The sequence below is a fragment of the Aminobacter ciceronei genome, from assembly GCF_014138625.1.
GTDB classification, from domain to species: domain Bacteria; phylum Pseudomonadota; class Alphaproteobacteria; order Rhizobiales; family Rhizobiaceae; genus Aminobacter; species Aminobacter ciceronei.
On record NZ_JACJHY010000022.1, the window covers coordinates 54,679 to 109,254 of the forward strand.

The window sequence follows — 54,576 nt, forward strand, 5'->3', positions numbered from 1 at the left end:
ATTGATCGCCACGACCTCGAACTCCTCGCCGCCCATCTCGCGCTCCAGAGCATCGAGCGCCGGCATCTCGGCGCGGCACGGCGCGCACCAGGTGGCCCAGAGATTGACCAGCAACGTGCGACCGGCATGGTCGGCGATGGTCATCGGCTTGCCCTCGGGATCGTTGAAGGCAAGCGTCTTCAGCGACTGCGGCGGGTCGGCCGGCATCATCGCGGCGACATGGCCGACGGCGACGGCACCCACGGCTTTGGCTCTTTCGGCCTTCGCCGCGCACAGCTTGTCGTCGGGGCTTGCAGAACTGGTGTCGGCGGCGACCGTCGGCTGCGGCGTCTTGTTGCCAGGAAGGGTCGTGCTGACATATACCGCGACCGCGCCGGCGATCACGCCCGCAACGGCGGCAATCAGTATATGGCGTGGGGCTGGAAACATTTTTCTGCGGTCCGACATCTAATCAATTTTCTCCGGAGCCCGGGTATCACGATGAGCGACAAGAAGGCCAGCAACCAGATGTGGGGCGGACGTTTTGCCTCGGGCCCGGCTGCGATCATGGAGGCGATCAACGCCTCGATCGGCTTCGACAAGAAGCTGTATGCCCAGGACATCCGAGGGTCCGTCGCCCACTCCGAGATGCTGGCGGAAACGGGCATTATTTCCGCTGGCGATCAACAGAAAATCGCTCACGGCCTGAACACGATCCTGCGAGAAATCGAGGACGGCAAGTTCGCCTTCTCGACCCGGCTCGAAGACATCCACATGAATGTCGAGTCGCGCCTTGCCGAACTGATCGGCGCCTCCGCCGGACGCCTGCACACTGCACGCTCGCGCAACGACCAGGTGGCCGTCGACTTCCGGCTCTGGGTCAAGGACGAGTTCCATCGCGTCGCCGAGGCACTGAAGGGGCTGATCGCCGCCTTCCTCGAACGTGCCGAGCAGCATGCCTCTACCGTGATGCCCGGCTTCACCCATCTTCAGACGGCGCAGCCGGTGACCTTCGGCCATCACTGCATGGCCTATGTCGAGATGTTCGCCCGTGACCTCAGCCGCGTGCGCGACGCCATCGAACGCATGAACGAGAGCCCGCTGGGTGCGGCAGCGCTTGCCGGCACCGGCTTCCCCATCGACCGCTTCAAGACTGCCAAGGCCCTCGGCTTCCGCGAACCGACGCGCAACTCGCTCGACAGCGTGTCGGACCGCGACTACGCGCTGGAGTTCCTGTCGATCGCTGCGATCTGCGCCACCCACATGTCGCGCCTCGCCGAAGAGATCGTCATCTGGTCGACGCCGCAATTCGGCTTCGTGCGCCTGTCGGATTCGTTCTCCACCGGCTCGTCGATCATGCCGCAGAAGAAGAACCCCGATGCCGCCGAGCTGGTGCGCGCCAAGACCGGCCGCGTCAACGGCCACCTGATCGGCCTCTTGACCGTCATGAAGGGCCTGCCGCTGACCTATTCCAAGGACATGCAGGAAGACAAGGAAGCGGTGTTCGACGCCGCCGAGACGCTCGACCTGATGCTGGCCGCGATGACCGGCATGGTCGGCGACATGACGATCAACGAGCAGGCGATGAAGAAGGCCGCCGGCTCGGGCTACTCGACCGCCACCGACCTAGCCGACTGGCTGGTGCGGACGCTGGGCATGCCGTTCCGCGAGGCACACCACGTCACCGGCCGTGCCGTGGCGCTGGCCGAAAGCAAGAAGGTCGGGCTCGAAAAGCTGGCACTGGAAGACCTCAAGTCGATCCATGACGGCATCACCGACGACATCTTCTCCGTGCTGTCGGTGCAGAACTCGGTGAAGAGCCGCACGTCCTTCGGTGGAACAGCACCTGCAGAGGTCAAGAAGCAGGTTCGCTATTGGAAGAAACGGCTGGCAAAAGCGTGATCTAGCCGGGGTGCAAAGCCCAAGAATCTCCGCTACAAGCAGCGGGGAAATTTTCGCGGACGGATGGAACATGACCGCTGGCAGGATTCTGGTGACGCTCGGGCTGATTGCGGCGGTTGGCATGGCTTCCGCCTGCGGCCGCAAGGGCGACCTCGACACCCCCTATGAGGCTGCCGTGCAGGCGCAGAAGGATGCCCAGAAGGCCGGCCAGCCGGCGGGCCCGGCACCGGTAAAACCGGTCGAGGACAAGCCTTTCATCCTCGACCCGCTGCTCTGAGCCGCTGTTCATTTTCGAAAGCATGCTGCCGTGAACCATTTCGACTATCGTGACGGCGTCCTCCACGCCGAAGACGTGGCGCTGACCGATATCGCCGCTGCCGTCGGCACGCCGTTCTACTGCTACTCGACCGCGACGCTGACGCGTCATTTTCAGGTCTTCTCCAAGGCCTTCGCAGATCTCGATGCGCTGGTCTGCTATGCGCTCAAGGCCAACTCGAACCAGGCCGTGCTGAGGACGCTGGCAAAGCTCGGTGCTGGCGCCGACACGGTGTCGGAAGGCGAGATGCGGCGCGCGCTGGCCGCCGGCATCCCGGCCGGGAAGATCGTCTTTTCGGGCGTTGGCAAGACGGCGCGCGAAATGGACTTCGCGCTGCAGGCCGGCATCCTGTGCTTCAACGTCGAATCCGAGCCGGAGCTCGAGCTTCTGTCGGCACGCGCTGTTGCCAACGGCAAGACCGCACCAGTGTCGCTGCGCATCAACCCTGATGTCGACGCCAAGACGCACAAGAAGATCTCGACCGGGCTTGCCGAGAACAAGTTCGGCATCCCGCGTCAGCGGGCGCGCGAAGCCTATGCCCGCGCAGCAGCCCTGCCCGGCATCAAGGTCACCGGCATCGATATGCATATCGGCAGCCAGATCACCGAGCTGCAGCCTTTCGACGACGCCTTTGCGCTGATGGCCGAGCTGGTGGAAATGCTGAAGGCGGACGGCCATGAGATCGACCATGTCGACCTCGGCGGCGGCCTGGGCATTCCTTACAAGACCGACAACAACCCGCCGCCTTTGCCCGACGCCTATGCCCAGATCGTGCACAAGCGCGTCGGCAAGCTCGGCCTCAAGGTGATGTTCGAGCCGGGCCGGCTGATCGTCGGCAATGCCGGCATCCTGGTTTCGGAAGTCATCTTCGTGAAGGAAGGCGACGCCAAGAATTTCCTCATCGTCGATGCGGCGATGAACGACCTGATCAGGCCGACGCTTTACGATGCCTATCACGACATCCGCCCGGTGGTGCAGCCGGCAGCAAACGTGCCGCGCATGACCGTCGACATCGTCGGTCCCGTCTGCGAGACCGGCGACTACCTCGGCCTCGACCGCGACCTGCCCAGGCTGAAGGCCGGCGACCTGATTGCCGTCGGCACGGCCGGCGCTTATGGCGCGGTTCAGGCAGGCACCTACAACACGCGGCTGCTGGTGCCCGAAGTTCTGGTCGACGGCGACCGTTTCCATGTCGTCCGCCAGCGCCGGACCTATGAAGAGCTGATCGGCCTCGATTCCGTGCCCGACTGGCTCGCCTGACGGCGCACCAGATTGTCAGGGTGAGCAGGGAATTCTACGGCGTTCCTTACGCCTGCCCCGGAAGTGCTGTGCGTTGAGCTTCACGATTACGTTGGTCGCCTCGCCTTCGCCGCGATTGATGGTATTCTCCCAGAGGCAGGGTGGCTGCATCCCGCGCCGCCCAAGCGGAAGGGCCGATGACGGAACCGACACGACCAGCGCTGCATCGTAGCATTGCCGCCGGCCTGGGCAGGACGCGCCTGGCCATCGCCACGGCGATGATCGTCGAGCGCGGCTGGCCGCTGGTGTTGCCGCTGATCGTTATTGCCAGCCTGTTCGTCAGTCTGTCCTGGCTCGGCCTGTTCCGGCTCCTGCCCGACATGGCGCGACTGGGGCTGGCCGTGACCTTCGTCGCAGCCGCGTTGGCCTCGCTCTATCCGCTGCGCTTTTTCCGCCTGCCGAGCTGGGCTGAGATCGACAGCCGTCTCGAACGCGCCAACCAGCTGCTGCACACGCCGGTGCAGGTCCAGACCGACAAGCCGTCGGGCAAGCCGGACAGTTTTGCCGACGCCTTGTGGCGCGAGCACCAGAAGCGCATGGCCGAACGGCTTGGCACGCTGGGCGGCGACCTGCCCCGGACGCAAGTACCCGAACGCGACCCATGGGCACTTCGCGCCGCCGCTGCCCTGTTGTTCGTTTGCGCCTTCGCATTTTCCTTCGGCCCGACCGGCGGCCGGCTGGGCGACGCCTTCCGGGCGCATGCGGCGCACGACACTGTGCCGCCGCGCATCGACGCCTGGGTGACGCCGCCGACATATACCGGCAAGGCACCGATCTTCCTGACCGCCGATGCAAGCAGGGACGTTCCTGTCATCAACGTGCCCGAGGGCAGCGAACTGTCGCTACGCGTCACCGGCGGCTCGGGCGACGAAACGCTCGCCTTCACCGATGCCGCAGGCACAGTGCGCGACATCGTACCCAATGGCGTCAACACCGACGCAGCAACGCCTGTCGCGACAGGCCCGGTTGCCACGGTCAGGCAGTTTGCCGAAAAGCTCACCGCCCAGGGTAAGCTCACGCTGAAATCCGGCGACGACGAGCTCGACAGCTGGGCCTTCACCGTCATTCCCGACAGCGCGCCGAAAATCAGCTTCGTCGGTGAGCCCAAACGCGCCGTCAACGGCACGCTGGAACTGACCTACAATATCGAGGACGACTATGGCGCGGCCTCGGCCAAGGCCGAATTCGCCCTTGCCGACGCGCAGCCGCTGGATGCACGCCCGCTCTATGGCCCGCCCGAAATGCCGCTTTCCCTGCCCCGCCGTGGTGCGACCAAAAAGCCGGTGAAGGCGACGCGCGACCTGACAGAGCATGTCTGGGCTGGTGCTTCGGTGAAGCTCACCTTGCATGTTAGCGACGATGCCGGCCAGGAAGCCAAGAGCGAAACCAAGACGATCATCCTGCCGGAAAAACCGTTCACCAACCCGCTCGCCCGGGCGGTGATCGAACAGCGGCGCCTGCTGGCGCTCGACGCCAACGCCAAGCGGCGCGTGCTTGATCTGATGGACGCGATCACACTGCGGCCCGAGGACACGATCGACAATCTCTCGCACTACCTGGCGCTGATGAGCGCCCGCTCGCGGCTCAAGATGGCCAGCTCTGACGACCAGCTGCGCGAGGTGGTCACCTATCTCTGGCAGGTGGCGCTCGGCATCGAGGACGGCGACCTGTCGGCGGCGGAAAAGCGCCTGCGCCAGGCCCAGCAGGCCTTGCAGGACGCGCTCGAACGCGGCGCCAGCGACGAAGAAATCGACAAGCTGATGGCCGAGCTGCGCGAGGCGATGAACGACTTCCTGCGCGAGTTCGCCGAACGCAACCAGCAGAACAGGACCGCGCAGGACCAGACGCCGGCCCAGGAGTTGCGCCAGAGCGACCTGCAGCGCATGCTCGACCAGATCGAGAACCTCGCCAAGTCGGGCAACCGCGACCAGGCGCGCGAGTTGCTGTCGCAGTTGCAGGACATGATGAACAACCTGCAGGCCGGCAAACGGCAGCAGGGTCAGCAGGGCCAGCAGAATTCCGAGATGCGCCAGCAGATGGACAAGCTCGGCGAGATCATGCGGCGCCAGCAGGAGATGATGAACGAGACCTTCCGCATGGACCAGATGCAGCGCGGCCAAGGCGAGCAGAGCGATCCCTTCGGCGAGAACGGCGAGCCCGGCCAGCAGCAGCAACAGGGCGAGCAAGGCCAGCAAAACAAGGGCCAGCAGGGCCGGCCGATGACGCCGCAGGAATTTGCCGACGCGATGAAGCAGCTGCAGCAGGGCCAAGGGCAGCTGGAAAAGGACCTCGAAGCGCTGATGAAGGGGCTCGAGGGCCTCGGCATCAAGCCGGGCGAAGGTTTTGGCGACGCCGGGGAATCGATGAACCAGGCCGAGGGTTCACTCGGCAAGGGCGAAAGCGAACGCGCCGTCGGCCACCAGGGCCGCGCGCTGGAAGCGCTGCGCAAGGGCGCCCAGGACATGATGCAGCAGATGCAGGCCATGCAGGGCGACCAGGGCGGCAGCGGCGAAGGCGGCCGCCAGCAGAATGCCGACCGCGACCCGCTCGGCCGGCCCCGCGCCACCACCGGTCCCGACTTCGGCGACTCGACCAAGGTGCCCGACGAGATCGACGTGCAGCGCGCCCGCCAGATCCTCGACGCCATCCGCAAGCGCCTGGGCAATGCGCTCAGCCCCGAACTGGAGCGGAGTTATCTCGAACGCTTGCTGGAGCTGCGGTAGCCGCGAGCTCACTACGTTTGTTCCTCCTGTACCGACGCACTCCGCCCCACCCCTCTCTGTCCTGCCGGACATCTCCCCCGCAAGGGGGGGAGGTTAGTCTCGTCACCGGCACTGCTCATCCTGTCACGTGGTAGCAACGGGCCGTGTGGCTGGTGGTTGGCGGTGGGGGTCGATGACGGCATGATCTCCCCCCTTGCGGGGGAGATCCGGCGGGACAGAGAGGGGTGCGAGAGGCGCGAGTTCGAAGGCGTAATGCTCAAATCGCTCACGCCTTGGCGCCGCACACCCAGCCTCAGCCGGGAACCATGCCCGCCTCCTGCGCCATCGCAAAATCCTTCTGGCTGGCGCGCTGGAAGGCGGGGCGTGCTGCCAAGCGCTCGACATAGTCCAGGAACACCGGCTTCTCGGGCAGCGTCTTCAGCACACGGATGCCGAAATTGATGCCGCCGCCGATCTGGGTGTCAGCTGCGGTGAAGCGGTCGCCTGCGATGTAGGGGCGCGAGGACAGCGTCCTTTCGAGATTGTCGACCATCTCGCTGAACGAGCCGTAGGAATAGCCGCTGCCCATGAATTCGTGACCATGCGCCTTGGCCGCCAGCACTGGGTCGAACACCGAATCGGCATAGACGAGCCAGGTCAGGTAAGGCGCGCGCAGCTTGTCGCCTATGGCAGGTGCAAGGCCGGCTTCGGGGAAGACATCACAGAGATAAGTGCAGATTGCCGCCCGCTCGGTGACCAGGATGCCATCGTGGATGATCGCCGGTACCTTCTTGTTGGGCTGGATCGAACGATACTCTTCCGGCACCCCGCCAGGTGCGCGGATATCGACCTTCTCGACCGTGTAGGGGGTGCCGAGTTCCTCAAGCAGCCAAAGCACGTTGGACGCGCGCGACCAGGGCGCGTGGTAAAAGGTGATCATAACTTCCTCCTCATTTCAGAATGCCGCCTGCATAACATTGGTCTCCTGACAGCCTTTTGTCAGGAAGCATGGCAGGATACGGCTTGTTCCCAGCGATCAGCGCCGCTGATGGAAAGCCTCGCGGATGGCGTCGGCCATGGCGTCGACGGCTTCGCTGTTGGCGCGCGGATTGCGATGCATGACGACCCTGGTCGTGTCGATCGCCCCGAATCCTTCGGCCTCCGTCAGCTCGCGGCAATCCGGTGGAATGTTGCTGCGGGCCATCGGCGCCAGCGCCAGTCCGGCGGTGACGGCAAGGGAGAGGCCGTTGGTGGTATCGCTGGTGTAGGCGAAACGGTAATCGATGCCGCGCTGCTCGAGTGAGCGAAGCGCATACTCCCGCGACCAGCCGTGGCGGGTGTACATGGCAACCGGCAGCGGCCGCTCCAGATGCAGCTGGTGGTGAATGGAGGTCACCCAGACCGTCGGGTCATTCATCAGGACTTCGGCGCCCGATGGAAATTGCCACTCGAAGACCACGGCAAGATCAAGTTCGCCGGCCGCGAGCGAAGCCAGTTGGGAGACCGAATAGCCGAACCGCACCGTCACCTCCACCTTCGAATGGCGCTTGGCAAAGGCACCCAGGGCACGCGACAGAACAGGCTGGCCATATTCCTCTGGGATGCCAATGCGGACCGGTCCGCCAAGCGGCGCCGCGCGCATCGACGACGCCGTTTCATCGAGCAGGGCAACGATGCGGCGCGCATTTCCGACGAGCTCGGTGCCGCGTTCGGTCAGGGCGACGCCGCGCGCGCCGCGCGTGAACAGCACCTCGCCGACGACCTCCTCGAGGCGCTTGATCTGCATGCTGACCGCGGACTGGGTGCGCCCGACACCTTCGGCCGCGCGGGTGAAATTGCCGCTCTCGGCAACCGCGAGGAAGGTGCGCAGCAGGTCGCTGTCGAGGCGTGCGGTCATGAAAACGTTTTCAGCCATAAGAAATTCTAATGGCTGCCATCATTCCAATTCGTTTGCATCGTGTCAAACGGCGGGGAATAGTCCCGCTACCCATTGGAAGGTGGTCGCAAGAGATGCGGCTGCGGACTGGTAATACCGTCCTCACTTTCACCCGCCGCAATCTTGCCGGCGGGTATTTTTTTGGGGCAGCTGTGCGCCAGTCGCTGTCGCCGCTGGCCCAACAGGAGGCGCCGACAAGCGCTCTCGTTCCGCCCGATCTCAAGGTACAAATATCGGGACGACCTCTTAGCCAGGCACTCCTGCACCATGCACAACAGAACGCTTCTCGGCATCCTCTGCCTTTGCCTGGGCGTGCTGGTGTTTTCGATCCAGGACGCGCTGATCAAGGCCGTGGCCGGCACCTATCCGGTCAGCGAAGCGCTGCTGATCCGCGCCGTGGTGGCGTTGCCGATCCTGCTCCTGCTGGTGCATCGCGATGTCGGGCTTCCGGCACTCGCCTCGCCCAACTGGCGCTTCCTCGCAACGCGCTCGACGATCCTGTTCGTGTCTTACTGCGCCTACTACCTGGCGATACCGGCGCTGCCGATCGCCGATGCGGCGGCGCTCTTCTTCCTGACGCCATTGCTGATCATGACCATGGCCGGTCCCTATCTCGGCGAACCGGTGCCGTGGCAGAGCCTTGCCGCCGGCACGGTCGGGCTTTTCGGTGTGGTCATCATGGTCAATCCCGGCGCCGGCATCTTCGAATGGGCGGCCTTGCTGTCGCTCGCCTCGGCGTTTCTCTACAGCTTCTCGCAGCTGATGGCGCGCAAGGTCGGCGTGACGGAAAGTGCGACGACAATGGCCTTCTACCAGAACGCCGCCTATCTCTTCGGCGCCGTGCTGATCACCACGATCTTCTCGGCCGCCGGCTTCCAGCAGACAGGCCATCCCAGCCTCGATTTTTTGATGCGGCCATGGATCTGGCCGAGCCTGCGCGACTTCCTGATGATGGGCGCCTGCGGCATCATTGCCGCTGTCGGCATGGTGCTGCTTGGCCAAGCCTATCGGCTGACGCCCGCCAACAAGGCGGCGACTTTCGAATACACCGGGCTGTTGTGGGCACCGCTGTGGGGCTTCCTGTTATTCGCCGAGGTGCCCGGAACCGGCACGGTGATCGGCGCGCTGCTGATCGTCGGCGCCGGTATATTCGCGCTGAATGTCGGGACGCGGACGCCTCAGGCGGCGCCGGCGAGCGCCACTGCCGACTGAGCAGCCAGCGCCCGCGAAACGCGGTCACGAATGTCGTTGAGCGTGAACGGCTTCTGCACCACATCGATGATGATGGCGTCGAGTTCCTCTGCGCGCTCGCGCTGGTCGGCATAGCCGGTCATCAGCAGGATCGGCAGCCCGGGATAGGCGCGTGCTGCATTCTGCGCCATCTCGATGCCGTCCATCTCCGGCATGCGGATGTCGGAGACGATCAGGTCGTACCCGCCGCGCTCTGCGTGAATGGAGTCGAGCCCTTCGGCGCCATCGCAAGCGACGTCGACCTTGTGGCCGGCGCGTTCGAGCGCGCGGGCTGCGAGAGTGCGGACGGACTCATCGTCCTCAACGATCAGAAGTTTTGCCATGGCGGCGATATTTGCCGCGACTGGTTGACGATTCCTGAATGCCGCAAAATTTGTGATTAGCGGCTGATCAGTCTTCGCCCTTGACCACTCCGACGAAGGGCAGCTCGCGGAAGGCGTGCGCCACATCCATGCCATAGCCGACGACGAAATAGTCGGGACAGTCGAAGCCGACATAATCGGCATTGAGGTCGGTCTTGCGGCGCATGCGCTTGTCGAGCAGCACAGCGATCGAGCAGCTCTTGGCGCCGCGCGACATCATCAGCTCGCGGGTGAACTTCAGCGTCTTGCCCGATTCGAGAATGTCGTCGATCAGCAGGACGTCGCGGCCGGCAACCTCGTTGTCGATGTCACGCAGCACGCGGACCTCGCCGCTCGTGGTGCCGGCACCATAGCTTGAAATGAAGATGAACTCGACCTCCGGCGACAGGCCGACGTCGTGCATGGCGCGGATCAGGTCGGCGGCGAAGATGAACGAACCCTTCAGCACCGAGATGACCAGAAGGTCAGTGTAGTCGTGCGCCGCGATATCCTTGGCGAGTTCGAGATTGCGCCGTGCGATCGCCGAGGCGGAGAACAGCACTTCGATTTCCTTGTCGCGCACAACAGGCATGACAGCATCCTATTCCGAGAAAGCGACCCTGACGGTCTTTACCCCGTTCATAGGCACGTCGAGCCGGCTCGAAAAGTCCCATCTTGCGCCGGCTGCCACCGGAACCGTGCCTGTCCCCAGCCTGTAACGCAGGACTTTACCGTCTTCGCCGGTGACGGCGATGACGATCGGCGGCAGCGATACCGCCCTGTTTCCGTCGTTGAAAGCGGTGCCGTCGACGAGCAGAAGCGGCTTTCGGCCGGAGCTGTCGATGCGCGAAACGACGTCGGCGAGGCGCAGCTTCGGCGCCTGCCATGACAGCGGAAACGCCGCAGCATGCAGCACCTGGTGTCCGCCGGCGACCCAAAACGCCATTGCCACCAAGGAGATACAGGAGAGCCAGAAGATCGGCCCGCCGCGCGTCGGCCGGGCGTCCAGCCGCGAATGCGCTGGCCTGAGCATCTCCATTCCGCCCCGATTGGCTGGCTGAGTGGCGAGGACAGGCTGGACGGCGGATGATTCGTTTCGGCGATCGGCGCGAGCCACGACTTCGAAATCGGCGTCGACAATGTCCAAGGCAGGCGCGCGCTGGGGTTGGGCGGATGTGTCGCGGCCGTCATCGGTCATGATTTCGCCGGAAACCGGGCGTGCTTTCCGCTGCTCAGCCATCAGACCCCTTAGACATTCTGCCGAGAGGGGGTAAACGGAAATGGTTAATGCTTCGCCACCGAGGTGCTTCGGCGCCCCATTCCGGACGGAAATTAACCGTCTCTTAACCATGCGGACCCATGGTCGTTTCGTAGAAACGGGCAGCCAGGGTCCCGATGAATCTCCGTGGATTCGCAAGTTCCCAGGGTTTCGTAAGTTCCCAATGTTTCGCAAGTTCAAGGTCTGCAGCACGTGATCCGCTTCGAGAATGTCGGCCTCAGATACGGGATGGGACCGGAGATCCTGCGTGACATCTCCTTCCACATCCCCGAGCGCTCGTTCCAGTTCCTGAGCGGGCCGTCGGGCGCGGGCAAGACCACCCTGCTGCGGCTGCTGTTTTTGTCGCTCAAGCCGACGCGTGGCCTGATCAGCGTCTTCGGCAAGGACCGTTCGCGCATCTCGCGCACCGAGCTGCCGCTGATGCGCCGGCGTATTGGCGTGGTGTTCCAGGATTTCCGCCTGCTCGACCACATGACCACCTACGAGAACGTGGCGTTGCCGCTGCGCGTGCGCGGGCGCGAAGAGGCAAGCTACCGCACCGACGTCACCGAACTGCTCAAATGGGTCGGCCTCGGCGAGCGCATGCATGTGCTGCCGCCGGTGCTTTCGGGCGGCGAAAAGCAACGCGCCGCGATCGCCCGCGCGCTGATCGAGCAGCCCGAGATCCTGCTGGCCGACGAGCCAACCGGCAATGTCGACCCGCCACTGGCGCGGCGCCTGCTCAGGCTGTTCATCGAGCTCAACCGGCTTGGCACCGCGGTGGTGATCGCAACCCACGATCTCGGCCTGATGGACCAGGTCGATGCTCGGCGCATGATTCTCGCCGGCGGAAGGCTCGACATCTATGACTGAGGCCCAAGCCGACAGCAGCACACACCACGAGGAATTCGAGGACGAATTCGAGGATGCGCCGCTCCAACAGCCGGCGCCAAGGCTGCAGCGCAAGACCGCCCCCATCGTGCCGTCACAGAACATCGCCGGCCGCGCGCTGGTGCTGGTCATCGCCATCATGACGTTCTTGTCGTGCCTGACGCTGGGTGCGGTCACGCTGGTGCGCGACACCGCCTCGGTGTGGGAAAACCAGATCGCCCGCGAGGCGACGATCCAGATCAAGCCCGCCGAAGGGCTGGACATGGAGGCGGCACTGGAGACGGCCGCACGCATCGCCGGCGAATTCGCCGGCGTCAGCGGCACCAAGATCGTCGATCGCGCCGCTACCGCGCGGCTGCTCGAACCGTGGCTCGGCTCGGGATTGAACATCGACGAGCTGCCGGTGCCGCGGCTGGTGATCGTCACCATCGACCAGAGCAGCCCGCCCGATTTCGGCGCGATGCGCCAGGCGATCAGCCCCAAGGTGCCAACCGCCACGCTCGACGATCACCGCACCTGGGTCGACCGGCTGGTGGCGATGGCGCGCACGACGGTCACCATCGGCACCGGCGTGCTGGTGCTGATGCTGGCAGCGACTGTGCTGTCTGTGGTGTTTGCGACGCGCGGCGCCATGGCCGGCAACGGCCACATCATCGAGGTGCTGCATTTCGTCGGCGCCGAGGCCAATTTCATCGCCAGCGAGTTCCGCCGTCACTTCCTGCTCACCGGCATGACGGGTGCGGCCGCCGGTGGCGTTGCCGCTGTGGTGGTCTTCATCATCTTTTCGTGGTGGTCGTCGCTCAATCTCGCGACGCCGGAAGCCGACCAGGCAACCGCCCTGTTCGGCAACTTCGCCATCGGCCTGAACGGTTATCTCGGCGTCGCCGTGATCGTCGCTGTCATTGGCGCATTGACTGCCGCGACATCACATTTCACCGTCGTCAGCTATCTCGGCGACATCGACGTGCAGCATCCGGAAAGGATGTGATCACCGATGATGTCACTTTGTTGCAGAATGTGCTTAGATAGGCGCTGCAAAAGCCGCAATCCCTGCTTAACCATGGCTTCGTGATGGGTCAGAACGCGCTCGCCGCATCGGGGACGGTTTCCGGATCGAAAATCTACCCGGCCGGGCTCAAGCCGCGCCGGAGAAGTGTTTTTTTGCGCCGCATTTTGTTCATCCTCGTCGCAGCGGCCTTCATCTTCACCGGTGGCTTCGCGCTGTTTGCAACGCATGTCAGTCGACTGACCACGCCGGCCAACCCTGCCAAGGCCGACGCCATCATCGTTTTGACCGGCGGCCAGTCGCGGCTGGATGCGGCACTAGACCTGCTCAAGGCCGGCAAGGGCGAACGCCTGCTGATCAGCGGCGTCCATCCCTCGGCAACGCGCCGCCAGCTGCAGCTGGCGACGCGCAGCGACAAGTCGCTGTTCAACCGTGTCGACATCGACCGCGCCGCGCTCGACACCATCGGTAATGCCGAGGAAAGCGCCAAGTGGGTCGAAAGCCACGACTATGCCCGTGTCATCCTCGTCACCAACAACTACCACATGCCGCGCAGCATGCTGGAAATGGGCCGGCTTTTGCGCAAGGCCAGCCTGGACCCCTACCCGGTCGTCAACTCCAAGCTTGGCGAAGGCCGCTGGCTGACCAAGCCCGAAGCGTTCCGCGTGCTGTTCACCGAATACAACAAGTACCTGCTGGCGCTCGCGCGCGGCATCGTGCCGGTCAAGCCGACCTCGGACGGCATGGTCGTGGTGCAGGCCGCCGCCGAATAGGCACTCTGCCACGCAAAAGCTCATTCCAAGACGAAGCGGCGTTTTCCTTTTTGGACGGCTTGGTGTAACCAACGGCGAAATCCCGTCCTCAGGCGCCCCTCACCAATGCTCCATATCCGCTCGCTGGCATTCAACTTCGTCTTCTATGTCAGCCTGATCGCCCAGATGATCTTCTGGACGCCCTACTATTTCCTGTCGCCACGCCACCGCGCCTGGCTGGTGCCCAAATTCTGGGCGCGTTCGAGCCTGTGGCTGCAGGAAAAGATCGCTGGCACGAAGAGCGAGGTCACGGGGCTCGAAAACCTGCCTGCGGGTTCGTTCATCCTGGCGCCCAAGCACCAGTCGTTCTGGGACGCCATCGCCTTTTTCCCCTACTTGCGCGACCCGCTCTACATCCTCAAGCGCGAGCTGATGTGGATCCCGTTCTTCGGCTGGTACATCGCCAAGATGAAGATGATCCCGGTCAACCGTGGCAAGCGCTCGGCAGCCCTGAAGGCCGTTGTCGTGGCAACCCGCCGGGAAATGCAGAACGACCGCCAACTGATCATCTATCCCGAGGGCACCCGCCGCGCGCCCGGCGACGAGCCGGCCTACAAGTGGGGCATCGCCGAACTTTATGCGGCGCTCAACATGCCCGTCGTGCCCGTCGCCCATGTCGCCGGCCTGTACTGGCCGCGTCGCAAGTTCCTGCGTTACCCCGGCACCATCAAGGCCCGTTTCCTGAAGCCGATTCCGGCGGGCCTTTCGCGCGAGGAATTCATGCAGCGCCTGATCTCGGAAACCGAGGCCGCCTGCGACGCGTTCCTGATCGAAGCGGCAACCTCGAAGAACCCGCCGCCGATGCCGCCGACGGCGGTAAAGCGGCTCAGGGAATTGGGCGTCGAGGTCGGCTAGCTGCCGGCCGCCAGCTCGCGCTTCATCCAGCTCGTATCGCCCCAGGTCGACAGCCAGATCATCATGGCTGTCGCCGCCGAGATCGCCCCATAGGCCAGCCTGTAAGGCACGCCCTTGGCGGACCTGCGCTGGCGCGCGACCTCAAGATGCTCGAGTTCCTCCTGCTGGATGTCGAGGATGGCGGCATGCAGCCGCTCGTCCCGACGTTCCAGGAAACGAAGCTGTTCTTCGAGATGGCGATGCACGGTGGCCTCCACCGCTTCCGTGCACAGCCAGACCATCTGCGGTCCAAGCACCGATGTAACCAATCCCAGCACATAGCCGCCAAGCGACCAGAACTTCATGACACGGCACGGCCGCGTGTCGCGTGTCGGCATGGCGTCGCGAAAGATCCTGGCGTGAAGGATCTCGTCGGCGCGCATTTTCTCCAGCTCCGGCTGGATCACCGGGAAGAACCGCCGGGCAACAGCGATTTGCGCGCCATAGATGTTGATCGCGGCGCGTTCGCCAGCGTGATTGACCTTGAGGATACGCTGGATCGTGATCTTGTCCGCGCTTGCAGGCAGCAGCATCGATGTCCCCCGACTACGATGCTCCCTTGATATCACTGATCCTTGATATGTGACACGAGGCTAGCCAGCGGCCATCCGCCGCTCGTGTTCAAGCAGCCAGCGCTTGCGCCAGAGGCCACCGCCATAGCCCGTCAGGTCGCCGCTGGCGCCGACCACCCTGTGGCACGGGATGACGATGGCGATCGGGTTGGCGCCGTTGGCGCGGCCGACCGCACGTATGGCTGCGGGGTTGCCGATCTCGGCGGCGAGGCCGGAATAAGTCACCGAGACGCCCGCAGCAATGCGGCGCAAGCCGTCCCAGACCTGACGTTCAAAGGACGTGCCCTGCGGTGCCAGCCGAGTTGCGAACTCCGCAGACGTGCCAGCGAAATAGGCGGAGAGTTCCGCCTCGATCTGATCGATCGGTGCGGCCCTGCCGAAGGCGATGGCCGAGCCGGTGACCGCCTGCAGCTTGCGCACCTCTGTCGCCAGCGCCTTTCGCTCGAGGAATTCGAGGATGTGCAGGGCATGCTGGTCCGCAATCGCGATCATCGGGCCGATGGGCGTCTCGATCCAGTCGGCCTTGAGCATGGTCTTGCCGCGCAGCTTGGCCGGCGCCTCGCCGAGCAGCCGGGTGACAGCCGCGCGAAATCCGCTGCCGGAATCGAAACCCGCCTCGACCTGGGCGTCGACGACGCTGTCACCTGACGTCAGCCTCTCTGCCGCTTGCCCCAACCGGCGCAGCCGCGCCATTTCGAGAAAGCTCATGCCGAAACGACGCTTGAAGGCGCGGCGCACTGTCGAGGCATCGAGGCCCATGGCGACGATATCGGCCTCCAGCCAGCGCCGTTCCGGCTCGCGTTCGAGTGCTTCGGCCAGCGCTGCGACCAGCGGCTCCGCTTCGCCCGAGCCCATCATCGGCCGGCAGCGCAAGCAGGGCCTGAAGCCGGCATGCAGGCATTCGGCGGTGGTGTCGAAGAACTGCACGTTCTCGCGCCTGGGCTTGCGCGCGGAGCAGGTCAGCCGGCAGAAGATGCCGGTCGTCCTGACGCCGACATAGGCAAAACCGTCATAGCCTGCATCGCGGGCGATCAGGGCATCATAAAGCGTGTCGTCATCGGGGCGTTGGAACAGCATGGCTGATCCTTAGCGCGTCTCCGCTCGGCGCGCCGCCGAAAAACGGGCGTTGATTTTGCCTCCTGACACAGAGCTATTTGCCGACCAGACGTGCCACCTCTTCGAGCCAATGGTCGCGAATGCCGAGCGCCCTGAGATGCTCGACGGTGCTGAGCACATAATCCTCGTTGCGGCCCGACTGGCCGACGGCTCCGGCGACGATTTCGGCCGCGTGCGCCGCGTCGAGATTGCCGGCATACTGATGATGCTTGCGGTCGGCGATGTAGCACACCGCCTCCGCCTTTCCGCCGCCATCGAGCTGGATGGTTAGCTGGCGTTCTAGATAGACGCTGGTGACGAGCTCGCGGTCCCTGAGATAGGCAAGCACCTCGTCGCGCAGGTCGCCCGGCACGCGGAAGGCGAGGCCGACACAGGAGCCGCCACGGTCGAGGCCGAGCACCAGGCCCGGCCGCTGCTCGGTGCCACGATGGACCCAGGAGCGGATGCAGAGCGAACGACGAAACCCCATCAACCGGGCACGGCGCGTCTCGACATGCGCGAAACCTGGCCGCCATATCAGCGAACCGTAGCCAAAAACCCAAAAATCGCCCATATCGCCAGCCTGTTGGTGATCGCGGTGAACAGAACCGCGTTAGCGAGAGCCCGAGCATGCCGTCAAGTCAGGAACCAAGAGCAAACTACAGCCGCCGCTTCATGTGGCTCGGGCTTTTCATCGTGCTTCTGTTCGGCGGCTACAGCGCCGGATGGTTCTGGTTCGCCGGCAAGGCCGAAAGCGAGGTGCGCAAGGCGATCGCCGGAGTCAACCGCGATGGCGTGTCGCTCGAATGCGCCAACCCCGAGATCAAGGGCTTCCCGTTCCGCATCGGCCTGTTCTGCGACCGGCTGGACTACGAGGATGCGGGGCGCAGGATTTCGGCCAGCGCCGGCAGTTTCCGCACCGCCGCCCAGGTCTATCAGCCGATGCACTCGGTGCTGGAGATCGACGGCCCGCTCAGGATCACCGCGCCCGACCTGCCTCAGTTGCAATTCAACTGGGATTTGCTGCATGCCAGCGCACGTATCGCCAAGCCGTTGCCCGAACGTATCTCGGTCGAAACGCTCAAGCTTTCCGGCCAGGCAGCGTTTATCGACGGCGTCGCCAAGCCGCTGTTCACCGCCGAGCAGACGCAGACGCATCTGCGCCCGAACGGCGCCAACATCGATCTCGCCGGTACCTTCACCGGCTTGCAGATCGACCCGCAGGCGATCGGCGGACGCACGCTGCCCAAGCTCGACGGCAGCGCCGACACCTCGCTCAACAATGGCGTTGCCCTTGTGGAAAACAGGCAGCCGGCGCTGCGCGGCCAGTCGGGCAGCATTCGCTCGCTGACGCTGACGTCGGGCGGTACGACCGGCGTCGCACTCAGTGGCCCATGGTCGGTCGGCGACGATGGACTGATCGATGCAGATCTCAAGGTGACGATCCAGAACCCGCGCGAGCTGTCGCGCATCCTGTCTCAGGTCATTCCGGAGCAGGCCAAGCAGTTCGAGACCGCCTTCACCGGCCTCGCTTTGCTCGGCGACGCGCCGACCCTGCCGCTCAAGATCGTCAAGGGCAAGGCGACTTTGGGCTTCATTCCGCTCGGCATGGTACCGGCGGTAGATTAGGGGAGTAAGGCAGTAGGGGAGTAGGGGGACGATCCCCTGCTCCCCTATTCGCGCATTCCCCTAACCCTTCGCCGGATGCTCGATGGCCTCGCGGCCGAAGTTCGGCACGTCGACTTCCTGGCCGGCGTCGATGATCGAGCGGCGGATGGCACGGGTGCGGGTGAACATCTCGAACAGCTTGTCGCCGTCGCCCCAGCGGATCGCCCGCTGCAGCGACGCCAGGTCTTCCGAGAAGCGCGCCAGCATTTCCAGGATCGCGTCCTTGTTGTGCAGGCAGACGTCGCGCCACATCGTCGGGTCCGACGCCGCCAGACGGGTGAAGTCGCGGAAACCGGAAGCCGAATACTTGATGACTTCCGACTTGGTCACCGACTCCAGGTCGTCGGCCGTGCCGACGATGTTGTAGGCGATGATGTGCGGCAGGTGCGAGACGATGGCGAGCGTCATATCGTGATGTTCGGGATCCATCGTATCGATGTTGGAGCCGCAGCGGCGCCAGAACTCCGACAGCTTCTCCAGCGCCACCGGATCGGTATCAGGCAGCGGCGTGAAGATGCACCAGCGGTTCTCGAACAGTTCGGCAAAGCCGGCGTCGGGACCCGACTTCTCGGTACCGGCCAGCGGGTGGCCAGGGATGAAATGCACGCCCGCGGGTACATGCGGGGCCATCTGCGCGATGACGGAGGCCTTGGTGGAGCCGACGTCGGTGAGGATGGCACCCGGCTTCAGCGCCGATGCGATGTCGACAGCCACGGCGCCGGACGAGCCGACCGGCACCGAGACGATGACGAGGTCGGCATCCTTGACGGCTGCCTTGGCGTCGGTCGAGTAGCTGTCGCCGAGGCCGAGTTCCTCGGCGCGGGCGAGCGTGGGTGCGCTGCGGGTGGTGATCGCAATGTGACGGGCGAGCCCTTCACGGCGGATGACGCGGGCCAGCGACGAGCCGATCAGGCCGATGCCGACGAGGGCGATCTTTTCAAAGAGAGGATCTGACATGGTTCAACTTTTCAGGAATTCGGTGAGTGCGGCGACGACGCCGCGATTGGCTTCTTCGGTGCCGATGGTCATGCGCAGCGCATTGGGGAAACCGTAGCCGGTGACCCTGCGCAGGATATAGCCGCGCGCCGTGAGATAATCGTCGGCGGCAGCGGCCGAGTGCTTGCCGTCATCGGGGAAGTGCACCAGCAGAAAGTTGCCGACCGAAGGCGTGACGCGCAGGCCGAGCTTTTCGAACTCGGCGACCAGCCATTCCGCCCATTTGGCGTTGTGCGCCACCGTGCGCTCGACATGGCCGCGGTCTTCCATCGCCGCCACGCCGGCCTCGATGGCCGCCGCATTGACGTTGAAGGGACCGCGCATGCGCTCCAGCACGTCGATGATGTGCGACGGCGCATAGATCCAGCCGATGCGCATGCCGCCAAGGCCGTGGATCTTGGAGAAGGTCCGCGTCATGACGACGTTCTCGTTGGCCGCGACCAGCTCGACGCCCGATTCATAGTCGTTGCGGCGGACATATTCGGCATAGGCGGCATCGAGCACGAGCAGCACGTTCTTGGGCAGTGCCGCGTGCAGGCGGCGCACCTCCTCGAACGGCAGGTAGGTGCCGGTCGGGTTGTTGGGGTTGGCGAGGAAGACGATCCTGGTCTTCGGCGTCACCGCCGCGATGATGTTGTCAACGCTGGCCTTCTCGGCATCCTCCTTGGCAACGACCGGCGTGGCACCGGCTGCCTGGGTGTAGATCTTGTAAACCATGAAGCCGTGCTCGGTGTAGACGGCCTCGTCGCCCGGCGAGAGATAGCTCTGGGACAACAGGCCCAGCACTTCGTCGGAGCCATTGGTGCACAGGATGTTGGCAGGATTCAGCCCATGGGTCGCCGCGATCGCCTGCCTCAGGCGTGACGCCGACCCATCGGGATAATACTCCATCTTATGCGATAGCCTTTGGACGGCCTCGATCGCATGGGGCGAGGCGCCGAGCGGATTTTCGTTCGACGACAGCTTATGGACCTTGGCGACGCCTGCCGGAGCGGAGCTCTTGCCGGGGACATAGGCTGCGATGTCCATGATGCCGGCGCGGGGTTCGGGGCGAATCTGCTCGGGTGCCTTGGTCATTTCGAAATATCCTGGATTGGCGCCTCCGGCCGGAGGCCGCAGCGGAAATACCGCCCGGTGCACGCAATGTCGAGGAAAACCGGCGGAACCGGGCGGTCTGGCCGGACGAATGGGTCGCGGTTGACGCAATCCCCGACCGGGCGTAATAGCAGGGCATAGACCCGTGGTGATTTGGCCGGTCGGCTTGCAGCCACGTTAAACAAGTCGCTAAAGGGCCGTTTGCGATCCGTAAACCGGCTTTGCGACAGCAATGCCGGTTTTGTTTTTTGGAGTTCGCACAGTGCCGATCAAGATCCCGGATCAACTCCCCGCCCGCCAAGTGCTGGAAAAAGAGGGCGTGTCCATCATGGATGAGCAGACAGCTCTCCGCCAGGACATCCGTCCGCTGCAGATCGGCCTGCTCAACCTGATGCCCAACAAGGTCAGGACCGAAACGCAGATCGCGCGCCTGATCGGCGCCAGCCCGCTGCAGGTCGAACTGACGCTGGTGCGCATCGGCACCCACAAGGCCAAGAACACCTCAGAAGATCACCTCATCGCCTTCTATCAGACCTGGGAAGAGGTCAAGGATCGCAAGTTCGACGGCTTCATCATCACCGGTGCGCCGGTGGAACTGCTGCCTTTCGAGGACGTGACCTACTGGGACGAACTCAAGCAGATCATGGACTGGACGACGACCAACGTGCACTCGCCGTTCTTCATCTGCTGGGGCGCGATGGCGGCCGCCTGGCATTTTCACCGCGTTCCCAAGCACACGCTGGAGCACAAGGCGTTCGGCGTCTACCGCCACAACAACAACGCGCCTGCCTCGCCCTATCTCGCCGGCTTCTCCGACGATTTCGCCATACCGGTGTCGCGCTGGACCGAGGTCCGTGCCTCTGACATCCCCGAAGGCTCCGGCCTGGAGCTTTTGATGGAATCGGAAGAGACCGGCCCGAGCCTGCTGGCCGAAGAAGCCGGCAACCGGCTCTACATGTTCAACCACATCGAATACGACTCGACCTCACTCAAGGAAGAGTATGACCGCGACGTGGCCGCCGGCGTGACGATTGCCGTGCCGCACGAATATTACCCCGACGACGACCCGCAGCGCCGGCCGCTGAATCGCTGGCGCTCGCACGCCCATCTTTTGTTCGGCAACTGGATCAACCGCGTCTACCAGACCACCGAGTACGATCTGGAAAACATCGGCAAGGGCCGCTAGCCTCCCCGAACAGGACCGCGCTCGACGCCGGGCGCGGTCCTTTGCCCTACCCCGCTTTGGCTCGATGCTCGTGGAAGGCGCAGGCGAGGATGCGCAGGGCTTCGCGCGAGCGGCGGTCGGTGAGCGACGAGTGCAGCACGATTTCGGTTGCCGGCACATCGGGCAGACCGAACTTGCGGCTGACTTCGACGGTTCCGGGAGGCGCGAGACGGCTGGGAAAGACCGCCGTCGCCAGCCCGGCCGACACTGCCGCCGTCACCAACGACGAGCCGCCGCCGACGAACACCTCGACCCAGGGAATGCCGGCATCGTCGAGCGTGCGTATCGCCAGATCGCGCACGCCGCACAGCCGCGACAGCGTCGCCAGCCGGATCGGCTCGCCAAGACGATGATCGAACTCGGGCGTCGCAAACCAGCCGAAATGCTCCGGTCCCAGCACCTCGCCGTCGCGGCGGTCGTCCTCGCGCCGGACAATCGCCGCATCGAGCTCGCCACGGTCGAAGGCGTCGAGCAGCAAGGTCGAATTGTCGACCTGGACCTCGATGGTCAGGGCCGGGTCGTGCTGGCTGAGGCGGGCCAGCAGCGTCGTCACCTCCGGTCCGGCGACATGGCCGGCAATGCCGAGCGTGAAGCGCCGCGCCGAACATGACAGGCCGGCAACCGCTTTGTCATGCGCGGCTAGGAAGCTGCGTGCCGATTCGATGAACAGCGCGCCGTCGGCCGACAGCCTGACGCGGCGCGGAGTACGTTCGATCAGCTTGCGGCCGACACGCTCCTCCAGCCGCTTGAGCTTGACGCTTACCGCCGCCTGGGTCGAGCCCATGGCGTCGGCTGCACGGGTGAAACTCTGCAGGTCCGCCACCATGACGAAGTTACGAACGGCCTCGGCGTCGAGCCACAGCATCTCATCTATACCGATTTGTTATCACTGATATAGTTTTGCATAGCATTTATGCATGATCAAGCTTGGCATATCTCGGATGTTTCCAGATAACCAGCGGCGACCGGACTTCCTCCCCCGACGCCGCCAGCCGGAGACATGGGATGAAGCTGACGATGAGAGACAGTCTGGCGCTGGGGGCGATCTGCCTGTCGGCGCTGATGTTTGGTCTTGAGATATCGAGCGTGCCGGTGATCCTGCCGACGCTCGAACATGTGCTGCATGCCGACTTCAAGGGCATGCAGTGGATCATGAACGCCTACACCATCGCCTGTACGACGGTGCTGATGGCAACAGGAACGCTGGCCGACCGCTACGGCCGCCGGCTCGTTTTTGCGCTTACGGTTGCCGCTTTCGGCGTGACCTCCTTGATGTGCGGCCTCGCCCCCACCACCACAGTGCTGATCGTCAGCCGCTTCCTGCAGGGCATGGCCGGCGGCGCCATGTTCATCTGCTCGATCGCCATTTTGTCGCACCAGTTCCAGGACGCCAGGGCGCGCAGCAGCGCCTTTGCCATCTGGGGCGTCATCTCGGGCATCGGCCTTGGCTTTGGCCCCATCATCGGTGGCGTGATCGTCGCCCTGTCGACCTGGCAGTGGGTCTTCCTCGTGCACGCTCCACTGGCATTGCTGTGCCTGGTGCTGACCTTCGGCAGCGTCAAGGAATCGCGTGACCCGCAGGCGACGAGGCTGGACCTGCCCGGCATCGTCATCCTGAGTGCTGCTGTCTTCGGCCTGACCTACTACATCACCCAAGGCGCTGATCTCGGCTTCCTTAGCCCGACGGCTCTCGCTATCGCCGCGGCGACGCTGATCGGCCTGATCGCCTTCGTCGCGGTCGAGCGGAGGCATTCGCACCCGATGTTCGACTTCTCGGTGTTCCGGATCCGTGACTTCTCCGGCGCCATCGTCGGCTGCGTCGGCATGAACTTCAGCTATTGGCCGTTCATGGTCTACCTGCCGATCTATTTCACCGCAGGCCTCGGCTATGACAGCACCGAAACGGGGCTCGCCGTGCTCGCCTATACGGTGCCGTTCCTGGTGATGTCGCCGGTGGCGCAGTATCTGCTCTTGCGCACCAGCCCACGCACCGTCATTCCGCTCGGCCTGTTCACCATCGGCCTCGGCTTCATCGCCATGTGGCTGGGCAGCCCTGTCGAAGGGGCGAGCGGCCTGACGGTGCTGCCCGGGGCGCTGATTGCCGGCATCGGTCTCGGTCTGACGACGACGCCGGCCACCAACATGACCACGGGTTCGGTGCCGGCCAGCCGCGCCGGCATGGCCTCGGGCATCGATGCCAGCGCCAGGCTGATCGCGCTTGCCATCAATATCGCCGTCATGGGCTTCGTTCTCGTCGAGGGCATCCTTGCAGGACTTAGGGGGGCGCTGCCCGAGGGCGCCGATGCCGGCCAGCTCCGCTCGCTGGCCGAGCGCATCGCCGCCGGTGGCGTAACCGACGGCGCACAAGGCGCCCTCGATGTGCCGGCCGATTCGGTCCATGCCGCGCTGGTCAACGGATTCCACTGGGTGATGCTCTATGGCGGCCTCGGCGTATGGGTGCTGGCGGCACTCAGCTTCGTGCTGTTCGGTGCCGGAAAGTCGTCGGCCAAGCCTTGCTCGGATGCGCAGACGCACGCGATCTGAGCGCACCGCTGCAGGCCTGCTCCAGCGGCCTGCAGCCCGGCCGATCAAGCCGGAGCCTTGGCCTTTGCCACATCCTTGATGCGGATCGGCTTGAGCACCGGCCCACGCTTGTCCTTGGCAAGGTGGACTGTCCGGTCGAACAGGCCGCCATTGTGACGTTGCGGGCCAAAATAGACGACGCCGGTGCCGGCGAGCTCGCCCTCGAACATGTCTTTGACCCGCTGATGCGCTGCTGCGTCGAGCGTCTCGAAGGCCTCGTCGACAATCGCCCAGTCTGGCTTGTGCAAACGCAGTCGCGCGAAGGCGACGAGCCGCAATTCGTCGCTGGTGAGTTCATCGTTCCATGGCGCGACACGGTCGAGCGAGGTTGCCAGCCGCTCCAGCCCGACGGCGGCAAGCGCTTCGGCAAAATCCTTGTCGTCGAGGACTGTGCCGCTGGACGGATAGGCAAGCACCTCGCGCAGCGTGCCCGGCGGCAGGTAGGAAACGCGCGGCAGGATGGCGACCTGCTTGTCCTTGGGCAGTTCGATGCGGCCCTTGCCCCATGGCCACAGCCCGGCGAGCGCGCGGAACAGCAGCGTCTTGCCGGCACCTGCCTCGCCCGTGACCTGCAGGCGCTCGCCCGGCCTGACCCGGAGATGCGGCTCCGAAAGCCGGATGCAACCGCTTGGCGAGACCAGCTGGAGATCGTCGAACGCCAGGCTGCCGTCGTGGCTTTCGGCGACGTCGATGCGCTCCTCCTTGTCGTGCAGCCCGTCGGCTGAGACCAGCACGCGGCGGATCACGCCGACGCGCATCAGCGTGGCGCGCCAGTCGGCGATGGCGCCGACATTGTTGATGAACCAGCGCAGCGAGGCGTGGACCTGGTTGAAGGCGCTGACAGCCATCATCAGCCCGCCGAAGCTGATGTCGCCAGCGAAATAGACCGGTGCAGCGACCAGGATCGGCGCGACCACGGTAAACCAGCCATAACCGTCGGTGACCCAGCCGAGATTGATCTGGGTGGCGAAGATGCGGCGCAGCGAATTGAGCACGCCGGCAAGATCGAGCTCCAGCCGGCGCTTTTCATCGGCCTCGCCGCGCGCCAGCGAGATGGCGTCGATGTTCTGGTTGATGCGGACCATCGAGAAACGAAGCTCGGCTTCGCGCGAATAGCGATCGGCGTTCTGGGCAATCAGCGGCCGGCCGACCAGCCAGCTCAGCAGCGATGCGGAGCCGGCATAGGCGATCGCCGCCCAGACCATGTAACCGGGAATGCTGAACGAGCGCTCGCCGACGTGGAAGACGAAGCCGGACGACAGGCTCCACAACACCCCGACGAAGGACACCAGCAGGATCGAGGCCTGCAGCAGGCCGATGGCGAGGTCGGTTGTAAGGTCGGCAAGGTGGCCGGCATCCTGCTGCATGCGCTGGTCGGGATTGACGCCGACGGCCCCGGCATTGGCGAGGCGGAAGGCACGGCCAGGCCGCAGCCATTCGGTGATGAGGTCGAGCGTCAGCCCCTCGCGCAGCTTGAGCCGGATCATCTGGTTCAGCCATTGCTGGCCGACATTCAGCACCAGGAGGCAGCCGGCGATCGCCGCGAAGATCGTCAGCTGGCGCAGGAAGGCGTCGAGGTCGCGGTTTTCGAGCGCGTCGTAGAACGGCTTGTTCCAGCGGTTGAGCACGATCTGCCCGGCCGACGTGGCGAGGATGACGGTCAGGATCGACAGGCCGAGCCAGACGAGTGTTCGGCGCACCGGAGAGCCGGCAAGCGCCTGCCGCGCCATTCTGAGATGGTCGAAAAACCGGCCGTCGACATCCGCTGCCAGAGGCTCACGATTGGTGTGGATGAACGATTGGGCTGGCATGCGCATCCTCCGGCTGGCCGCTTCGTGCGAATCGGCGCGGGCGGAGTGTGCCATTCAACTGCGATGGCGTATCAGCGAGTCGGCTGAACAGACCGTGATTGAAAACGCAGTCTTTGGCCGAGGCTCAGCCCTTCGGCACGAACACGTTGACCGATTTCGGCCGGATGCGGAAATGCGCCGGCGTCCAGGTAACCAGCTCGCCGTCGGTGTTGACCGGTCGCGGCTGCTTGGTGCGGATCGTCACCTCCGTGGTCTTGAAGGCGCGGACGTCGTCCCACTGGCCTTGCGTGCCCTTGCGCAGGCTGGGCAGAAGCCTGAGCAGCCGCCACCAATGGTCGACCTCGAGGCTGTAGAGATCGAGCCAGCCGTCGTCGGCGGTCGCGGTCTCCTCGACGGTCATGCCGCCGCCATAATGGCGACCGTTGCCGACCGAGACCTGCATGGTGCGGATCTTTTCGGTGGTGCCGTCATGGTCGACATAACAGGTGAACAGCCGCGAACGCATCAGGATGCGGGCGGCGACGATGCCGTAGCCCAGCGTGCCCCAGCGCTTCTTGGCGTGCTCGGTGAGCTCGCCCGCCAGTTCGGCGCTGAAACCGATGCTGGCGACGTTGAAGAACAGATGGCCGTTGACCTCGCCGAGATCGACGGTTGCCTGGTGGCCGGCGGCGATGATTTCCGCCGCCTTCACCGGGTCGGCGGGAATGCCCATCGTGCGGGCAAAGTCATTGGCTGTGCCGAGCGGCAACACGCCGAGCGTCAGGCCGGAATAGGACAGACCGGCGGCCGCGTTGTTGAGCGTGCCGTCGCCGCCACCAACGATTGCCATGTCGAAATGATCGGCATTGCGCGAGATCAGCTCGGAGGCGTTCTCGTCCTTGCTTGTTGCCATCTCCTCGATCTGGAGACCGGCATCGACGAGCACCTGACGGGCGGCATCGATCGACCCGCCACCACGGCGTGCGCGCGGATTGACGATTAGCATCGCGCGCTTGCCCCTGGAATGCTGCACGGCGCGCTTTTGGTTGATGACGTCGGTCAGGAGGCAACCCCTATTCTTCACCGTGGGCCAAGCCCGCTGTCATCTAGGGATCGATCTGGCAAATTTGAAGGCAGGCGGATGAATATGCCGGCGGCGAAGCCAAGTAACCGGAAATATTCGCGTCAGTCCTGGGACGTTTCACGCACGCCGCGCCAGGCCGAGATGATGGCTGCGGCGGTAGCCTTGCCGGCCGCGTCGTCGATGAGCCAGGAAATCACCGAAATGCGCATCACCTCGCGTCCGCGCCATTTGGCGCCGCCGGCGAAGGCAACGCCGTCCCGCTGGAGCCGGATGATCGTTGCCCGGGTCAGTTCATCGCCGCGCTCGGCAAGCTCGTCGGCGCCGAAACGCACCAGCACCTGGTTGAGCACGACATCGTTGAGCACTGCGATGGCGTTTTCACCACGCAGCTCATCGGCGATCAGCCGTGCAACACGACAGTGCCGCTCGACCATCGTGGCTATGCCCTCGCGGCCGAGATGGCGGATGATCGCCCAGGTGGCAAAACCACGCGCCCGCCGCGACAGTTCGGGAACGAAATGGCTGGGGTCGCGCTCGCCCTCCATAGCCGTCGGCAGATAGCTCGCCGCAATCGTCATGGCGCGGCGATGCGCCTCGCTGTCGCGGACGATGGCATAGCCGCAGTCATAAGGCGTCTGCAGCCATTTGTGGCCATCGGTTGCCCAGGAATCGCAAGCGTCGAGCCCCTCGGTGAAATGCCTGAAAGCAGGGCAGGCACGCGCCCAAGCCCCGAAAGCGCTGTCGACATGGATCCAGGCACCGACCCCGCGGGCGATCGGCACCAGTTCGGTGAACCTGTCGAAGCCGCCGGTGTTGATCTGGCCGGCCTGCAGGATGACGATTGCCGGCCCCCGCACGTCAGCCGCACGGCGAGCGAAATCCTCCGGCTCCATCTGGCCTTGGCTGTCGGTGGCGACCCGGATCAGCCGATCGTGGCCAAGGCCGAGGAATTGCAGCGCCGAAAACACCGTGGTGTGGGCGTCGTCTCCAATCAGCACGGAAATCGACGGCGCGCCGAACAGGCCGTTGGCGTCGACATCCCAGCCGACACGTCGCAGCACCGCACCGCGCGCTGCGGCCAGGCAAACGAAATTTGCCACCGTAGCACCTGTGACAAAGCCAACCGAGCTTTCGCGCGGCAGATCGAGCAGGTCGAGCAGCCAGCGCGCGGCAACCGTCTCGGCCGCGGCGGCCGACGGCATGGCGTGGTGGTTGCCGGCGTTCTGGCCCCATGCGCTGGTCATCCAGTCCGCAGCGACGCCAACCGGGTGCGAACCGCCAATGACCCAGCCGAAGAAGCGTGCGCCGGTGGTAACGTTGAGGCCCGGTTCGGCCCGTGCCGCCAGTTCGTCGACCACGACGCCGGGTGCTTCTCCGGTCTCGGGCAAAGGGCCGTCAAAGGCGGCCAAGGCGTCGGCGTAGCCATGCAGCGGACGCTGCGGCCTGGATGGCAGTTCCGACCTGTAACGGATGGCATGGTCCGCGGCCTGGCGCAGCAGGCGCCCGATCTGTTCCCCCTCCATGGCAGTACCCTCTGCTCCAAGAGTGCCGTAATCCGCAGAAACATTAGAAACCAAGCATATTCCGCGCAGGGCTTCCCGGCAACGAACGCACCCGCAGTCTAACGATCTAGCTCCGGGAAATAGGGATCGGAATAGATCCGCCTGTCGCGTTCGCCGGCCATGCAGTCGACCCGGGGCTCGGTGTCGATCCTGACGACCGGCACGGCATGGGTGTCGCCGCTGACCTCGAGCACCAGCTTGCGCCGGATCGCAGTGGCGAATTCCGACGCCGCCTTGATCGGCAGGACGAACGAGCCGGCGCCGCCGGTGACACATTTGGCGTAGTAACGGTCGAGCCTGGACGCCGTTCGCGACGGCCGGATCAGGATCGGCAAGCCGTTGATGACGATTCCCTGGGCCAGAGCAGCGTCACGCGCGGGAAGCACCGGGTTGCCGAAATTGTTCGGCCCGTCGCCCGAAATGTCGATAACGCGGCGAAAGCCGTCGGCGTCGTTGCTGTCGAACAGCTTGGCGCCATAAGTGACCGCGCCCGAGATCGAGGTGCCGCGAAAGCCGCTGAACGGCCTCGCCTCGAGCCTGGCGGCGAAGGCGGCAGCACTCTGCGGCCCGTCGATGATCTGCCACGGCACCACCGATTCCTCGCGCACGGTGCCCGCCCATTCGAAATAGGTGATGGCGACGCGGCCATGCTGGCCGGACAGAACGGCATCAATGAAATCAGGGTGGCGCAGCGCCTCGACATAACCCGCGCGCTGGAGGGTGAACTCTTCCAGATCCATCGAGCGCGAGACGTCGACCGCAAGCACGAGCTCGACATCGACCGCAACACCAGCCACCGGGCGCGGCACCTCGCAGCCCAGACACAAGACTATGGCCAGCACGCCCAGCATCGTTTGCAGGCTCTCCGACGGATGGATCAGTGTCGCGGCAATGGCGTCGGAATGGAAGTGGTGCGGCTTCACCCCTTCGTGAGGTACAGCCTAGCCACCATGCTCCGCGTCGCCACGGCGCAGGGCTGGAAAGCCGCGTGAGGCGCCGGTGGGCGACAGCACCGGCACGAAGACGCGCCGCGAGGCGCGCTGCGCCACCGGAATGCCCTGGTAGACGCGCTTCTGCGCCTCGACGACGATGGCGCCGGCAAAGATCGGCCAGAGGCGGCGGCCTGCGCGCTCGAACAGATGGTCGAACTTCATCATCCATTTGCGCCGTGACGGCGGGAAATGCAGCGCATCCGACCATGCCGAGACGGTGAAATTGGCCTCGCGCAACAGTTCGTTGAGCTGGCCGGACGAGAATGGCCGCCCGGTGCCGAAGGGCGTGTGCTCGAAACGCGCCCACATGCCGCGCCGGTTGGGCACGACAATGACGATGCGCCCCGCCGGCGACAGCACGCGCCAGATCTCCTTCAGCGTCTCGCGCGGGCTTTCGGCATGTTCGAGCGAATGGACCAGCAGCACCCTGTCGACGGAGGAATCGACGAGCGGCAACTCCTCGTCAAAGACGAGTGCCGTCGAGGACGGCCCATTCGCCGGCCAGACCACGGCACCTTGTGTAGCCGGCATGAAGGCAAAGACACGCTCGGCATCGCTGCCGAATCGGTCGAGCCAGGGCAGCGTGTAACCGAGCCCGACAAGCCGCTCATTGGGCAGACCGGCCCACACCGACGACAGCGCCATGGATATCGACTGCTCGGCGAGGCGGCCAAGCGGCGTCGAGTAGAAGGAGCGAAGATCGACGATGTCGGAATTCATGGGCCGAAGGTAGACGCGCCGCCCACCGACTTCAACGACCCCGCCCCATTTGGCGTGACAGGCTTGGCGGCGCGCCCTATCGTTCCCGGCAAAATGGAGTCCTGTCATGGCTGTCGAGATCAAGCTTTTCATGTGCCGCACCGACAATTTCGGCGCGCTTTTGCACGACCGCGAAACCGGTGAGACGGCAATTATCGATGCCCCCGAGGAAGGCCCGATCCAGTCGGCGATCGAACACAGCGGCTGGACGCCGTCGACGATCCTGACGACGCATCACCATGCCGACCATGTCGAGGCGAACCTGGCCTTGAAGAGCCGCTACAAGCTGCGCATCATCGGCCCCGAAGCCGAGCGCGACAAGATCCCCGGCATCGACGACACGGTCGAGCAAGGCTCGGTCATTCCTTTCGGCAACGAGACCATCGAGGTCATCGAGACTCCCGGACATACGGCCGGCCACGTCTGCTACTACCTGCCGAAATCGAAGCTGGCCTTCACCGCCGACACGCTGTTTGCGCTCGGCTGCGGCCGGCTGTTCGAGCGCCCGGCACCCGTCATGTTCGAATCGCTGAAAAAGCTGGCCGCCCTGCCGCCGGAGACGGTGATCTATTGCGGGCACGAATACACGCTGTCCAATGCGCGTTTCGCGCTGACGATCGATCCGGACAACGCAGCCCTGCGCGCCCGCACCGATAAGATCGAGGCGTTGCGCAGCGACGGCAGGCCGACACTGCCGACGACAATCGGCGAGGAGCTGGCGACCAACCCGTTCCTGCGCTGGGCCGATCCAGCCATCCGCAAGCATCTCGGCATGGAAAAGGCGGCCGACGTCGACGTCTTCGCTGAGGTCCGGAAGCGCAAGGACAATTTTTGACCATGAGGGCTCAAGAGATCATCGCCACACTCGGCATGCAACGCCACCCCGAGGGCGGCTGGTATGTCGAGACATTTCGCGACAATCCGGAAGCCGGACCGCATGGCCCGCGCGGCAACCAGACGGCGATCTATTTTCTGCTCGAGCACGGTGACGTGTCGGCATGGCACCGGGTCAAGGACGCTGCCGAAATCTGGCACTACCATGCCGGCGCGCCGATCGAACTGAAACTGTTCCAGGAAGGCGGCATCCTTGTCGCCCACACGCTTGGCGTCGACATCGCAGTCGGCCAGCGGCCGCAATGCGTGGTGCCGTCCGGCTGGTGGCAGACGGCGCGTTGCCTGGGTGACTGGACGCTTGTCGGCTGCACGGTGTCACCGGGTTTCGAATTCGCCCAGTTCGAGTTGGCGGAACCGGGCTGGGAGCCGAGTGTCGGCTAGGCCCCTGCCCCGTCGGCGGCCGGCCCCTTGCCCTCGCCAAAGATCAGCGATTTCGCCGCCAGCACCGCACCGCCGGTGATGAGCACGCAAGCGGCGAGGATGCGCAGCGATGGTTCGGCGAAGCCGGCCGCGATCAGCACCAGGGTCGACAGCAGCGGGGCTGCGTAGCTCGCAGCACCGAGCACCTGGATGTTGCCGCGCTTGACGCCGATGTCCCAGGCATAGAAGGCAGCACCGACCGGCATCAGGCCGAGGCCAAGCACGGCGAGCCACTGACCGGCATTGGCCGGCAGCACGGTCTCTTCCAGCGCCAGGTGGCAGGCAAGGGACAGCACCGACGTCGCCAGGCAGAACCACGTGACGACGGTCGTCGGCACCGAGGGAAAGCGGCGTGACAGAAGCGAATAGCCCGACCACAGGAAGGCGCAGGCGAAGGCCATGATGTAGCCGAAGGCGTAGCGCGGCTCGAAGGCCAGCCCGCCGCCCTTGGTGACGATCAGGAAGGTGCCGGCCAGGCCGAGCAGCGCACCGGCGATGTGGTTCCAGCGCAGGCGCTCGCCCGGCATCAGCGCCGAGCCGAGCACAATGAAGAGCGGCCAGAGATAGGCGATCAGGCTGGCCTCGACCGCCGGCGCGTTGCGCAGCGCGGTGAAGTAGAAGAAGTGGTAGCCGAACAGGCCGACGATGCCGATGATCCAGACCTGCGCCGGGATCTTCTCGGCCTTGTCGGGCTTGGGCATGAACAGGCGGGTAACGAGGCCGACGCAGGTGCCGACGGCGAAGGTGATCGCCGACATCAGGAACGGCGGCACCGAACCGGAGGCGTCGGTAAGCAAGGCCAGCAGCGCCCACATGGCGACCGCCGAAAATCCGATCAAGGTTGCGCGCCCCACTTACCCCTCCCGGCGCAACGCGCCTTTCCCCGTGGAGGCTGACCGCGTCCGGAAACCGGCGCCCCCTCTTCGTTGCGCATGATCTTATCCGAAAATCGATGTCCACTTTTCGGGAACATGCTTCGTTCGGGTCATGCTCAATTGGTCGCTTCGAAGCGCCGTGCCTTGACGGTGATCGTTCCGATCTCCGTGCTTACGGTCGCATATATAGGCGCATATACTCCGGTTTCGCCGAGCGGCGCAAACGTCACCATGATGCGGCTGCGGTCGCGCAGGAAGGTCAGCGCCTTCTTGTCGGTGCGGTAGCCCGAGACAGGCTGGAAGCCCATGCGGCAGGTGACTGTGTCGCCTTCGAACCCCTTGACCACCATCTTCTTGCGCGACACCTCGGTCAGCTTGAGGTCGGCACGCAGTTCGCCGTCATAGATCCTGACAGTGCGGCCGCAGACCTTGTCGAGGCTGGGCGCGCGGATGACGGTCGCAGCGATCGGATCGGCGACGCCGCGCAGGTCGTTGGCGCCGAGCGGAATCCAGGTCTTGCCGCGCTTCTTGGGCGGCGGCACCACCTCGGTGCTGGTGACGCGGTCGCCGGAAAAGCCGACTGCGACGAGCGAGCTGACCTTGCCCGAGACATAGTCGGCGCGGAAGGCTCGTGGCCTGGTGCGGCCCTCGCCAAAACTGCCGCGCGACGAGATCGTGCCGCGCGTGTCGTCGAAGAAGGCCGCCAGCCCGGCGCTGGAGACCCTGCCGTTGACGACATAGGAGTTGCCCTCATAGGTGCTGTCGAAGGTCGCCTTGGCGACCGGAATGCCAAGAAACGAGAGCGAGTAATCGCCGCTGAAGGATTTGCCGGCGGCGAGCAGCGGCGACGGCAGGACGGCGAGGCAAAGGCAAAGCAGGATCGGTGCGGGGCGGCGCATTCTCGGTAACACCTCATCGACAGCGCAAGCTGCGCCTGCCGCTGTTCACGTCCCTGCGCGATGGTTATAGAACCAATTCCGGCCATTCTGTGGAGTTGGGGACAATGCCTGGAAACAACCGGGGTGCTTGACGCGTCGGTGAAATACACTTATGGAACGCCAACTTTTTCCATGAGGCCGCCTGACTGAGACCGCGCGCCATCGTTATTCGGTGCGTCATCGTCGCTTGGTCCGCCAGAACTGAAGGTAAGTAACATGTCCCGCGCTTGCGAACTCACCGGCAAAGCCGTCATGACCGGCAACAATGTGAGCCACGCCAACAACAAGACCCGTCGTCGCTTCCTGCCGAACCTGGTCAACGTCACGCTCATCTCCGAGACGCTGAACCAGAACGTGCGCCTGCGCATTTCGGCCAACGCCCTGCGCACGGTCGAGCATCGCGGTGGCCTCGACGCCTTCCTGATCAAGGCTGACGCGGAAGAGCTGTCGCAGCGTGCGCGCCTGCTCAAGAAGCAGATCGCCAAGAAGAACGCCGAGCAGGCCGCAGCCTAATCGTCTGACGAGGCGGGGGACGACCGCCTGGAGCCTCTGACGGCCGCAAGGACGATGGAGGCTCCGCCCAAATCCGCCCGGGCTATGCCCGTACCGCTGGTTCCATTACCCAGGATAAAAAAATGAACTCCGGTTCAAGATACCTGCCTTTCGTGGCGGCCATGGCGCTTGTCGTCGTCGCTTCCAACATTCTCGTCCAGTTCCCGATGCAGGGACAGGTCGGACCTTTGGCGCTTGCCGACGTCCTGACCTGGGGCGCCTTCACCTATCCCTTCTCATTCCTGGTCACCGACCTTGCCAACCGGCGCTACGGCCCGAAGCTGGCACGGCGTATCGTCTTCGTCGGCTTCACGGTTGCGGTGGTCTGCTCGATCGTCATTCCGCCGGTGCTGTTCCGCTATGGCCTGATCCCGTTCGACACGGCTGCCGATCGACTGGCGCGAATCGCCGTTGCCTCCGGTGCTGCCTTCCTGACCGCCCAGTTGCTCGACATCACCGTGTTCAACTGGCTGCGCCGGCAGAGCTGGTGGCGCGCGCCGATCTTCGGCACGCTCGTCGGTTCGGTGTTCGACACGGCGATCTTCTTCGGCATCGCCTTTTCGGCAGCCTTCGCTTTCCTCGGCTCCGAGGATGCATTCGCCCTGGAAGCGGCCCCGCTGTTCGGCGTGCTGCCGTTCGAGGCGGCGCGCTGGATCTCGTGGGCGCTCGGCGACCTCACGGTGAAGCTTCTGATCGCCGTCTTCGCGCTGATCCCCTACCGCCTGATCGCCGCGCGCTGGACACAGCCGGCGCTGGCATAGCCGCCAACAAATACGACAGCATTGCCAAGAGCATCCGATGATCGATCGGCTGCTCTTGCATGTCGGGCGCCGCCGCATACCTTACCGGCTCGCGCCACGGCATGATCGGCAAGGGTATGGCTCTCGATTCGGTTGATCTTTTCCTCGAGGTCGTTCGGACCGGAAGCTTTTCCGGCGCAGCCAGAGCCACCGGCATCCCCGTCTCAACGATAAGCCAGCGTATCGCCGCACTCGAAACCCGCCTCGGCAGCACCTTGCTCAAGCGCACCACGCGACGTCTGGCCTTGACCGAAACCGGCGCAAGCTATCACGAGGTCGCGTCGCGGGCGCTGGCCGAACTGCGCGGCTACGAGGCCGAGCTGACCGACACGGCGGCAGGGCTGAGCGGCAAGCTCAGAGTGGCGAGCACGATCGCCATGGACGATGTGCTGGCGCCGCTGCTGAGCAGCTACCTCGAGGCTCATCCCAACATGTCGCTGGAGCTCAATCTGAGCAGCCGCAACGCCGACCTGTTCACTGATGGCATCGACGTCGCCATTCGGGTCGGCACGCTGCGCGACGATTCGGGGCTGGTGGCGCGTTCGCTTGGCAGTGCCGCGCTGAGGCTCGTGGCGTCACCTGCCTATCTCGCGGCACATGCACCAATCAGCCATCCTGGTGACATCGACACCGGCCAGCTGATGTCCTTTTCCGGATATGCCTCGGCACAGCTACGCCACGCCGGCGGCGACCCCTACAAACTGAGCATCTCCGGTCGTTTCACCGGCAACCAGCTTTCGTCATTGCGGCATCAAGCCGTCGCGGGTCGTGGTATTGCGCTGGTGCCGGCTGCGTTCCTGGCCCGGGAACTGGCCAGTGGCGAGCTGGTGATTCTGTTGCCCGAGTGGAGCGGCGAGGCGCAGCCGATCCACATCGTCTATCTGCGCCAGCGCATCGTCTCGAGGCGCCTGCGCTCCTTCATCGACCATGTCGTCGCGCATTTTCCGCGCCAGCTGTTCGTCGCCTGATCTTCCGTCGATCCGGAAGCTGCATCCTGAAATCTCCGGCTAATCCACCCGGGTACCTGTCCTTACCTTCGGCTCATCAAAGCGACGAAAGGACATGCAGATGCAGGACACACAGGGATTCTACTCGATCATCGACTACACCGTGGACGGCGCCCAGACACAGCAAGAGCTGATCGACGCCTTCGCCGGCCTGCAGGAAAAATGGGTACGGTTCTATCCCGGCTACAAGTCGGCGCATCTGTTTGCCAGCACCGACGGCACGCGCGTCTACAACATCATCCACTGGGAAAGCGAAGCCGCGCATCGCGAATTCGAGCGCGTATCGGACAATGCCGCGCGCATTGCGGCGATCGAGGGCGTCATCGACGGCCTCAAGGGCAAGGCCGAGCCCAGAATGAGCGGCCCACCGCGCTACAACCTCGTCCGCGAAATCGCGCCCGGCCCGCGCCCGATCGACGCCTGAGCCGGGAGGAGACCATGCAGATCGAGATGCATGCCGACGTGCTGTGTCCGTGGAGCTACATCGCCAAGCGCCGCCTCGAAGCCGCCTCGGCGCTTGCCGGCACGCCGATCAGGATCGTTTGGCGCAGCTTCGAGTTGTCGCCCGAAGGCGCTCTGATATCAGGCGACAGCGCCGCCGACATGATCAGGCAATGGCGCGGCGATGCGGCCGAAGCGCGGCTCGCCCAGATCACAGGGTTCGGAGTGGTCGAGGGCATCAAGCTAGACCTGGAGAACGCCCGCCCGGTCAACAGCTTCAACGCGCACCGGCTGGTTCACCTTGGTGCAGCGAGCGGCAAGGCCGACGCGGTGATGGAACGCCTGCTGCGCGCCTATCACAGCGAGGCCGAAAACATAGCCGACCGCGGCGTTCTGGACCGGCTTGGCCGCGAGGCCGGGCTTGCGCCAGGTGCGGTGGCGGAATTGCTCGCCGGCGACGATTTCGCCGCCGCCGTGCGCGCCGACAAGCGCCTCGCCGTCGAACGCGGCATATCGGGCGTGCCGGTGATGGTCCTCGCCGGGACAGCGCCGACTTCGGCGGTCAAGCCGGTCGAGGAGCTTGCCAAGCTGCTGCGACAGGCGGCGGCAAGCGAGCCGAGCGCATGAGCATCGGTATTCGCTACTTTCCGCGACCACCGGGGACATGCTGACGTAATGCAATCTCGACAATGTCGCGGGAGTTACGTCAGACACGGTGGATACATGACCATTACACTACGCCCGCTCAACGATGCCGAGCGGGCAACAATGCTTGAACTGCAAGTCGCGCCGGCGCAGCAGAATTTTGTCGCCAGCAACGAGGATTCGATCGAAGAGGCTGATGCGGGCCACCATTGCGCGCCGTTCGCCATCTATGCCGATGACCTGCCGGTCGGCTTCACCATGTATGCGCTCGATCCCGACGACGGCAATTACTGGATCTATCGGCTGATGATCGACCAGCGTTACCAGCGGCTCGGCTATGGCCGCAAGGCGTTGCTGGAGATGCTGAAGCTGATGTCGAAGCTGCCCAGCTGCGGCCATGTCACCTTGAGCGTCGTGCCGGAAAACGAAATGGCGATGGCGCTCTATCGCGAGGTTGGCTTCCGCGCGACGGGCGAGGTTATCGGTGGCGAGGTCGTCTTTCGTCACGACCTTTCGGCGATCGGCTGAGGCCGATCAGCGGTCGATTCGCGTCGACAGGACGATCGACGACAAGGTGCGTTCGACACCTTCGAGCGCACCTATTCGGTCGATCAAGGCATCGAGGTCGCGCACCGACGGCGCCTCGACGACGACGATCATGTCGAAATTGCCGCTGACCGAATGCAGCGTGCGCACCTCGGGAATCCGCTTCAGCACCGCCTCCACCGCCGCCGAGACCTTGGGCAGCGCGGTGACCAGGATATGCGCGCGAACCAGGTTCTTCTCGTAGTCTGGCGACAGCCTGACGCTGTAGCCAGCAATCACCCCACGCTGTTCCAGCCGCTCGATCCGGCTTTGCACCGTCGTTCGCGACACACCTAGCTTGCGCGCCAGCTCGGCCGTCGAGGCGCGCGCGTTCTCGCGCAACAAGGCAAGCAGGGCGCGGTCAGGGTCTGTCGTCATTTCGTCGATACCATACGTCGTTTCGTCCAAAACATATCGGCCTTTCGGCAATATCGATACTGCCTTTTGACGTGGTGCGACCGTAGACTCCGCGCGAAATTCCATTTGAAGGGGACATGACCATGAAACAGATCGTTGTCGTAGGCGCAGGCAAGATCGGCTCGACCATCGCCGACATGCTGGCCGAGAGTGGCGATTACCAGGTGACCGTGGTCGACCGCTCGCAGGCCGCACTTGATTCGCTCGAGACCGGCAACGCCGTCGAGACGCTTAAGGTCGAGATCGCCGAAGCTGGCGCCCTCGACGCCGTTTTGGCAGGCAAGTTCGCCGTACTTTCCGCTGCCCCCTTCCACCTCACCACGCGCATTGCCGAGGCAGCCGCCAAGGCCGGCGTGCACTATCTCGACCTGACCGAGGACGTCGCTTCGACCCGCATCGTCAAGGAACTGGCTGTCACCGCCAAGAGCGCCTTCATCCCGCAGTGCGGCCTCGCACCAGGCTTCATCTCGATCGTCGCCAACGATCTCGCCAAGCGCTTCGATTCGCTGGAGAGCGTGCGCATGCGCGTCGGCGCACTGCCGCAGTACCCGTCCAATGCGTTGAACTACAATCTGACCTGGAGCACCGACGGCGTCATCAACGAGTATTGCGAGCCCTGCGAGGCGATCGTCGAAGGCTCGCTGGTCGAGGTGCCGCCGCTGGAAGAACGCGAAGAGTTCTCGCTCGACGGCATCACCTATGAGGCGTTCAACACCTCGGGCGGTCTCGGCACGCTGTGCGAGACCTACAAGGGCAAGGTGCGCACGCTGAACTACCGCACCATTCGCTATCCCGGCCACGCCGCGATCATGAAGGCGCTGCTCAACGATCTCGGCCTGCGTCACCGCCGCGAAGTGCTCAAGGACATCCTGGAGAACTCGCTGCCGGCGACCATGCAGGACGTGGTGGTGATCTTCGTCACCGTCAGCGGTCGCAAGGGCGGGCGCCTGCTCCAGGAAAGCTACGCCAACAAGATCTACAGCCGCCAGATGGGCAAGATGGTGCGCAGCGCCATCCAGATCACCACGGCTTCCGGCATCTGCGCCGTGCTCGACATGCTGGCCAACGGCGCATTGCCGCAGCAGGGCTTCATCCGCCAGGAAGACATCGCACTCGACGCCTTCCTCGCCAACCGCTTCGGCCACAACTACGCCCAGGCCGCGACAAGCCATCTGGCAGCCTGATTGGGGGACGCCTTACGGGGAAGATACCCCGGAGGTCATGATTTTTGCAGCGAGGGGTTAGGGGACCCCTCGCTTTCTTTTTGTCCGGATAGCTGCGACCGGCTCCCTGCTTGGCTCGGCCAAGGGCAAGTTCAGGCAGATCAGATCGCTACCATCGGCCCGAAGAAGCCGATGATGCGCGCGATGCGCTTCCCGTCGGGCGAAAGCTCGGCAATATCAAGGCCTTCGGGCAGCGGTGTGCCGTCGGCCTCGACGACGCGCCAGCCGAAGCGGGCAACGCCGTGATGAAGATCGACAGAGGTGGTGCGGACGATCTTCGCACCGGGGCGGCTCATCCGGATACTTGCGATATGCACCAGAAGCTCATCGGCACCGACAGTGTCGGCCCGCGGGTCGGTGTATGTCGCCCGCTCGGCCCAGACGGCTTCGAGCAGCTCCTTGCGACTGTCGGCGTCGGGTTCGTTCCAGACCGCGCAGTAGCGGTCAATGAGGCTGGTTACATCGGACGACATGGCTGGCTCCCGCATCGCAGGCGCCGACAATAGCGGACAATCGCTGCTCAATCGCCGTGCAGGATGAATTCCAGGTAGAGGTTGCGCTGCAGGATCGAATGGTTGTCGTCGGAGACCAGCGATACCATCAGCGCGCCGTCGCTGCGCTGCCAGACGTCGAGCCCTTCCATGTTGTCGATCTGGTAGCCCATGTTGGCTTCCAGCAGCACCGGGCCGTCGGCGATCTGGCCCCTGGCGATTGTCTCGGAGGCAATGCGCCGGAGCCGCATCTTCACGCCCGAAGCCATCGAGAAGCTACGTTCAAGCAGCAGCAGGTCGCCATCGGGCAGGAAGGCGCCGTCGGTGATGTCGAACTCGCCGTTGCGCTTGACCGTGAAGACGCCCTTCTTGGGCCCCTCGATGATCGCGGCGAAGATGTTGCCTGATGTGTCGAGGCTCTTTTCCGACACCACCACAAGCCCGCCCTTCTCAGTGGAATAGGCGACGGTCTCGAAGCCGCGATTCGTCCTGAGCTCGTTGCGCGGCACGAGGAACTCGAGCTCGCGGAACGGCGGCTGCATGTTGTCGGGATCGATGCGGTACTGGGCGACGCGGTGGGTGCGCTCGAAGCCCACGGTAGCGATACCGTCCTTCACCGCAAGGCCCTCTGCATCGGCCTGCCATTTCTTTTCGATGGCGACACCGGAGCTGTCCACCATCTGCACCATGCGGAAGTTCTCGATGCCCGTCGGGCGCATCGCGGAATCGCGGGCGACACGTCCAAAATACCAGAAGCCGGTGTCGGCGACGCCGATGAAGTCACTCCCCGATTTGAGGAAGCGGAAGGCCGACAGCGCGCCGAGATTGCGCGACGACGAGGTCATTTCGAGGCCGCCGACGAATTCGAGCGGACCAAAGATCTTCTGGTCGAGACCGATCTGGAAGCGGGCGATGGGACGGGCTGATATCTCGATGCGCTCGATGGCAGGCTGCTCGGCGCGCGAGGACGCGGTGAGCGATGCCGACAGCGCGAGCGCCGCCAAGGCAGCGCAAGCAAGGTGCCGCAGCCGGGCCATGGACAAGCTCACCCGGCGCGCCGGAAGCCGCCGCGGCGGGTCTCGCGCGCACTCTCTTCGCCGAACAGCGAGGCGAGCTGCTCGGTCATCGCACCTGCCAGTTCCTCGGCGTCGACGATGGTGACGGCACGGCGATAGTAGCGCGTGACGTCGTGGCCGATGCCGATCGCCAGAAGCTCGACCGGCGAGCGCGTCTCGATCAGGTCGATGACGGCGCGCAGATGGCGCTCCAGATAGTTGCCCGGATTCACCGACAGCGTCGAATCGTCCACCGGCGCGCCGTCCGAGATCATCATCAGGATCTTGCGCTGCTCGGGCCGTGCGATCAGGCGCTGGTGCGCCCAGAGCAACGCTTCGCCGTCGATGTTTTCCTTAAGCAGGCCTTCGCGCATCATCAGGCCGAGATTGCGGCGGGCGCGGCGCCACGGCGCGTCGGCTGACTTGTAGATGATGTGGCGGAGGTCGTTGAGGCGGCCGGGGTTCGGCGGCTTGCCGTCCTTCAACCACTTCTCGCGTGCTTGTCCGCCTTTCCAGGCGCGCGTCGTGAAGCCGAGGATCTCGACAGAGACGCCGCAGCGCTCCAGCGTGCGCGCCAATATGTCGGCGCAGGTTGCGGCAACGGTGATCGGACGGCCACGCATCGAGCCGGAATTGTCGAGCACCAGCGTGACGACGGTGTCGCGGAACTTGGTGTCGCGCTCCTGCTTGAACGACAGCGGCTGCATCGGGTCGATGACGACGCGCACGAGGCGTGCGGGGTCGAGATAGCCCTCTTCCAGGTCGAAGTCCCAGGAACGGTTCTGCTGCGCCATCAGGCGGCGCTGCAGGCGGTTGGCGAGACGGCCGACGACACCAGACAGATTGGCGAGCTGCTTGTCGAGGAAGGCGCGGAGACGGTCGAGTTCGTCCTCGTCACACAGCTCCTCGGCGCCCACTGTCTCGTCGAAAGCGGTGGTGAAGACCTTGTAGTCGATTTCGCGCGGCAGGTTGGCGAAGGGATTGTCCTGGCGGCGCGCCTCGCCCGGCGTCTCGGAATCGACGTCATCGTCGTCGGACATCTCGTCGGACGTGGCATCGGACGCCTCCATCTCGCCGGACTGCTCTTCGTCGGCGGAGGATTCGGCATCTTCGGACTGTGCCTGCTCGGAGCCGGAATCGTCCTCGCCGCCCTCCTCGCTCTGCTCCTCGCCTTGCGGCTGGTCGTCGTCCTGGTCCTCGTTGTCCTCGGTCTCCTGGTCGTCGCCATATTCCTCGGCCATCTCGAGCGAGGCCAGCATATGACGGACGACACGGGCGAAAGCCTGTTGGTCCTCGAGGCTGCCGAGCAGGCCGTCGAGATCGCCACCGGCCTTCTGGTCGACCCAGTCGCGCCAGAGCGCGACCATGCGCTCGCCGCTCTTGGGGACGGGCTGGCCGGTCAGCTTCTCGCGCACCATCAGCGCCAGCGCTTCCTCGAGCGGCGCTTCCGACTGTTCGGTGACGTCGGCGAGATTGGCCTTGGCGTATTTGTCCTCGAGCATCGAGGTGATGTTCTGGGCAACGCCTGTCATGGCGCGGCTACCGATGGCCTCGACACGCGCCTGCTCGACCGCGTCGAACACGGCACGGGCTTGCTTGCCCTCGGGCGCCAGGCGGGCATGGATGCGGCCGTCGTGGCAGGCACGCTTCAGCGCCATGGAATCGCCGAGGCCCCGGGTGACGGCGATGTCACTGGGCGAGGCCTTCTTGGGCAGCTCGGGCAGGCGGGCGCGATTGCCGGCAAGCGCCGGCCGCTCCTTGGCGAAGGCCACTTCGAGGCCGTTGTCGCCCGAAATGGCACGCATGCAGACGGTCATCGCGCGCTTGAAGCTGTCGGCTTCAGAGCCCGTCTTCGACTTGTTGCGTGTGTTGTCGCCCGGCCCTGCCATTTGAGCCTGTTCTTATCCAAGCACGACGTTGGCAGCGGATTCCGGCAGGTCCTCACCGAAGGCGCGCTGGTAGAATTCGGCAACGACTGAGCGTTCGAGTTCGTCGCACTTGTTCAGGAAGGTGAGCCTGAAGGCCATGCCGACATCGCCGAAAATCTCGGCGTTTTCAGCCCAGGTGATGACGGTACGCGGGCTCATGACCGTCGACAGGTCGCCATTGATGAAGGCCGAGCGCGTCATGTCGGCGACGCGGACCATCTTGTTGACGATCTCCTTGCCTTTGGCGTCGCGGTAGTGCTTGGCCTTGGCAATGACGATGTTCACTTCGTTGTCGTGCGGCAGGTAGTTCAGCGTGGTCACGATCGACCAGCGGTCCATCTGCGCCTGGTTGATCTGCTGGGTGCCGTGATAAAGGCCGGTCGTGTCGCCGAGGCCGACGGTGTTGGCGGTGGCAAACAGACGGAAGGCCGGGTGCGGGCGGATAACGCGGCTCTGGTCGAGCAGGGTCAGGCGGCCCGACGATTCGAGCACGCGCTGGATGACGAACATCACGTCGGGGCGGCCGGCGTCATACTCGTCGAAGCAGAGCGCGACATTGTGCTGGTAGGCCCAGGGCAGGATGCCGTCCTTGAACTCGGTGACCTGCATGCCTTCCTTGACGACGATCGCGTCCTTGCCGACCAGATCGATACGGCTGACATGGCTGTCGAGGTTGACGCGGACCATCGGCCAGTTGAGACGGGCGGCGACCTGTTCGATGTGGGTCGACTTGCCGGTGCCGTGGTAACCCGACACCATGACGCGGCGGTTGTAGGCGAAGCCGGCGAGGATCGCCATGGTCGTTGCCTTGTCGAACAGATAGTCCGGATCGATGTCGGGCACATGCTCCGACGAGGCCGAATAGGCCGGCACGACCATCTTCGAATCGAAGCCGAAGGTGTCTTTCACCGACACCGTGGTATCAGGCAGGTTGGTGATGTCGCGATCGACCTTGTTCATAGCGTCTCCACGCGCGAGGCTTCAGGCCACGCCGGCAATCGAATTTTCTTCGGGGGCGGTCATAAAGCCTTTTCCGACCAGATGAAAGTTGGAAAAAGGCCGCGACCGCGGCTGGCTCAACACAATCCCGCTTGCTTGAGCACGCGATATGCCTGGAGCACATCCCTGAAGCGGTCTTCAGAACCTCGGTCGCCGCCATTGGCGTCGGGGTGGTGGCGTTTGACCAGTTCCTTGTAGCGCGCCTTGATATCGGAGCCGGTGGCGCGCGAATCGAGTCCCAGCGTCTCCAGTGCCTTGGCCTCCAAGGGCTTCGCCTTGCGCTGGCGCGGCGCGCCCTGGGCACCGAAGGGGTTATGCGGATCGCGCATGCGGCTGTAGTAGCCGGCGCGGCCCGAGCGCTGCTGGGCAAAGTCAGGCGCCGAACGCGCCGAGCCGTTGGATCCCATGGTCCAGGTCGGCCTGTGGCCGGTCAGCGCTTCCTTCTGAAAACGCGCGATATCGCCGTCGGCGAGGCCGGAGAAGTAGTTGAAGCCCTTGTTGTACTCGCGCACGTGATCGAAGCAGAAGCGGAAGTACTCGCCTTCCCTCATGCGGCCGACCGGCGCCTTGTGCGTTCCCGGCTGCTTGCAGCCGTCCCACTGGCAGAGCGGGGCATGCGACTTCACCTCCGCTTCCGGATCGGGCCGGACGCGAATCTTGTCGAAATATTTTGGGTACGGCTTCATCTGATCGTATTTACCGCCTCTTGGCGCGGCGAAACAAGAATTGACATTTCGAGGATGTTGGCCCTAACGCCTGATTTGCGGCCCAATTTTGCCCGAGGGCATGATTGGTCGCGGCGACACATGTGGTGAAAGGCGAGACCGATGTCCATACAGGCGACTATCGAAACGAAGCTGAACGAGGCATTTTCGCCGGAGCGGCTCGTCGTGCTCAATGAAAGCCACCTGCATGCCGGCCACCACCATGTCGACGGCGGCGATCACGCCACCTTCGACGGGTCAGGCGAGACACATTTCCGCATCCGCATCGTCGCCCCCGCCTTTGCCGGCATGAGTCGCATCGACCGCCATCGCGCCGTCAACGACGCGCTGGCAGCCGAACTCAAGGCCGGCCTGCACGCACTGGCGATCGAGCCGGCAGCCCCCGGCGAAGCGACACGCTGGTAATTTTCTTTCTGGACGATTGTTGAGCGCAGCCCAACGCTGCCTCGTCATTTGCCTGTCACATACATCCATTAGTCTGGATATATGGATGCAAACGACACGATCGACGCTCTCGCCGCGCTGGCCCAAACGACACGGCTGGAGGCCTTTCGCCAGATGGCCGCCGCCGAGCCGGACGGCATTGCCGCCGGCGACCTGGCACGCCGACTCGACGTGCCGCAAAACACCATGTCCGCGCATCTGGCCGTGCTGACCCGCGCCGGCCTCGCCACCGGCGACCGCCAGGGGCGCTCGATCATCTACCGCGCCAACCTCCCTGCCCTGCGCAATGTGCTGTTGTTCCTGCTGCAGGATTGCTGCGACGGCAAGCCGGAGATCTGCGCGCCGCTGCTCGCCGAATTGTCTCCCTGCTGCACGCCATCGGAGTAATGCCATGACCCATCGGCCTTTCAACGTGCTTTTCCTCTGTACCGGCAACAGCGCCCGCTCGATCCTCGCCGAGGGCATCCTGCGCAAGGATGGGGCACCGCATTTCAACGCCTTTTCCGCCGGCAGCCAGCCCAGGGGCAGCGTCAATCCCTTCGCGCTCAAGGTGCTTGAAAGCTATGGCTATCCGGCCGACGGCTTCCGCTCGAAGACCTGGGATGAGTTCGCCGCGGCCGGCGCCCCGGAGATGGATTTCATCTTCACCGTCTGCGACGACGCTGCCGGCGAAGCCTGCCCGGTCTGGCTCGGCCATCCGGCCAACGCGCATTGGGGCATCGAGGATCCGAGCCACGTCGAAGGCACCGACCTCGAAAAGGAAGCAGCTTTCGTCACCGCCTTCAAATACATGCGCAACCGCATCAGGGCATTCACCGCGCTGCCCATCACCAGCCTCGACCGCATGGCGCTGACCGCACATCTGCATGATATCGGCAAGATGGAAGGTGCCAGCACAAAAGCAGGCGATTCCAGCACATGAGCGCTTTGCTCGCGCGGCGATTGCTTGCCGAATGCCTGGGAAGTGCCTTCCTTCTCGCAACCGTGGTCGGCTCCGGCATCATGGCGGCGCAGCTTGCGCAGGGTAACGTAGCGCTGGCACTGCTCTGCAATGCCCTGGCCACCGGGGCCATGCTGGTGGTGCTCATCACCATTCTCGCGCCAATCTCCGGCGCGCATTTCAACCCAGCAGTCAGCCTCGTGACGGCGCTCGACCGGCGCCTGGCATGGTCGCTGGTCGCGCCCTATGTCGCAGCACAAGCGAGCGGCGCGATACTGGGCGTATTGCTGGCGCACGCGATGTTCGACCTGCCGCTGCTGCAGGTCTCGACCACGGTCCGAACCGGCCCGGGCCAATGGCTCGGCGAGGCAGTCGCAACCTTTGGACTGGTGTTGACCATCTTCGGCTGCATTGCCCAGGCACCCAAAACGACGCCCGCCGCCGTCGGTCTCTACATCTTCGCGGCCTACTGGTTCATCTCGTCGACGTCCTTCGCCAATCCAGCTGTGACCATCGCGCGGGCGCTGACCGATACATTCGCGGGCATCGCGCCCGCCGACACGCCGGCATTCATCGCGGCCCAACTGGCCGGAGCGGTGCTTGGCCTGGCGGCAGGTCGGGTCTTGTGGCTGGGTGTTACTTCGGCGGACGCGCTGCGGCCGGTTGAGGCTCGACCACCGCGGGCCTGATCCTGATCCGCGCGAGGCGGTTCTTGTCGCGTTTCATGACGATGAAGCGCTTGCCGTGGAAGGTGAAGGCCTGTTTTTCCTCGGGGATCGACTGGGTCTCGTGGATGACGAGGCCGGCGATCGTCGTCGCCTCGTCGTCCGGCAGGTGCCAGTCGAGCGCGCGGTTGAGGTCGCGGATCGGCACGGTGCCATCGACGACCACGGAGCCGTCGGCCTCCTGCTTGACGCCCTGAATATCGATGTCGTGCTCGTCGGCGATCTCGCCGACGATCTCCTCGATGATGTCTTCCAGCGTCACCAGCCCTTCGACCTCGCCATATTCATCGACGACGATGGCGAAATGCGCCTTGCGCCGCAAAAAGGCGTTGAGCTGTTCCTGAAGCGAGGTCGTGTCGGGCACGAACCAGGGTTTGGAGGCGACCTTCGGCACGTCGACGCGTGAATAGTCGCCTTCGACGTCGTTGAGCGCGCGGAGCAGGTCCTTGGCGTGGACGACGCCGACGATGTTGTCGAGCGAGCCGCGCCACAACGGCATGCGGGTGTAGGGGCTCTGCAGGATCTCGCGCACCAGTGTCTCGGGCGCCATGTCGGCATTGATCGAGCGGATGTTGGTTCGGTGGACCATCACGTCCGACACCTCGAGCTCATGCAGGTCGAGCAGGCCGCCGACCTGGTCGCGGTCCTGCTTGACCACCTGGCCGTCGCGATGGAGTTCATCGACCGCGCCGCGCAGTTCGGCGTGGCCGGAACGCTGCGGCGTCAGCGCAATCAATTCGTAGCCGAGCGAGGCAAGCAGCCGCTCGCGGAAGGCCAGCCCGGCAAGGACCAGCCCCGACAGCGCGCCCGCAGCGATCCAGCCGGCCTCGATCATCCCTGACGCTGCTCCTTGAGGAAGGAAATCACTTCGGAGGCCGGCACGTCCTTGGCGATGAAGGACTGGCCGAGGCCGCGCGTCAGGATGAAGGTCAGTGCGCCGCGCGTCACCTTCTTGTCCTGGGTAATGTAGTTGAACAGCGCCTCGGCGTCCGGCAGGTCCCCAGGGATGTCGGACATGCGCCACGGCAGGCCGACGGCGCGCAGATGCGCCTCGACGCGTGCCGCATCGTCGGGGCTTGCCAGATTGAGCCTGGCCGAGAAGCGGTGCGCCAGCGCCATGCCGATTGCAACACCCTCGCCATGCACCAGCCGTGCACCGTCATAGGCAGTGGCAGCTTCAAGCGCGTGACCGAACGTATGGCCGAGATTGAGAAGCGCCCGGTCGCCGGTTTCGAACTCGTCGCGGGCAACCACGTCGGCCTTGGCGCGGCAGGACTGAGCAATAGCCTCGATGCGAGCCGCACCGCCCGAAAAGACCTCCTGCCAGTTCTGCTCCAGCCAGGCGAAGAAATCCGGGCGGTCGATCAAGCCGTATTTTGCGACCTCGGCATAACCGGCGCGGAATTCGCGCAACGGCAGCGTGTCGAGGGCCGCGGTGTCGGCCAGCACCAGCTTCGGCTGATGGAAGACGCCGATGAGGTTCTTGCCGCGCGGGCTGTTGATGCCGGTCTTGCCGCCGACAGACGAATCAACCTGCGCCAGCATCGAGGTCGGCATCTGCACGAAATTCATGCCGCGCCGCACGATGCCGGCGGCAAAGCCGGTGAGATCGCCGATGACGCCGCCGCCAAGCGCGATCACCGCATCACCGCGCTCGAGCCGGGCGGCAATGATCTGGTCGACAACGGTTTCCAGCGAGGAAAAGCTCTTGGTCTTTTCACCAGCTGGCAGTGTGATGACAGCAGGCGCATTGCCGACAGCCGTGAGACTTTCGACCAGCGGTTCGAGATGGGCAGCAGCGACATTCCCGTCGGTGACGATGGCACAACGCGCCTTGGGCAGGCGCTGCTGGATCAGCTCGCCGCCGCGCGCGATCAGGCCCGGGCCGATCAGGATCTCATAGGCGCGGTCGCCAAGTCCGACTTCGACGGTGACGACGCTCATTCGTGATCCTCCGAACCTTCCGAAACGTGAATTCTGCCGGGCACGCCGAGATGGCTGCACAGCGCCTCGATGACCTCGCTGGCGATCGCCTCCTTGCGGTCGTCGCGTGTCGCAACGGTGAGGTCGGCAAGCCCATAGACCGGGTAGCGCTCGTCCATCAGCTTGGCCAGCACGGCACGCGGATCGGCATTCTGCAACAGCGGCCGGTTCTGCTTCTTGGAAACGCGTTCCATCAGAAGGTCGAGCTCGGCCTTGAGCCAGACCGAAACGCCGTGGCCTGCGATTGCCGCGCGGGTCTGTGCATTCATGAAGGCGCCGCCACCGGTCGACAGAACCTGCGGGCCACCTTCCAGGAGGCGGCCTATGACGCGCTGTTCAAGCGCGCGGAACTCGACCTCACCATAGCGTTCGAAGAGCTCGGGAATTGTCATCCGCGACACGCTTTCGATCTCGTGGTCACTGTCGATGAAGCCGAGGCCGAGCGACTGCGCGACCTTGCGGCCGATGGCGGTCTTGCCGGCGCCCATGAGGCCGACGAAAACGATCGAACGGGTGCCGAGCCGTTCTAGCAGGGCGGCTACGGAGCCTTCGGGAAATGGAGTCTGCGCGTCGGGTGTCATGGCGTCCCTTTCGCCGGCGTATCGACATGAAAAGCCCCGTTGCGTCAAGCGCATGACCGCAAACGCGCCCTTGAATTGCCTGTGACGGCGTCCCATAAGGGCACAGGATAGGACAGACGGGCAAACACATCGATGCCGACACTTTTCCGGTTCCTTGTCACGCTCGCTGTTCTGGCGGGCATCGCATACGGCGCCATGTTTGCGCTGGTGATGTTCGTCGAGCCGAAGAAGGCTGAGATCACCATCCGCATTCCACCGGAAAAGCTCGCGCCCAAAAAATGAAAAGCGGCAAATGAAGAGCGGCGCGCGCATCGAGGCCTTCCTCGAAATGATGAGCGCCGAGCGTGGCGCTGCCGACAACACGCTGGCCAGCTATCGCCGCGACCTTGAAGACGCCTCGGAATTTCTCGGCGGCCGCCTCGCCGACGCCGACGCCCCAGCCATCCGCGGCTATCTCGACGACATTGCCGGCCGCGGCTTCGCAGCGACCTCACAGGCACGCAAGCTGTCGGCACTCCGGCAGTTCTTCCGCTTCCTTTATGCCGAAGGCCTGCGAACCGACGACCCCACCGGCGTCCTCGACAGCCCGAAGAAGGATCGGCCGCTGCCCAAGACGATGAGCGAGGCCGAAACAGGCCGGCTGCTTGACCGCGCGGCGATGGAAGCGAGCGAATCCGCCGAGGGCGACAGCCTGGCGGCGACCCGGCTGCACGCGCTTGTCGAGGTGCTCTATGCCACCGGCTTGCGCGTTTCGGAGCTGGTCAGCCTGCCGCTGACGGTGGCGCTGCGCGACGAGCGCTTCTTCGTCGTGCGCGGAAAGGGCGAGAAGGACCGTATGGTGCCGCTGTCAGCCAAGGCGCGCGAGGCGATGCGGCGCTGGCTGGGTGACCGCAATGCCAACCCACGGCTGGTCGAAAGTCCGTTCCTGTTCCCGGCTTCGTCGGAAAGCGGGCACGTGCCGCGCCAGGTCTTCGCCCGAGAACTCAAGGGTCTGGCCGCCCGCGCTGGCATCGCTTCGGCGAAAATCTCGCCACACGTGCTGCGCCATGCCTTTGCCAGCCACCTGCTGCAGAATGGCGCCGACTTGCGCGCGGTGCAGCAATTGCTTGGCCATTCCGACATTTCGACCACGCAAATCTACACCCATGTGCTGGAAGAAAGGCTGTTGAAACTGGTCAACGAGCATCATCCGCTTGCCGATTAGGGCCCATATCGCTATGTGAGTGCCACGTTCCACTGGCGCGGTGCCATAGTCCCCGGCCCCCGGTGCCTCAAATTTTCAGCGTGGTAGTCCGCTCGCCAATGTACAATTACCTCGATTTCGAAAAACCGGTCCAAGATCTCGAAGGCAAGATCCTCGAGCTCAAGAAGCTTGCCGAAAATGGCGAGGCCGTCGATGTCGGCGACGAGATCAAGCGGCTGGAGAAGCGCTCGCGTGATGCTCTGCGTGACGCCTATAAGGCGCTGACGCCCTGGCAGAAGGTCCAGGTGGCGCGCCACCCTGACCGCCCGCACTGCCTCGACTACATCAACGGCCTGTTCACCGATTTCGCGCTTCTGGCAGGCGACCGCAATTTCGGCGAAGACAATGCCATGGTCGGCGGCTTCGCCCGCTTCCGTGGCGAGCCGGTGCTGGTGCTCGGCCAGGAAAAGGGCAACGACACCAAGAGCCGCCTCAAGCACAATTTCGGCTCGGTCCGCCCCGAGGGCTACCGCAAGGCCGTGCGCCTGATGGAAATGGCCGACCGCTTCAACATCCCCGTCGTCATGCTCGTCGACACCGCAGGCGCCTATCCGGGCGTCGGCGCCGAAGAGCGCGGCCAGGCCGAAGCCATCGCGCGCTCGACCTCAGCCTGCCTCGGCCTCAAGGTGCCGTCGATCGCGGTTGTGATCGGCGAAGGCGGTTCGGGCGGCGCGATCGCCATTGCCACCGCCAATCGCGTGTTCATGCTCGAGCATGCGATCTATTCGGTGATCTCACCGGAAGGTGCCGCCTCCATCCTGTGGCGTGACACGACGCGTTCCAAGGACGCGGCGACCAACATGAAGATCACTGCGCAGGACCTGCTCTCGCTCAAGATCATCGACAAGATCATCGATGAGCCGCTGGGCGGCGCTCACCGCAACGCCGAAGCGGTCATTTCGGCCACCGGCGACCTGATCGCCAAGACTTTCGCCGAATTCAACGGCTCGAACATCGATTTCCGCGAGCAGCGCCGCGAGAAGTACCTCTCCATCGGCCGCAGCCTCTAGCATCCGCCCGAAGATCGGAATCGATTTTCGCAAGGCGCGATGCGCAGCCTGTGATTGCACAAACTGTGGGGCCCATGGGCCACGGCACGTTTTCGCCACAAAAATGCCGCCTCGCCCGGCTCAATGAACATGCCGTGATTTTTCGCGCGTGGGACGGGCCAAGAACTTGCGGTAAGGATTTTTCAAGGTTAACGACCCTAAGGTCGAGGCAGTACCAGGACGGGCCGGTTGTTGGCGCATGCGCCATGACTGCAATGTAGAAACGACATTTAGACCGATGATCGCCAATATCGCACGCGCCGGATTGCTTCTCGCTGCCCTTGCGGTGGCAGGCTGTTCGGAATCCTCCGTGACCGACTTCGTGCCGCAGCACGCCAACCGCCAGCTGCCGGCCAAGATCATGGCCGAGATGAAGGCCAAGGGCATGAACAAGAGCTCGCCCGTGCTGGCGCGCGTGTTCAAGGAAGAAGGCAAGCTGGAAGTCTGGAAACAGAAGACCAACGGCCGCTACGACATCGTTGCCAGCTACGACATCTGCAAGATGTCGGGCAAGCTCGGCCCCAAATTCACCGAGGGCGACCGCCAGTCGCCGGAGGGGTTCTACACCGTGCGTCCGGGACAGATGAACCCGAACTCCAGCTATCACCTCGCCTTCAACATCGGCTATCCCAACGCCTTCGACCGCGCCAACGGCCGCACCGGCTCGAACCTGATGGTTCACGGCGCCTGCTCGTCGTCAGGTTGCTTCTCGATGACCGATGCCCAGATCGAGGAAATCTACGCCTTCGCGCGCGATGCCTTCAAGGGCGGCCAGACCGAATTCCAGGTCCAGTCCTATCCGTTCCGCATGACCGCGGCCAACATGGCCCGCTACCGCAACGACCCGAACTACCAGTTCTGGGCGATGCTGAAGGAAGGCTACGACCACTTCGAGATCACCAAGGTGCCGCCGAAAGTCGACGTCTGCGAAAAGCGCTACGTCTTCAACCAGGTCCCGGAAGCAGGTGGCACATTCAACCCGACGGGCGCCTGCCCTGCAGTGACCCAGCCGCAGGCGCTGCAGACCGCCTATCAGGCCTACAAGAGCAAGTATGACGCTGCTTTCGCCAGCGCCACCGGTGGCGACATTCCCGCGCCCAAGCCGACGATTGCCGGCATCAAGGAAGCGGCAATCGTTTCGGACTGGACCAAGCGCCGTGCCCGCGGCGAGCGCGTGACCCTGGAGCCGCCGGCGATGGCCCAGGACGGCAGCATCGTCCAGACCACCGCCCGCATGGGCCGTATCGATTCGGCCGAAGGCCGCCGCATGGCAGCGCTCGATGCGGCAGCGGAAGCCAAGAAGAAGGCTGCCGAGGAAAAGGCGCAAGCCATCGCTGCCGCCAAGGCTGCCAAGCTTGCCGCCCAGCAGCAGGTCGAGATCGCCGCCGTGCCGCAGCCACAGCCCGCAGTGACCGAAGCGCCGACGCAGGCCGCCCAGGCGGCCCCCGCCGAAGAGGCAGGCGCTGCCACCAAGCTCAAGAAGAAGCTGCTCAACCTGTTCGGCAGCTGATCGGCGTGGGCGAAACCACCGACATCTACGATCTTAGGGGGCTCAATTGCCCCCTGCCCGTGCTCAAGGCCAAGCGCCGGCTCGCCGACATGTCATCAGGCGAGCTGTTGTGGCTCGAAACCACCGACCCGCTGGCTGTCATCGACATCCCGGCCTTCTGCCAGGAGGCTGGCCACCGCCTGATCGAGACCACGGCCGTTTCAGGCGGCCACCGTTTTCTGGTCGAACGCGGAAGCTGAGTTCGGAGTCGGTGCGTCCTTGGAGGCAGCGACAAGACCCTACCGCCCGGCGATCGCCAGCGGGTTGTTTTCCATCGCTTCGCGGTCCGGCGTGTCGATGGCAGGTTTGTTGACGAAGGCGGCAAACAGGCGTTCGACATAGTCGCGCGGCAGGTCGATGCCGATCAGCACAAGCCTTGTGCCGCGAACCGCATCCGGCCATGACGGCAAGCGTGCCGGCGGATGCAGCAGTTTCTGCACGCCATGGATGACCAACGGCCGCTCCCGGTCTTCCAGCAGTTCGACGATGCCCTTGATCCGCAACAGCTTGTCGCCTTGCGTCGACAGCAACAGGTCGAGGAACATCTCGACCGTCGAGAAAGGCAGCGCGCCGGCGTGCGTCAGCGAGAACGAGCCGACCCGGCTGTCGTGATGATGGCCATGGTCGTGATCATGATGATGGTCACCGTGGTGATGATGGTGACCGTGGTCACCGTGATGGTGGTGAAGATCGTGCGCTTGCGCCCCGCCCAGCCAGCGGCGTACGTCCGCGGTCTTGGTCGCCGGGTCATAGAGCCCGCACTGCAACAGCTTTGCCACCGCTGCACCTTCGACGTCGCGGATTTCGGCACCCGGGTTGATGCGGGCAAGCCGCGCCCTGAGCGCATCGAGCCATTCGGCATCGTCGACGAGATCGGCCTTGGTCAGCACGATGCGGTCGGCCACCGCCACCTGCTTGGCCGCCTCGACATGGGCGTCGAGCGTCGATGCACCATTGACCGCATCGACAAGGGTGATGACGCCGTCGAGCCGGCAGGCGTGGATGAGTGCGGGATGGCCCATGATCGACTGCAGCACCGGCACCGGATCGGCAAGGCCGGTGGTCTCGATCACAACCCGCGCCAGCCGCTCGATTCGGCCGGTTTGCAGGCGGTCAACGAGATCGGCCAGCGTGTCGACGAGCTCGCCGCGCACGGTGCAGCAGAGGCAGCCGTCGGACAGCTCGATGACACCGTCGGAGGCCTTTTCGACCAGCAGGTGGTCGATGGCGACATCGCCGAATTCGTTGATGATGACCGCCGTGTCGGTCAGCTCCGGATCCTTGAGCAGCCGGTTGAGCAGCGTCGTCTTGCCGGCGCCGAGAAAGCCGGTCAGCACCGATACCGGGATCGGGAAAACTGCCTGCGAATTCACGAGCGCGCCTGAACCTTGCCAGCGACAGGGGCAGCACCAATCGGTGCCGGCCTGTCGGGACGCCAGGTCGGCAACGGCACGCCCGTCTCGATGACGATGTCGCGGCCGCCGAGCGCCTTGGGCATCGGCCCGGTGGCGCCGCCGAGGCTGACGGTGACCCAGTTACGCTGGCGTGTCATTTCAGGAATGATCGAGACCTTGTCGGGCGCAGCCCCTGCCTCGGTCGGCGCCGGCCCATCGGAAGCCGCATGCTTGGCCTTGGGCGAGCAGACTTCCTCGCGCATGCTCGTCGCGACGTCGCGGTTGTCGCCATAGGGCGCAAGCCCTGTAACGCTGACCGACGCGCCGTTGCGGACGAATCCGGTCTGCAGCATCTTCGCCGCCTCTTCGGCGCGATTGTCTGGTGAATCCGCGCCGAGCACGATCGCCGCAAGTGTCCTGCCGTCGCGGGTGGCGGTGGCGATCAGGTTGAAGCCGGATTCGCAGACAAAGCCTGTTTTCATGCCGTCGGTGCCGGGGAAGCGGCCGACCAGCGGATTGAAGTTCTTGAGTTTGGCCTTGCCGGCAATGATGCCTTCGATGTCGAAATAGGCGGCATATTCAGGATATTCGAGGCGGATCGCCCTGACCAGGATCGCAAGGTCGCGCGCCGTCGTATACTGCTCGGGATCGTGGAGGCCGTTGGC

At 64.4% G+C, this 54,576-nt stretch carries 60 protein-coding genes and 1 riboswitch (2 of these 61 cut by a window edge); of the genes, 30 read left to right on the forward strand and 30 right to left on the reverse strand.

Translation table 11 applies throughout. The features are described from left to right. A protein-coding gene (gene tlpA, locus HNQ95_RS21330; protein WP_182575178.1) for a thiol:disulfide interchange protein TlpA crosses the window boundary here: on the reverse strand, window positions 1–447 show its 5' portion. It extends 246 nt beyond the left edge of the window; the window shows 447 of its 693 coding nt (coding positions 1–447); its start codon is at window positions 445–447; the stop codon falls past the left edge of the window. A gap of 33 nt (window positions 448–480) precedes the next feature. On the opposite strand from tlpA, the gene argH reads away from it, so the two are divergent. From argH to HNQ95_RS21350, 4 genes are all read left to right on the forward strand, one after another. Further along, window positions 481–1,881, forward strand: coding sequence for an argininosuccinate lyase (gene argH, locus HNQ95_RS21335; RefSeq protein WP_067957685.1), 1,401 nt, complete (start codon window positions 481–483; stop codon window positions 1,879–1,881). Window positions 1,882–1,951: 70 nt separating this feature from the next. After that, a complete protein-coding gene (locus HNQ95_RS21340) occupies window positions 1,952–2,158 on the forward strand; it encodes a lipoprotein (protein WP_154386139.1) in 207 nt (68 codons plus the stop codon). Between the two features lie 30 nt (window positions 2,159–2,188). Then, on the forward strand, window positions 2,189–3,457 hold the full coding sequence (lysA, locus tag HNQ95_RS21345; protein WP_182575177.1) for a diaminopimelate decarboxylase: 1,269 nt from the start codon (window positions 2,189–2,191) through the stop codon (window positions 3,455–3,457). A gap of 176 nt (window positions 3,458–3,633) precedes the next feature. Next, on the forward strand, window positions 3,634–6,219 hold the full coding sequence (locus tag HNQ95_RS21350; protein WP_182575176.1) for a TIGR02302 family protein: 2,586 nt from the start codon (window positions 3,634–3,636) through the stop codon (window positions 6,217–6,219). 292 nt (window positions 6,220–6,511) lie between these two features. Here the strand turns inward: HNQ95_RS21350 and HNQ95_RS21355 are convergent, their stop codons facing one another. Further along, a complete protein-coding gene (locus HNQ95_RS21355) occupies window positions 6,512–7,138 on the reverse strand; it encodes a glutathione S-transferase family protein (RefSeq protein ID WP_067957674.1) in 627 nt (208 codons plus the stop codon). Between the two features lie 96 nt (window positions 7,139–7,234). Further along, window positions 7,235–8,095, reverse strand: a complete 861-nt coding sequence (locus tag HNQ95_RS21360) for a LysR substrate-binding domain-containing protein (RefSeq protein ID WP_067966130.1) — start codon at window positions 8,093–8,095, stop codon at window positions 7,235–7,237. A gap of 306 nt (window positions 8,096–8,401) precedes the next feature. On the opposite strand from HNQ95_RS21360, the gene HNQ95_RS21365 reads away from it, so the two are divergent. Beyond that, window positions 8,402–9,346 (forward strand): DMT family transporter, encoded by a 945-nt coding sequence (locus HNQ95_RS21365; protein WP_154386136.1) that lies wholly within the window; start codon window positions 8,402–8,404, stop codon window positions 9,344–9,346. Here the strand turns inward: HNQ95_RS21365 and HNQ95_RS21370 are convergent. From HNQ95_RS21370 to HNQ95_RS21380, 3 genes are all read right to left on the reverse strand, one after another. After that, entirely contained in the window at window positions 9,313–9,708 is a 396-nt protein-coding gene (locus tag HNQ95_RS21370; RefSeq protein ID WP_067957668.1) for a response regulator, read from the reverse strand. The genes HNQ95_RS21365 and HNQ95_RS21370 overlap by 34 nt on opposite strands. Before the next feature lie 67 nt (window positions 9,709–9,775). Beyond that, window positions 9,776–10,318: a hypoxanthine phosphoribosyltransferase gene (gene hpt / locus HNQ95_RS21375; protein ID WP_067957665.1), complete on the reverse strand. Its 543-nt coding sequence runs from the start codon at window positions 10,316–10,318 to the stop codon at window positions 9,776–9,778. A gap of 9 nt (window positions 10,319–10,327) precedes the next feature. Beyond that, entirely contained in the window at window positions 10,328–11,077 is a 750-nt protein-coding gene (locus HNQ95_RS21380) for a hypothetical protein (RefSeq protein ID WP_154386134.1), read from the reverse strand. Between the two features lie 120 nt (window positions 11,078–11,197). On the opposite strand from HNQ95_RS21380, the gene ftsE reads away from it, so the two are divergent. The 4 genes from ftsE (at window position 11,198) to HNQ95_RS21400 (ending at window position 14,548) form a co-directional block, all read left to right on the forward strand. Then, on the forward strand, window positions 11,198–11,857 hold the full coding sequence (gene ftsE, locus HNQ95_RS21385) for a cell division ATP-binding protein FtsE (RefSeq protein ID WP_067957659.1): 660 nt from the start codon (window positions 11,198–11,200) through the stop codon (window positions 11,855–11,857). Further along, complete coding sequence (locus HNQ95_RS21390; RefSeq protein ID WP_154386132.1) at window positions 11,850–12,863, forward strand: cell division protein FtsX; 1,014 nt, start codon at window positions 11,850–11,852, stop codon at window positions 12,861–12,863. Before ftsE ends, HNQ95_RS21390 begins: the two co-directional genes overlap by 8 nt. Window positions 12,864–13,036: 173 nt before the next feature. Continuing rightward, complete coding sequence (locus tag HNQ95_RS21395) at window positions 13,037–13,654, forward strand: YdcF family protein (protein WP_246340916.1); 618 nt, start codon at window positions 13,037–13,039, stop codon at window positions 13,652–13,654. 105 nt (window positions 13,655–13,759) lie between these two features. Then, window positions 13,760–14,548: a lysophospholipid acyltransferase family protein gene (locus HNQ95_RS21400; RefSeq protein WP_154386130.1), complete on the forward strand. Its 789-nt coding sequence runs from the start codon at window positions 13,760–13,762 to the stop codon at window positions 14,546–14,548. On the opposite strand, the gene HNQ95_RS21405 is transcribed toward HNQ95_RS21400, so the two are convergent. The 3 genes from HNQ95_RS21405 to HNQ95_RS21415 form a co-directional block, all read right to left on the reverse strand. Next, window positions 14,545–15,120 (reverse strand): demethoxyubiquinone hydroxylase family protein, encoded by a 576-nt coding sequence (locus HNQ95_RS21405; protein ID WP_154386129.1) that lies wholly within the window; start codon window positions 15,118–15,120, stop codon window positions 14,545–14,547. The two genes, HNQ95_RS21400 and HNQ95_RS21405, sit on opposite strands and share 4 nt — an antisense overlap. A 60-nt stretch (window positions 15,121–15,180) precedes the next feature. Next, window positions 15,181–16,236 carry a bifunctional transcriptional activator/DNA repair enzyme AdaA gene (locus tag HNQ95_RS21410; RefSeq protein ID WP_154386128.1) on the reverse strand — a complete coding sequence of 352 codons (1,056 nt, stop codon included), beginning with the start codon at window positions 16,234–16,236 and terminating at the stop codon, window positions 15,181–15,183. A gap of 73 nt (window positions 16,237–16,309) precedes the next feature. Beyond that, complete coding sequence (locus HNQ95_RS21415; RefSeq protein WP_154386127.1) at window positions 16,310–16,828, reverse strand: gamma-glutamylcyclotransferase; 519 nt, start codon at window positions 16,826–16,828, stop codon at window positions 16,310–16,312. Window positions 16,829–16,884: 56 nt separating this feature from the next. Here HNQ95_RS21415 and HNQ95_RS21420 point away from each other — a divergent pair, with 56 nt between their 5' ends. Next, entirely contained in the window at window positions 16,885–17,883 is a 999-nt protein-coding gene (locus HNQ95_RS21420; protein WP_154386126.1) for a DUF2125 domain-containing protein, read from the forward strand. Window positions 17,884–17,943: 60 nt separating this feature from the next. Here the strand turns inward: HNQ95_RS21420 and HNQ95_RS21425 are convergent, their stop codons facing one another. After that, window positions 17,944–18,879 carry a prephenate/arogenate dehydrogenase family protein gene (locus tag HNQ95_RS21425; RefSeq protein ID WP_154386125.1) on the reverse strand — a complete coding sequence of 312 codons (936 nt, stop codon included), beginning with the start codon at window positions 18,877–18,879 and terminating at the stop codon, window positions 17,944–17,946. A 3-nt stretch (window positions 18,880–18,882) separates the two neighbouring features. After that, a complete protein-coding gene (gene hisC / locus HNQ95_RS21430) occupies window positions 18,883–19,995 on the reverse strand; it encodes a histidinol-phosphate transaminase (RefSeq protein ID WP_154386124.1) in 1,113 nt (370 codons plus the stop codon). 153 nt (window positions 19,996–20,148) lie between these two features. Next, window positions 20,149–20,226, forward strand: a riboswitch (SAM riboswitch). Between the two features lie 49 nt (window positions 20,227–20,275). Here hisC and metA point away from each other — a divergent pair. Beyond that, window positions 20,276–21,199: a homoserine O-acetyltransferase MetA gene (metA, locus tag HNQ95_RS21435; RefSeq protein ID WP_182575175.1), complete on the forward strand. Its 924-nt coding sequence runs from the start codon at window positions 20,276–20,278 to the stop codon at window positions 21,197–21,199. 46 nt (window positions 21,200–21,245) lie between these two features. Here metA and HNQ95_RS21440 read toward each other — a convergent pair whose 3' ends face one another. Then, window positions 21,246–22,103, reverse strand: coding sequence for a LysR family transcriptional regulator (locus HNQ95_RS21440; RefSeq protein WP_154386122.1), 858 nt, complete (start codon window positions 22,101–22,103; stop codon window positions 21,246–21,248). 140 nt (window positions 22,104–22,243) lie between these two features. Here HNQ95_RS21440 and HNQ95_RS21445 point away from each other — a divergent pair, with 140 nt between their 5' ends. Further along, entirely contained in the window at window positions 22,244–23,782 is a 1,539-nt protein-coding gene (locus HNQ95_RS21445) for an MFS transporter (protein WP_182575174.1), read from the forward strand. 44 nt (window positions 23,783–23,826) lie between these two features. On the opposite strand, the gene HNQ95_RS21450 is transcribed toward HNQ95_RS21445, so the two are convergent. From HNQ95_RS21450 to HNQ95_RS21470, 5 genes are all read right to left on the reverse strand, one after another. After that, entirely contained in the window at window positions 23,827–25,632 is a 1,806-nt protein-coding gene (locus HNQ95_RS21450; RefSeq protein ID WP_182575173.1) for an ABC transporter ATP-binding protein/permease, read from the reverse strand. Window positions 25,633–25,756: 124 nt separating this feature from the next. Further along, complete coding sequence (locus HNQ95_RS21455; RefSeq protein WP_263006164.1) at window positions 25,757–26,644, reverse strand: lipid kinase; 888 nt, start codon at window positions 26,642–26,644, stop codon at window positions 25,757–25,759. Window positions 26,645–26,796: 152 nt separating this feature from the next. Further along, window positions 26,797–28,218 (reverse strand): pyridoxal phosphate-dependent decarboxylase family protein, encoded by a 1,422-nt coding sequence (locus tag HNQ95_RS21460; protein WP_182575172.1) that lies wholly within the window; start codon window positions 28,216–28,218, stop codon window positions 26,797–26,799. A gap of 98 nt (window positions 28,219–28,316) precedes the next feature. Then, a complete protein-coding gene (locus tag HNQ95_RS21465; protein WP_182575201.1) occupies window positions 28,317–29,108 on the reverse strand; it encodes a DUF1194 domain-containing protein in 792 nt (263 codons plus the stop codon). A 90-nt stretch (window positions 29,109–29,198) separates the two neighbouring features. Next, a complete protein-coding gene (locus HNQ95_RS21470) occupies window positions 29,199–29,969 on the reverse strand; it encodes a class I SAM-dependent methyltransferase (protein ID WP_182575171.1) in 771 nt (256 codons plus the stop codon). 106 nt (window positions 29,970–30,075) lie between these two features. Here HNQ95_RS21470 and gloB point away from each other — a divergent pair, with 106 nt between their 5' ends. Together gloB and HNQ95_RS21480 are read left to right on the forward strand one after the other, a co-directional pair. Then, window positions 30,076–30,843: a hydroxyacylglutathione hydrolase gene (gene gloB / locus HNQ95_RS21475; RefSeq protein WP_182575170.1), complete on the forward strand. Its 768-nt coding sequence runs from the start codon at window positions 30,076–30,078 to the stop codon at window positions 30,841–30,843. Window positions 30,844–30,845: 2 nt separating this feature from the next. Next, entirely contained in the window at window positions 30,846–31,283 is a 438-nt protein-coding gene (locus HNQ95_RS21480) for a cupin domain-containing protein (RefSeq protein WP_182575169.1), read from the forward strand. Here the strand turns inward: HNQ95_RS21480 and yddG are convergent. Both yddG and HNQ95_RS21490 read right to left on the reverse strand, forming a co-directional pair. Then, window positions 31,280–32,176, reverse strand: a complete 897-nt coding sequence (gene yddG / locus HNQ95_RS21485) for an aromatic amino acid exporter YddG (RefSeq protein WP_182575168.1) — start codon at window positions 32,174–32,176, stop codon at window positions 31,280–31,282. The two genes, HNQ95_RS21480 and yddG, sit on opposite strands and share 4 nt — an antisense overlap. 137 nt (window positions 32,177–32,313) lie before the next feature. Next, window positions 32,314–33,096 carry a DUF3108 domain-containing protein gene (locus HNQ95_RS21490; protein WP_154386116.1) on the reverse strand — a complete coding sequence of 261 codons (783 nt, stop codon included), beginning with the start codon at window positions 33,094–33,096 and terminating at the stop codon, window positions 32,314–32,316. A 255-nt stretch (window positions 33,097–33,351) separates the two neighbouring features. Between HNQ95_RS21490 and rpmB the strand changes: the two genes are divergently transcribed. The 6 genes from rpmB (at window position 33,352) to HNQ95_RS21520 (ending at window position 37,108) form a co-directional block, all read left to right on the forward strand. Further along, window positions 33,352–33,648: a 50S ribosomal protein L28 gene (gene rpmB / locus HNQ95_RS21495; protein WP_067957607.1), complete on the forward strand. Its 297-nt coding sequence runs from the start codon at window positions 33,352–33,354 to the stop codon at window positions 33,646–33,648. Window positions 33,649–33,770: 122 nt separating this feature from the next. Then, complete coding sequence (locus HNQ95_RS21500; RefSeq protein WP_154386115.1) at window positions 33,771–34,448, forward strand: queuosine precursor transporter; 678 nt, start codon at window positions 33,771–33,773, stop codon at window positions 34,446–34,448. Between the two features lie 59 nt (window positions 34,449–34,507). Beyond that, entirely contained in the window at window positions 34,508–35,455 is a 948-nt protein-coding gene (locus tag HNQ95_RS21505) for a LysR family transcriptional regulator (RefSeq protein ID WP_154386114.1), read from the forward strand. Window positions 35,456–35,555: 100 nt separating this feature from the next. Beyond that, a complete protein-coding gene (locus tag HNQ95_RS21510) occupies window positions 35,556–35,918 on the forward strand; it encodes an antibiotic biosynthesis monooxygenase family protein (RefSeq protein ID WP_154386113.1) in 363 nt (120 codons plus the stop codon). A 14-nt stretch (window positions 35,919–35,932) separates the two neighbouring features. Next, entirely contained in the window at window positions 35,933–36,562 is a 630-nt protein-coding gene (locus HNQ95_RS21515) for a DsbA family oxidoreductase (RefSeq protein WP_182575167.1), read from the forward strand. 96 nt (window positions 36,563–36,658) lie between these two features. Continuing rightward, on the forward strand, window positions 36,659–37,108 hold the full coding sequence (locus HNQ95_RS21520) for a GNAT family N-acetyltransferase (RefSeq protein ID WP_182575166.1): 450 nt from the start codon (window positions 36,659–36,661) through the stop codon (window positions 37,106–37,108). Between the two features lie 6 nt (window positions 37,109–37,114). Here HNQ95_RS21520 and HNQ95_RS21525 read toward each other — a convergent pair whose 3' ends face one another. Next, on the reverse strand, window positions 37,115–37,543 hold the full coding sequence (locus tag HNQ95_RS21525) for an Lrp/AsnC family transcriptional regulator (RefSeq protein WP_154386110.1): 429 nt from the start codon (window positions 37,541–37,543) through the stop codon (window positions 37,115–37,117). A gap of 122 nt (window positions 37,544–37,665) precedes the next feature. Here HNQ95_RS21525 and HNQ95_RS21530 point away from each other — a divergent pair, with 122 nt between their 5' ends. Next, window positions 37,666–38,766: a saccharopine dehydrogenase family protein gene (locus HNQ95_RS21530; protein WP_182575165.1), complete on the forward strand. Its 1,101-nt coding sequence runs from the start codon at window positions 37,666–37,668 to the stop codon at window positions 38,764–38,766. A 140-nt stretch (window positions 38,767–38,906) separates the two neighbouring features. Here the strand turns inward: HNQ95_RS21530 and HNQ95_RS21535 are convergent, their stop codons facing one another. The 5 genes from HNQ95_RS21535 to HNQ95_RS21555 form a co-directional block, all read right to left on the reverse strand. Next, complete coding sequence (locus tag HNQ95_RS21535; RefSeq protein WP_154386108.1) at window positions 38,907–39,278, reverse strand: nuclear transport factor 2 family protein; 372 nt, start codon at window positions 39,276–39,278, stop codon at window positions 38,907–38,909. 47 nt (window positions 39,279–39,325) lie between these two features. Then, window positions 39,326–40,333, reverse strand: coding sequence for an esterase-like activity of phytase family protein (locus HNQ95_RS21540; RefSeq protein ID WP_182575164.1), 1,008 nt, complete (start codon window positions 40,331–40,333; stop codon window positions 39,326–39,328). 8 nt (window positions 40,334–40,341) lie between these two features. Beyond that, complete coding sequence (gene cobT, locus HNQ95_RS21545; protein ID WP_154386106.1) at window positions 40,342–42,240, reverse strand: cobaltochelatase subunit CobT; 1,899 nt, start codon at window positions 42,238–42,240, stop codon at window positions 40,342–40,344. A 12-nt stretch (window positions 42,241–42,252) separates the two neighbouring features. Then, entirely contained in the window at window positions 42,253–43,239 is a 987-nt protein-coding gene (cobS, locus tag HNQ95_RS21550; protein ID WP_067957584.1) for a cobaltochelatase subunit CobS, read from the reverse strand. 116 nt (window positions 43,240–43,355) lie between these two features. Beyond that, a complete protein-coding gene (locus tag HNQ95_RS21555; RefSeq protein WP_154386105.1) occupies window positions 43,356–43,964 on the reverse strand; it encodes a J domain-containing protein in 609 nt (202 codons plus the stop codon). Between the two features lie 141 nt (window positions 43,965–44,105). Between HNQ95_RS21555 and HNQ95_RS21560 the strand changes: the two genes are divergently transcribed. The 4 genes from HNQ95_RS21560 (at window position 44,106) to HNQ95_RS21575 (ending at window position 46,076) form a co-directional block, all read left to right on the forward strand. Continuing rightward, window positions 44,106–44,408 carry a BolA family protein gene (locus HNQ95_RS21560; RefSeq protein WP_182575163.1) on the forward strand — a complete coding sequence of 101 codons (303 nt, stop codon included), beginning with the start codon at window positions 44,106–44,108 and terminating at the stop codon, window positions 44,406–44,408. An 81-nt stretch (window positions 44,409–44,489) separates the two neighbouring features. Further along, complete coding sequence (locus HNQ95_RS21565; protein ID WP_182575162.1) at window positions 44,490–44,834, forward strand: ArsR/SmtB family transcription factor; 345 nt, start codon at window positions 44,490–44,492, stop codon at window positions 44,832–44,834. A gap of 4 nt (window positions 44,835–44,838) precedes the next feature. Beyond that, entirely contained in the window at window positions 44,839–45,369 is a 531-nt protein-coding gene (locus HNQ95_RS21570) for an arsenate reductase ArsC (protein ID WP_154386102.1), read from the forward strand. Next, entirely contained in the window at window positions 45,366–46,076 is a 711-nt protein-coding gene (locus HNQ95_RS21575) for an aquaporin (RefSeq protein ID WP_182575161.1), read from the forward strand. The genes HNQ95_RS21570 and HNQ95_RS21575 overlap by 4 nt, the downstream gene beginning before the upstream one ends. On the opposite strand, the gene HNQ95_RS21580 is transcribed toward HNQ95_RS21575, so the two are convergent. From HNQ95_RS21580 to HNQ95_RS21590, 3 genes are read right to left on the reverse strand one after another with little or no spacing between them, the layout of a single operon-like run. Further along, a complete protein-coding gene (locus HNQ95_RS21580) occupies window positions 46,024–46,947 on the reverse strand; it encodes an HlyC/CorC family transporter (RefSeq protein ID WP_154386100.1) in 924 nt (307 codons plus the stop codon). The genes HNQ95_RS21575 and HNQ95_RS21580 overlap by 53 nt on opposite strands. After that, window positions 46,944–48,056, reverse strand: a complete 1,113-nt coding sequence (gene aroB / locus HNQ95_RS21585; RefSeq protein WP_182575160.1) for a 3-dehydroquinate synthase — start codon at window positions 48,054–48,056, stop codon at window positions 46,944–46,946. The genes HNQ95_RS21580 and aroB overlap by 4 nt, the downstream gene beginning before the upstream one ends. Continuing rightward, a complete protein-coding gene (locus tag HNQ95_RS21590) occupies window positions 48,053–48,676 on the reverse strand; it encodes a shikimate kinase (protein WP_067957558.1) in 624 nt (207 codons plus the stop codon). The genes aroB and HNQ95_RS21590 overlap by 4 nt, the downstream gene beginning before the upstream one ends. Window positions 48,677–48,808: 132 nt before the next feature. Here HNQ95_RS21590 and HNQ95_RS21595 point away from each other — a divergent pair, with 132 nt between their 5' ends. From HNQ95_RS21595 to HNQ95_RS21615, 5 genes are all read left to right on the forward strand, one after another. Then, window positions 48,809–48,958 (forward strand): histidine kinase, encoded by a 150-nt coding sequence (locus tag HNQ95_RS21595; protein ID WP_067957555.1) that lies wholly within the window; start codon window positions 48,809–48,811, stop codon window positions 48,956–48,958. Window positions 48,959–48,968: 10 nt separating this feature from the next. Then, the gene (locus HNQ95_RS21600) at window positions 48,969–49,880 is read left to right on the forward strand and encodes a site-specific tyrosine recombinase XerD (protein ID WP_182575159.1); all 912 of its coding nucleotides are present in this window, start codon (window positions 48,969–48,971) and stop codon (window positions 49,878–49,880) included. A gap of 98 nt (window positions 49,881–49,978) precedes the next feature. Further along, window positions 49,979–50,929 (forward strand): acetyl-CoA carboxylase carboxyltransferase subunit alpha, encoded by a 951-nt coding sequence (locus HNQ95_RS21605; RefSeq protein WP_067957550.1) that lies wholly within the window; start codon window positions 49,979–49,981, stop codon window positions 50,927–50,929. A gap of 277 nt (window positions 50,930–51,206) precedes the next feature. Then, window positions 51,207–52,478 carry a L,D-transpeptidase family protein gene (locus HNQ95_RS21610; protein WP_182575158.1) on the forward strand — a complete coding sequence of 424 codons (1,272 nt, stop codon included), beginning with the start codon at window positions 51,207–51,209 and terminating at the stop codon, window positions 52,476–52,478. Window positions 52,479–52,483: 5 nt separating this feature from the next. Continuing rightward, window positions 52,484–52,717 carry a sulfurtransferase TusA family protein gene (locus HNQ95_RS21615; protein WP_182575157.1) on the forward strand — a complete coding sequence of 78 codons (234 nt, stop codon included), beginning with the start codon at window positions 52,484–52,486 and terminating at the stop codon, window positions 52,715–52,717. Between the two features lie 39 nt (window positions 52,718–52,756). Here the strand turns inward: HNQ95_RS21615 and HNQ95_RS21620 are convergent, their stop codons facing one another. Both HNQ95_RS21620 and HNQ95_RS21625 read right to left on the reverse strand, forming a co-directional pair. Continuing rightward, window positions 52,757–53,890: a CobW family GTP-binding protein gene (locus HNQ95_RS21620; RefSeq protein WP_182575156.1), complete on the reverse strand. Its 1,134-nt coding sequence runs from the start codon at window positions 53,888–53,890 to the stop codon at window positions 52,757–52,759. Then, window positions 53,887–54,576, reverse strand: the 3' portion of a protein-coding gene (locus HNQ95_RS21625) for a D-alanyl-D-alanine carboxypeptidase family protein (protein WP_182575155.1). The gene runs 459 nt beyond the window's last position; only the last 690 of its 1,149 coding nucleotides appear in the window; the start codon falls outside the window, past its right edge; its stop codon occupies window positions 53,887–53,889. Before HNQ95_RS21625 ends, HNQ95_RS21620 begins: the two co-directional genes overlap by 4 nt.

Excerpts from the sequence above, each read along its gene's own strand:
- argH (WP_067957685.1), top strand. The coding sequence starts at position 481 with ATGAGCGACAAGAAGGCCAGCAACCAGATGTGGGGCGGACGTTTTGCC.
- HNQ95_RS21340 (WP_154386139.1), top strand. The coding sequence starts at position 1,952 with ATGACCGCTGGCAGGATTCTGGTGACGCTCGGGCTGATTGCGGCGGTT.
- HNQ95_RS21350 (WP_182575176.1), top strand. The coding sequence starts at position 3,634 with ATGACGGAACCGACACGACCAGCGCTGCATCGTAGCATTGCCGCCGGC.
- HNQ95_RS21355 (WP_067957674.1), bottom strand. The coding sequence starts at position 7,138 with ATGATCACCTTTTACCACGCGCCCTGGTCGCGCGCGTCCAACGTGCTT.
- HNQ95_RS21360 (WP_067966130.1), bottom strand. The coding sequence starts at position 8,095 with ATGACCGCACGCCTCGACAGCGACCTGCTGCGCACCTTCCTCGCGGTT.
- HNQ95_RS21365 (WP_154386136.1), top strand. The coding sequence starts at position 8,402 with ATGCACAACAGAACGCTTCTCGGCATCCTCTGCCTTTGCCTGGGCGTG.
- HNQ95_RS21370 (WP_067957668.1), bottom strand. The coding sequence starts at position 9,708 with ATGGCAAAACTTCTGATCGTTGAGGACGATGAGTCCGTCCGCACTCTC.
- hpt (WP_067957665.1), bottom strand. The coding sequence starts at position 10,318 with ATGCCTGTTGTGCGCGACAAGGAAATCGAAGTGCTGTTCTCCGCCTCG.
- HNQ95_RS21380 (WP_154386134.1), bottom strand. The coding sequence starts at position 11,077 with ATGGTTAAGAGACGGTTAATTTCCGTCCGGAATGGGGCGCCGAAGCAC.
- HNQ95_RS21390 (WP_154386132.1), top strand. The coding sequence starts at position 11,850 with ATGACTGAGGCCCAAGCCGACAGCAGCACACACCACGAGGAATTCGAG.
- HNQ95_RS21400 (WP_154386130.1), top strand. The coding sequence starts at position 13,760 with ATGCTCCATATCCGCTCGCTGGCATTCAACTTCGTCTTCTATGTCAGC.
- HNQ95_RS21405 (WP_154386129.1), bottom strand. The coding sequence starts at position 15,120 with ATGCTGCTGCCTGCAAGCGCGGACAAGATCACGATCCAGCGTATCCTC.
- HNQ95_RS21410 (WP_154386128.1), bottom strand. The coding sequence starts at position 16,236 with ATGCTGTTCCAACGCCCCGATGACGACACGCTTTATGATGCCCTGATC.
- HNQ95_RS21415 (WP_154386127.1), bottom strand. The coding sequence starts at position 16,828 with ATGGGCGATTTTTGGGTTTTTGGCTACGGTTCGCTGATATGGCGGCCA.
- HNQ95_RS21420 (WP_154386126.1), top strand. The coding sequence starts at position 16,885 with ATGCCGTCAAGTCAGGAACCAAGAGCAAACTACAGCCGCCGCTTCATG.
- HNQ95_RS21425 (WP_154386125.1), bottom strand. The coding sequence starts at position 18,879 with ATGTCAGATCCTCTCTTTGAAAAGATCGCCCTCGTCGGCATCGGCCTG.
- hisC (WP_154386124.1), bottom strand. The coding sequence starts at position 19,995 with ATGACCAAGGCACCCGAGCAGATTCGCCCCGAACCCCGCGCCGGCATC.
- HNQ95_RS21440 (WP_154386122.1), bottom strand. The coding sequence starts at position 22,103 with ATGCTGTGGCTCGACGCCGAGGCCGTTCGTAACTTCGTCATGGTGGCG.
- HNQ95_RS21445 (WP_182575174.1), top strand. The coding sequence starts at position 22,244 with ATGAAGCTGACGATGAGAGACAGTCTGGCGCTGGGGGCGATCTGCCTG.
- HNQ95_RS21450 (WP_182575173.1), bottom strand. The coding sequence starts at position 25,632 with ATGCCAGCCCAATCGTTCATCCACACCAATCGTGAGCCTCTGGCAGCG.
- HNQ95_RS21460 (WP_182575172.1), bottom strand. The coding sequence starts at position 28,218 with ATGGAGGGGGAACAGATCGGGCGCCTGCTGCGCCAGGCCGCGGACCAT.
- HNQ95_RS21465 (WP_182575201.1), bottom strand. The coding sequence starts at position 29,108 with ATGCTGGGCGTGCTGGCCATAGTCTTGTGTCTGGGCTGCGAGGTGCCG.
- HNQ95_RS21470 (WP_182575171.1), bottom strand. The coding sequence starts at position 29,969 with ATGAATTCCGACATCGTCGATCTTCGCTCCTTCTACTCGACGCCGCTT.
- gloB (WP_182575170.1), top strand. The coding sequence starts at position 30,076 with ATGGCTGTCGAGATCAAGCTTTTCATGTGCCGCACCGACAATTTCGGC.
- HNQ95_RS21480 (WP_182575169.1), top strand. The coding sequence starts at position 30,846 with ATGAGGGCTCAAGAGATCATCGCCACACTCGGCATGCAACGCCACCCC.
- HNQ95_RS21490 (WP_154386116.1), bottom strand. The coding sequence starts at position 33,096 with ATGCGCCGCCCCGCACCGATCCTGCTTTGCCTTTGCCTCGCCGTCCTG.
- rpmB (WP_067957607.1), top strand. The coding sequence starts at position 33,352 with ATGTCCCGCGCTTGCGAACTCACCGGCAAAGCCGTCATGACCGGCAAC.
- HNQ95_RS21500 (WP_154386115.1), top strand. The coding sequence starts at position 33,771 with ATGAACTCCGGTTCAAGATACCTGCCTTTCGTGGCGGCCATGGCGCTT.
- HNQ95_RS21505 (WP_154386114.1), top strand. The coding sequence starts at position 34,508 with ATGTCGGGCGCCGCCGCATACCTTACCGGCTCGCGCCACGGCATGATC.
- HNQ95_RS21510 (WP_154386113.1), top strand. The coding sequence starts at position 35,556 with ATGCAGGACACACAGGGATTCTACTCGATCATCGACTACACCGTGGAC.
- HNQ95_RS21515 (WP_182575167.1), top strand. The coding sequence starts at position 35,933 with ATGCAGATCGAGATGCATGCCGACGTGCTGTGTCCGTGGAGCTACATC.
- HNQ95_RS21520 (WP_182575166.1), top strand. The coding sequence starts at position 36,659 with ATGACCATTACACTACGCCCGCTCAACGATGCCGAGCGGGCAACAATG.
- HNQ95_RS21525 (WP_154386110.1), bottom strand. The coding sequence starts at position 37,543 with ATGACGACAGACCCTGACCGCGCCCTGCTTGCCTTGTTGCGCGAGAAC.
- HNQ95_RS21530 (WP_182575165.1), top strand. The coding sequence starts at position 37,666 with ATGAAACAGATCGTTGTCGTAGGCGCAGGCAAGATCGGCTCGACCATC.
- HNQ95_RS21535 (WP_154386108.1), bottom strand. The coding sequence starts at position 39,278 with ATGTCGTCCGATGTAACCAGCCTCATTGACCGCTACTGCGCGGTCTGG.
- HNQ95_RS21540 (WP_182575164.1), bottom strand. The coding sequence starts at position 40,333 with ATGGCCCGGCTGCGGCACCTTGCTTGCGCTGCCTTGGCGGCGCTCGCG.
- cobT (WP_154386106.1), bottom strand. The coding sequence starts at position 42,240 with ATGGCAGGGCCGGGCGACAACACACGCAACAAGTCGAAGACGGGCTCT.
- cobS (WP_067957584.1), bottom strand. The coding sequence starts at position 43,239 with ATGAACAAGGTCGATCGCGACATCACCAACCTGCCTGATACCACGGTG.
- HNQ95_RS21555 (WP_154386105.1), bottom strand. The coding sequence starts at position 43,964 with ATGAAGCCGTACCCAAAATATTTCGACAAGATTCGCGTCCGGCCCGAT.
- HNQ95_RS21560 (WP_182575163.1), top strand. The coding sequence starts at position 44,106 with ATGTCCATACAGGCGACTATCGAAACGAAGCTGAACGAGGCATTTTCG.
- HNQ95_RS21565 (WP_182575162.1), top strand. The coding sequence starts at position 44,490 with ATGGATGCAAACGACACGATCGACGCTCTCGCCGCGCTGGCCCAAACG.
- HNQ95_RS21570 (WP_154386102.1), top strand. The coding sequence starts at position 44,839 with ATGACCCATCGGCCTTTCAACGTGCTTTTCCTCTGTACCGGCAACAGC.
- HNQ95_RS21575 (WP_182575161.1), top strand. The coding sequence starts at position 45,366 with ATGAGCGCTTTGCTCGCGCGGCGATTGCTTGCCGAATGCCTGGGAAGT.
- HNQ95_RS21580 (WP_154386100.1), bottom strand. The coding sequence starts at position 46,947 with ATGATCGAGGCCGGCTGGATCGCTGCGGGCGCGCTGTCGGGGCTGGTC.
- aroB (WP_182575160.1), bottom strand. The coding sequence starts at position 48,056 with ATGAGCGTCGTCACCGTCGAAGTCGGACTTGGCGACCGCGCCTATGAG.
- HNQ95_RS21590 (WP_067957558.1), bottom strand. The coding sequence starts at position 48,676 with ATGACACCCGACGCGCAGACTCCATTTCCCGAAGGCTCCGTAGCCGCC.
- HNQ95_RS21595 (WP_067957555.1), top strand. The coding sequence starts at position 48,809 with ATGCCGACACTTTTCCGGTTCCTTGTCACGCTCGCTGTTCTGGCGGGC.
- HNQ95_RS21600 (WP_182575159.1), top strand. The coding sequence starts at position 48,969 with ATGAAGAGCGGCGCGCGCATCGAGGCCTTCCTCGAAATGATGAGCGCC.
- HNQ95_RS21605 (WP_067957550.1), top strand. The coding sequence starts at position 49,979 with ATGTACAATTACCTCGATTTCGAAAAACCGGTCCAAGATCTCGAAGGC.
- HNQ95_RS21610 (WP_182575158.1), top strand. The coding sequence starts at position 51,207 with ATGATCGCCAATATCGCACGCGCCGGATTGCTTCTCGCTGCCCTTGCG.